Source organism: Neisseria sp. 83E34 (genome assembly GCF_001308015.1).
Lineage (GTDB): Bacteria > Pseudomonadota > Gammaproteobacteria > Burkholderiales > Neisseriaceae > Neisseria.
In genome coordinates this window covers 1-57,671 of the sequence record NZ_LGYH01000002.1, presented here as the reverse complement: position 1 = coordinate 57,671, position 57,671 = coordinate 1, and the positions used below count along the sequence as shown (strand labels likewise).

Genomic DNA, 57,671 nt, shown 5'->3' with positions numbered 1-57,671 from the left:
GAGCCGGCTTCGGAAGCGACCAAACCGTTTTCCAGCAAAGAAAAGTCCCCTTTAAGGTTATGCTCGGGATTGGGTACCAGCCACAAATGCGCCAGCCTGCTTTCTTTTTGAAGCCTGTCTGAACAAGCCCTGGCCGCCGCAAAATCGATATCGGTCAACACATCGCCGTTGATTACCAAAAAAGGAGCCCCGCCCAATAAATGCAAAGCCGTAGCAATACCGCCCGCCGTTTCCAGCCCTTTTTCACCTTCCGCCGAATAAGCCAGCGACACGCCGTAATCCGAACCATCTTTCAACGTATCCACAATCTGCTTGCCTAGCCAGGCATGATTAATCACAATTTCAGTGAACCCTGCTTCACGCAAACGATGCAGATGCCAACCGATCAAAGGCTCACGCCCCACTTTTAATAAAGGTTTCGGCGTGGTATCCGTCAAAGGCCGCATCCGCTCGCCCCTGCCCGCCGCCAGAATCATGGCTTTCATTTAAGATATTTCCCTATTAAGCAAACAGCAGAATTGTACCGCAAACCCAACTTGCCTTAAAAAATAATTGACAAGCTTTTCTTTGCTGTTTAGAATGCACAGCTTATTCGGGTCGTTAGCTCAGCTGGTAGAGCAGCGGACTTTTAATCCGTTGGTCGAAGGTTCGAATCCTTCACGACCCACCAATTTTCCAAGCCCAAACCTTGTGTTTGGGCTTGTTTCATTTCCAAAGCATGTCAATTCATCAATAAAACAGCAATATATACTCAAAAACGCTTGACACGATTCCTGCTCCTGTTACATTGACAATGCAGGCTTCATTCTATGTGCCTCTCAAGGCATAAGCCGCAAAAACATAAAACATAATGAATCATATGAGGACCAAACCATGAACAAATCTCTCTACACGCTCGGCACACTGGCCGCGCTCGCTCTTCTTTCCGCTTGCGGCGGCCAAAGTAATAATGCCGCAGGCAACGCATCGGCTCCTGCTGAAAACACCGCTGCTTCAGGCGTGGCATCTGATGCAAAAGCTTCCATTAAAGCCCGTTCTGATTTAATGGAGGCATTTAAAGAGGATGTTGGCGCTATGGGCAAAATGGTAAAAGGCGAAACGCCTTTTGATGCCGCCGCATTCCAAAAAGCTGCCGACAATCTGGATGCCAACGCCGGCAAACCGTGGGAGCACTACACTGCGGAAAGTGCCAAAGAAGAATCAGAAGCCAAGCCCGAAATCTGGATCAAGCCGGATGAATTTAAAAAAGAAATTGAAAAATTCACCGCAGCCACTGCCGCTTTGAAAATTGCAGCAGCTTCCGGCAAACTGGATGATGTGAAAAAACCGTTTGGTGCAGTGGGTCAAAGCTGCAAGTCCTGCCACGACAGCTTCCGCGCCGATTAATATCAGCGTAGCCCAAACCATAAACAATGCCTGTCTGAAAAATGGTTTCAGACAGGCATTGTTAATTAATCAAACAGACCTTAAGCCAAAATCCCGCTTTGATTCAATAAGAACAACACCGCAAAGCCGCTCAAATAAAGCAAGCCGACCCATGCCAGCCCCATCAACCACGGTTGCAATGCATGCTTGCCTTTACGCACGAGGCTCAGGTTCAGCCACGCGAATACCGGCGTACTCACAAACGAAGCAATCATGGCAAACTTCAGCATCGCCAGCACCGCGCCTTTGAAAAACAGAATCACACACAAGCCTGCTACCGCTGCAAACACAATCCACACAGCCAAAATCCGGTTGGTATTACGCTCCCCGCCTACAATCAAGCGCAACGATTCCATATTGGTGCGCGAATAGCCGTCGATAACGGTAAGGGTTGTGCCATACATACAGGCAAACGCAATAAATGTAACCAGCCAGCGCGACCATTCGCCTATGGTTGAGGCATACATATCGATCAGCTGGCCGATATAGGCACCGCCAGCCATCTTCACTTCCCCGCCCGAACCATATTGCACCAACGCACCCAGCGCAAGAAACACCAGCGCCAGCAAAGCCGTGCTGATATAGCCTACGTTAAAATCGAACAAGCCGTCTTCATAGCTCACTTTTTCCAGCTTGCGTTTGGTTGCAACCCACATTGAATTGATGGCTGAAATTTCAATCGGTGCCGGCATCCAGCCCATTAAAGCCACGATAAATGCCAGCGCGCCGAGATTCCACGGGCTCGGTTCGATAAAATCTGCCTGCATCTGCACGCCTTTGGTTGCCGCCACGGCCACCGCCGCCACAGTGGTAATGGTTAAACTGATCATGATGATTTTCGACATGCCGTCAACCGTGCGGTACGGGCCTACCAACAAAAGCAACACCGCAGAGGCCAACACCGCCACCGAAAGCCCGTTCATCGACCACTCGCCCGGTAGCACAAAGCTCAAAATGGCTGCGCACAACATGCTCACCGCAGCCGTGTTAATCACAGTGGCAAAGAGATTCATCAGAAAAAACACCCAAAGGTAAACACGGCTCTTTTCCGCATAACCTTCCAACAGCGTTTTACCCGTTTCCAGCGTGTATTGAGGCGCAAAACGGAAAAACGGGTATTTAAACAAGTTTGCCAACACAATAATCAGCGCAAGCTGCCAGCCGTAAAGCGCACCGGCCTGTGTGGAAGCAATAATGTGCGAACCGCCCACTGCGGCCGAAGCCATCATAATACCCGGGCCCATCGCCCGCAGCCTGCTGCGCCATCCCGACGCACTGTTTACTGTTTGTTCGTTCATATCCGGTCTTTCATGCCGGTGTCTACACACGGCTTTAAGGTTTATATAAAAATTTCCGCAGAATTATATCAGCAAACCGATTGATTACAGTTCAACAAAAACAGGCATTGCCGCATACAATGCCTGTCTGAAAAATTCCCAACTACCCCAAACTGATACCGCCACCCATTAACGTGAGCAAACCCAAAATGCAGAATAATACGCAGGCAACGATTCTCACGGCGGCAACAGGGATTTTTTTCATCAATATTTCACCCAGATACACCACCGGAACACTGGCCAGTATCAAACCCAATGTGCTGCCGACCACCACCCAAAACATGCTTTGATATTTTGCCGCCAGCAACACCGTGGCAATCTGGGTTTTATCGCCCACCTCGGCCAAGAAAAACAAAATCAGCGTTGCGCCGAACGCGCCATACCGCAGCCATCTGCCTCCGCTTTCATCATTTTTATCAGACAGCAAAAGCCACAGACCGACAGCGATGAAGCTGAGGCCGACAATCCATTTCATGATTTCGGGCGCAACCCATTCGGCAATCCATACACCCAAAACAGCGGAAACAAAATGATTCAGCAAAGTTGCCACAAAAATGCCGGAGATAATTGCGCTTTTCTGCGCAAAACGGGCGGCGAGAAAAAGAGCAAGCAGTTGGGTTTTATCGCCGATTTCGGCAATCGCAACCGCCAGCGTTGAAGAAAAAAAGCTTCCATAGCAGAGCACTCAAAACCGTGCGGGCAAAAAAATAAGACATACCCCAGCACGCCCGCCGGCGCCGGATATGCCTTAAGCCTTGCCTGTTTCTACTGAAGCAGAAATACCGCTACCATGCCGGAAAGCAATTATGTTGACAACGGTTTCGGGCGGGCCTGAAACACCGCCTAAATGGCTACTCCCTTAAGAGCTGCGGCACATTATAGCCGATTTGCCGCAAATCGGGAAAAATGTTTCAGACAGGCATTATATTTACAACCAAGAAACATGCCTGTCTGAAAAGATACCATGATTTAATCCCACAAAGCCTGAAATGCCTTTACAGCCGCTTCCGGGTCGGCAGCCTCTGTTACCGCGCGCACCACCGCCAGCGAAGCCACGCCGGTTGAGAGCACTTCGCGTGCATTGTTCAAATCAATACCGCCAATCGCCACCACCGGCGTACTGCCTGCTTGCCGCACATATTCGCGCAGTTTTTCCAAACCCTGCGGCTCCGATTTCATCACTTTTGTTGTAGTCGGAAACACCGCCCCGCTGGCAACATAGCTCGGGTTGACCGATAAAGCGCGGTCAAGTTCGGCCACAGAATGCGTACTCAAGCCCAACCTCAGGCCGGCATCGGCAATCCCCTGCAAATCGGCATCATCCATATCTTCCTGCCCCAGATGCACACCATAGGCGCCGGCAGCAATCGCTTCCTGCCAATAATCATTGATAAAAAGCTTGGTACGGCTACCCTCACAGGCCTTTACGCAACGTATGATTTCCTGAAGCAAAGCATCGCCGCTGATCGTTTTAGTGCGCAACTGCACCGTATCGGCACCTGCTTTCACCATGCGCGCAACCCACTGTGCATCAGGCACAACCGCATAAAATTTTAAAGGGCTATCCACCCCGACAAATCTTAACATTTTAGACATAATTTTCTTTCAGATACCGGTTAATCCAATTATAATATCAACGAAATACTGGTAATTTATGATAATTACCGTGTATTTTGCATACGTTTTAAATCCATTACAAATTAAATCAAGACTTAAAACGTTACCCCCACCCCCATATTTAACAAGGAAAAAGTCATGGCCCAGGCGCAAACCGGTCCGATGCACAAAACCAATCTTTTTTTTGCCGTCATGCTTATCAGCATGCTCGGTTATTTTATCTTCTGGGGTTTGGATTACACTCAGAACAATTACACCACAGTGTTTCTACTTGCAACAATGTTCGGCGTATTCATGGCCTTCAACATCGGCGGTAATGATGTGGCCAACTCTTTCGGCACCAGCGTCGGCGCAGGAACACTAACCATTCCCCAAGCACTTGCGGTAGCCGCCATATTTGAAGTGAGCGGTGCGGTAATCGCAGGCGGCCAAGTAACCGAAACCATCCGCAGCGGCATCGTCAACCTCGGAGCCTTGCCTCTGGAGCCGATGCAGTTTGTGTTTATCATGATGTCGGCGCTGCTTTCCGCCGCTTTATGGCTGCTGTTTGCCACCTACAAAGGCCTGCCTGTTTCCACCACCCACGCGATTATCGGCGGTATCGTCGGCAGCTCGGTGGTTTTAGGTTATCAGCTTGCCGACGGAGAAATGGCGCTTTCTCTGGTTAAGTGGAATGCCATCGGTTCAATTGCCTTGTCTTGGGTGCTTTCTCCCGTGCTGGGCGGCTTGGTTTCTTATATTTTGTTTTACCAAATCAAAAAACACGTTTTGGATTACAACGACGCGGCAGAAGAGCAGCTCAAACAAATCAAGGCCGAACGCAAGCTGCACAAAGAGCAGCACAAACTGGGCTTCGAATCGCTGGAAGAACACGAAAAAATCCAAGTTGCCACTGCCATGGCGCGCGATGCACAGATTTACAGCGAGCAGGATTTCGACCCCTCCGAACTCGAATCCCACTACTACAAAGGCCTCTATGAAATCGACCAGCGCAAGCAAGGCGTAGATGCCTACCGCGCGCTCCATTCATGGGTGCCGATTATTTCCGCAATCGGCGGCATGGTTATTTCATCCATGCTGATTTTCAAAGGCCTGAAAAACCTTGATTTGGGGATGAGCACCATCCAAAGCTTCCTGATTATCGGCATGATTGGCGCCGGCATCTGGCTGGCTACATTCATCTATGCAAAAACCCTAAAACGCAAAGATTTAGGTAAATCCACCTTCTTAATGTTCAGCTGGATGCAGGTGTTTACCGCCGCGGGTTTCGCATTCAGCCACGGTGCCAACGACATTGCCAACGCCATCGGCCCGTTCGCCGCCATTATGGATGTTTTGCGTACCGGCGACATCGGCGCTTCCGCCCCTATCCCGCCGGTGGTGATGCTGACTTTCGGTATCGCCTTGATTGTGGGCTTGTGGTTTATCGGTAAAGAAGTGATTGCCACTGTGGGCACTAACTTGGCCAAGATGCACCCTTCTTCCGGCTTTACCGCCGAATTGGCTGCTGCATCCGTAGTGATGATGGCATCACTGCTCGGTTTGCCTGTATCAAGCACACACATTCTGGTTGGCGCCGTATTGGGCATCGGACTGGTCAACCGCAACGCCAACTGGGCCATGATGAAACCCATCGGCTTGGCTTGGGTAATTACCTTACCTGCCGCATCCATACTTTCGATTATCTGCTTTTTGATATTGAATGCCGCTTTGGGTTAACCGTAAAGCATAATCTTTTTGTTCAAGTGTACCTACTATCTCCAATAAGCTTTTTTGTTATGCTTTCGTTATAACCGGGTTTGACTTGAACATGACGAATATACTTAATCGGATTCATTTTATTCGGATATATTCTATTTCGAGTTCAGGCAACACTCCCCGATTCACACCGCACAATTCGAGCTGAACATCAAACGGCTATAAAAATGCCTGTCTGAAAAAGTTTTCAGACAGGCATAGCTCTTAACAAGCATGCTTAATAAACATCCCGTTGGTAGCGCTTGTTTTCGCGCATTTCGTTCAGATAATCTTCCGCATCATCACTGCTCATTTTGCCTTGTGCTGCAATGATACCGAGTAATGTATTTTCCACATCACGCGCCATACGGGTGGCATCACCGCACACATAAACGTGCGCACCCTGCTGCAACCATGCCCACACTTCGGCTGCCGCCTCGGCAAGTTTGTGTTGGACATATACTTTTTCTTTGCCCTGACGGCTCCATGCAAGGTCAGCGCGTGTCAACAAGCCTGCTTTGCGGTATTGCAACCATTCGGCTTGGTAAAGAAAATCGTCGGTAAATTTTTGGTTGCCGAACACCAGCCAGTTTTTACCGCTGTCGCCATTGGCTTCCCGCTGCTGCATAAAGGCGCGGAAAGGGGCGATACCTGTACCCGCGCCAATCATAATGATGGGGGTATTGCCGTCTTCAGGCAGGCGGAAAAGTTTATTGGGTTCAACAAACACACGAACACTGCCGCCCTCTTCCAAACGGCTACCGAGCCAACCCGAAGCCGCACCGGTGTAGCTGTTACCGTGGTGATCAAAGCGCACGACGCCGACCGTAAGATGCACTTCTTCACCCACCTCTTCTTGTGAAGAAGCAATCGAATAAAGGCGCGGCGTTTGCGCACGAAACAGCCCGAACAGGGTTTGCGCATCACAGGCGTGGGGATAGGCAGCCAGCACGCCCACCGGTGGCGTGAGGGCGATATAGCTGTTGAGCGCTTCGTTTTCTTCTACGATGCGTTTGAGTTCTTCCGATCCGCACAGCACGGCGTATTGCTGCAAGAATTGGGGGGTCGTTTGAGTAATATCCAGATCGTGCAGCAAGGCAGTTCGGATGTCTGTGAGGCTGCCGTCGGCTTTTTGTACGGTTTCGCTGCCGTTCAAACCACTGTGTCGCAGAATTTCGGCAACCAAGTTTTCATCGTTGAGCGGCCAGATGCCTAAAGCATCTCCGACTTGATAACCGATACCCGATCCGGCCAAGTCTATTTCAATATGCGCCACATGTTTTTCAGCTTGGCGCGCCGTAATTTTCTGGCGCGCAGACAACACCGCGGTAAAAGGCTGCTCTTTGCTGTAATGCAAACCCTCGGGCCGGCTATTCGTTACCGGTGCGGCAGCGGCTGCCGGCGAACCGCCTGCCGCAAGCTCGGCCACCCGGACGGCGGTTTTCGCCACCCATTCCGCGGCGGCGGCCTGGTAATCAAGGTCGCACACACCTAAATCACCGATGCGCATACCGCCATGTTTGGCCAGTGCCGCATCGAAATCTTTACCGGCTTGGCAAAAATCGGGATAGCTGCTGTCGCCCAGCCCCAATACAGCAAAGCTAACTTTGCTCAAATCGGGTGCTTTTTTACCGGTAAGCAGCTTGTAAAGCGGCACGGCCTCCTCCGGAGGTTCGCCCTCCCCTTGGGTAGAAGTTACCAACAATAAAATGTCTTCTGCGGCGATTTGCTTGGTTTTATAATCGGCGGCGGCGGTAAGTTTGGCATTGACACCTGCGGTTTCCAGCTTAATCAGCAGCTCTTCGGCCACTTTTCGCGCATTGCCGGTTTGCGAAGCGGAAAGAATGGTTACGGTGCGCACCGTCTGCGGTTCGGCTTGAAGAGGAAGCGCAAGCGGAGCGGTGCCTGATTCTGTGCCCTGGCTTTTGGCCCAGGCATAGCCCGATAAAAAGGCCAACTGTTGCGGAGACAAAGCGGCTAATCGGTCAAGCAGTTCGGAAGGAATGGGGGGCATAACGGTTCCTTGGTATGTTTTTTTCTGGTTATCGGCCTGTGTATGGATTTTCATTTTGTTGAATACGGCAAACGGGATTCAGATTTCAAATGAATCTGAAGCATCGCCGCCCCTTATCATACCGGCCGCCACAGTATGGTTGGTGGCTTCGTCTATCAAAATAAATGCGCCTGTTGCGGCGTTTTCGGCATAAGTGCCGGTGTTGAGCGGCTGCTGGGTTTTCAGGCTGACGCTTCCAATGTCGTTGAGGTTGAGCGTGTCTGCCGCCTGAACTCGGCTCAATGTATTGACATCCCACACATAAGCGATTTCGCTGATTTTCACCGCTGTAGTTTGCGTACTTTGCTTTAACAGGTATTTGCGGCGCAGGTTGAGCGGAGCTTCATCAAACCAGCATAATGCAGCCTGAAAATTTTGCTCGGACTTGATCGGGCTGTCGGCGGCAACGATGCTGTCGCCCCGGGAAATGTCAATATCGGTATCCAGCGTAACGGTAAGCACTTCGCCGGTTTGCGCGCTGCCGGCTTTGCCGTTTGCTCCGTAAATTTCTGCAATGCGTGCGGTTTTCCCACCGGGCAGCACTTTGACTGCATCGCCCACGTTCAAACCGCCCGCTTCAAGGCGGCCTTGATAGCCGCGGAAATCGTCGCTGCTGCTGCCGTCTTGCCGGGCAACGCGCTGCACGGGAAAGTGTGCAGGCAGTTTTTCCGCACGTTTGCGCACTACCGGCAGCGTTTCCAGCAAGGGCAGCAGCGGCAGGCCGGTGTACCAAGGGGTGTGCTTGCTGGCTTGGACAATATTGTCGCCGTTGAGCGCGCTGATGGGCAGGAAATGGATTTGTGCAGTCAGGCCTATCCGTTCAGCCAGCTTCCGGTAAGCCCGGTTAATGGCTTGGTATTTTTCGGCATCAAAACCCAGCAGATCCAGTTTGTTGACCGCTACGATCACGCTCGAGCAACCGAGCAATTTCAAAATGGCACTGTGGCGTTTGGTTTGCGGCAACAGGGCAGGCTCCTCTCCGCTAAAATCGACACGGGTCGCATCCACCAACACAATGGCTGCGTCGGCGGTGGAAGCACCGGTTACCATATTGCGGGTGTACTGCTCATGGCCGGGCGTATCGGCAATGATGAATTTACGCTTGGGTGTGGAAAAGTAGCGGTAGGCAACATCGATGGTAATGCCTTGTTCGCGTTCGGCGGCCAAGCCGTCGGTGAGGCTGGCGAAATCAGGTGTTTGACCGTTTTGCACGGCATGGTCGAGCTTTGCAAACTGATCGGTAAGTAGGGTTTTGCTGTCGTAGAGCAGGCGGCCGATTAAGGTTGATTTACCGTCGTCAACGCTGCCGGCAGTAATAAAACGCAAAAGCGGTGTGGTGGTTTCATTCATGATTGAATCCTTTGTTTTGCTGCTGTTCGTTTGTGGCATTGATTTCATGATGCCTGTCTGAAACTTTTTTCAGACAGGCATTTTTACCGGTTCAAGCCGCCCAAAAATCGCGTGGCGCATCCAGCACAGGTTTCACGATGCCGGTGCGCACGGCAAAGTCGCCAAAGCCTTCGTTATTCAGACGGCCTTTTGCCCATTCGCCCAGCCAGCCGTCGATGATGTCCAAAATTTCCGGCTCGGTGATGTTTTCTTTAAACAGGCGCGGAATGCGCGTGCCTTCGCGGTTGCCGCCGGTGTAGAGGTTGTAGCGGCCTACCGCTTTGCCGACCAAGCCGATTTCGGCAATCATGGCGCGGCCGCAGCCGTTGGGGCAGCCGGTGATGCGCAGCACGATATGTTCTTGCTGCAAGCCGTGTTTGGCAAACAGCGCGTCCAGCTTGTCGGTGAACTGCGGCAGGAAGCGTTCGGCTTCGGCCATCGCCAGCGGGCAGGTCGGCAGCGACACGCAGGCCATGCTGTGTTCGCGCTGCGGGGTAACGGCATCGCTGATTAAGCCGTGTTCGCGGGCAATGGCTTCGATTTTGGCTTTATCGCGCGGGGCAATGTTGGCCACGATCAGGTTTTGGTTGGCGGTGAGGCGGAAGTCGCCTTTGTGGACTTTGGCGATTTCGCGCATACCGGTTTTCAGCGGCCTGCCGGGGTAATCGAGCAGGCGGCCGTTTTCGATAAACAGGGTGAGATGCCATTTTTTGTCTTCGCCCTGTACCCAGCCGATGCGGTCGCCGCGCGAGGTAAATTCATACGGGCGCACGGGTTCGAACTTCGCGCCCATGCGGTTTTCCACTTCTTCGATAAACACGTCCACGCCCACGCGCTCGAGCGTGTAGCGGGTTTTGGCGTTTTTGCGGTCGCTGCGGTTGCCCCAGTCGCGCTGCACGGAAACCACGGCGGCGGCGGCATCGAGCGTTTTTTCCAGCGGCACGAAGCCGAATTCTTTGGCGGTGTTGGGATAGGTTTTGGTGTTGCCGTGTTCCATCGACAAGCCGCCGCCCACCAATACGTTGAAGCCGACCAGTTTGCCGTTTTCGCCGATGGCCACGAAGTTCAAATCGTTGGCATGCAAATCGACATCGTTGTGCGGCGGAATCACGACGGTGGTTTTGAACTTGCGCGGCAGGTAGTTTTTGCCGAGCACGGGTTCGGTGGCATCACCGCTTTTCACTGCGTCTTTCAGCGGAGCCGGTTCGGTGGTTTCGGTGGATTCGACTTTTTCGCCGTCCAGCCAGATTTCGGCATAGGCGCGGGTTTTCGGCAGCAGGTGCTCGCTGATTTTTTTCGCCCATTCGTAGGCTTCTTTGTGCAGCCCGCTTTCAACGGGATTGCTGGTACACAACACATTGCGGTTCACGTCGCCGGCGGTGGCAATGGAATCCAAACCGAGCTTGTGCAGCCATTGGTGCATGGGTTTGATGTTTTCTTTGAGCACGCCGTGAAATTGGAAGGTTTGGCGGTTGGTGAGGCGGATGGAGCCGTAAAGGGTGTGGTCGGTGGCGAATTCGTCGATGCCCAGCCATTGCGCGGGCTGGATGATGCCGCCGGGCAAACGGCAGCGCAGCATCACGTTTTTCAGCGGCTCCAGTTTCTGCTCGACACGCTCGGCGCGGATGTCGCGGTCGTCCTGCTCATACATGCCGTGAAAGCGGATCAGCTGGAAATTGTCGCCGTTGAAGCCTCCGGTGAGGCCGTCTGAAAGGTCGTTTTTAATCGTGCCTTCGAGATAGCGGCTTTGGTCTTTCAAGCGTTCGTTGTCGGCAAGCGGCGCGTCGGGGAGTTTGGCACGCGGGTCGGTGGTGGTCATATGGTTGTCTTTCTTTTAAAGTTGGCTTGAACGGCAATACTTTATTGAAGCGGCTTCAAAAAAGGAAAGAATGGTTTGTTTTAATTTAAGATGATTTTGTTATATGAATGCCTCTGAAACGTTCGGCATCAAGCGCAAAGCCGGCTGCTTTTGGAAACGCTTTTTCAGACAGGCATTGTCGGCATCGGCTTGCCGGTTCTAAAAATAGCCTGCTTTTTTGCGCTCTTCCATGGCCGCTTCGGAAACGCGGTCGTCCATGCGGGTGGCGCTGCGTTCGGAAAGGGTGGTGGCGGCGGTTTCGGCGATGATGTCTTCCGGTGTGGAGGCGGTGCTGGCTACGGGGCAGGTGCAGGAAATGTCGCCGACGGTGCGGAAGCGCACGCTGCGCACTTGCGCGGTTTCGCCGTCGCGCTTGGGTGTGAGCGGGGTAACGGGCACGAGCAGTCCGCTGCGTTCCACCACTTCGCGCTCGTGGGCGTAGTAAATCGGCGGCAGAGCGAGGTTTTCGCGGGCGATGTATTGCCAGATGTCGAGTTCCGTCCAGTTGGAAATGGGGAACACGCGCATGTTTTCGCCGAGGAAGAGGCGGGTGTTGTAGAGGCTCCAGAGTTCGGGGCGTTGGTTTTTCGGGTCCCATTGGCCGAATTCGTCGCGGAAGGAAAAAATGCGTTCTTTGGCGCGGGCTTTTTCTTCGTCGCGCCGTGCGCCGCCCATCAGTGCGTCGAAACCTTGTTCTTCAATGGTTTCGACGAGGGTAACGGCTTGGGCGGCATTGCGCGAGTCGTTTTCGCGGCGCAAAACCACTGTGCCGCGCTTGATGGAATCTTCCACGCTGCCCACCACCAGCTCCACGCCGGTGCGGGCGACGGTTTGGTCGCGGAATGCAATCACTTCGGGATAGTTGTGGCCGGTATCGACGTGCAGCAGTTTGAACGGCAACTTGAGCGGCCGGCCTTCGATTTGGAAGGCTTTGACGGCCAGCGCGAGCAGCACCACGGAATCTTTGCCGCCGGAAAACAGCAGCGCGGGGTTTTTCGCTTCGGCAATCACTTCGCGGATGATGTAGACGGATTCGGCTTCAAGCCAGTTGAGGTGGTGGTTTTGAATGGAAGTTTGCATATGGTTTGCCTTATGGAGTAGAGGGTTTACGGGGCGGAATCCGGCTTTCATCAAAAGCGCGGGAATGCCTGTCTGAAATCTATTTATGCAGGCCGCATTCTTTACTGTCTTGACTTTCCCACCACCAGCGGCCGGCTCGGATGTCTTCGCCGATGCGCACGGGGCGGGTACAGGGTTCGCAACCTATGCTGGGATAGCCTTGTTCGTAAAGAGGGTTGTAGGGCACTTGGTGCCGAAGAATGTAAGCCCACACTTCCGCTTCGCTCCAATCGTAAATCGGGTTGTATTTTAGGATGCCGCGTGCATGGTCTTCTTCGACAAACGGCAGCTCGGTACGTGTTACGGATTGCCCGCGTCTTTGTCCGGTAAGCCAGGCATCGGCATCGGCCAAGGCTTTGTTGAGGGGCTCTACTTTGCGGATATGACAACATGTTTTGCGCAATTCGACGCTTTCGTAAAATGCGTTTGGCCCGTTTTCCAAAGTGTATGCCTCTACTGCTTCGGCTTCCGGTGTATATAGCCTGAAGGTAAGCTTGGGATAATGTGTACCGACGTTACCGGCCAAAGCTAAAGTTTCGGCATTGAGCCTGCCCGTGTTCAAAGTAAACACTTCGACACCGGCTTCCATCTTGGCCAATACGTCGGTAATCACCATATCTTCCACGGCAAGACTGCTGGCAAACTTCGCTTTTTGATGTCGCGACACAATCAGATCCAGCCTCTGTTGCAGCACGTCCGTTTTTTCAGACAGGCATTCGGTTACGGTTGCCGACACTACGGGAATGCGCCACAGTTGCGGCTTGACATACAGTTCTGTTTGCATGACTGACTCCTCAACCTGCCTTCGGCAAGGCTTGTTCTTCCGGAGCCTGCCACAATGCGTTTCGGGTATCGACAAATTGCTGCGGCTTACCCCCGAACCATGCCAAATCGCTGCCCAACCCTGCTGTTTCGCCGATTACCAACAAGGCCGGAGAAAGCGCTTGGGCGGCCAAAGCGGCCAAATCGTTCAACTTGCCGGAAAAAACCTGCTGGTCGGGCAAGGTTCCTTTGCTGATTACGGCAACCGGCGTGTCTGCGCTCCTGCCGTGGGCAATCAGATTGGTTTGCAATTCGGCGGCCTTAATCGTGCCCATATAAACCACCAGCGTTTGGTTGCTTTGTGCAATGGTTTGCCATCCCAAGTCATCACTGCCGGCGCGGCAATGGCCGGTAATGAACATCGCCGTTTGCGCATGGTCGCGGTGCGTAAGCGGAATACCGGCATAAGCGGTGGCACCCAAAGCCGCGGTGATTCCGGGCACCACTTCAAACGCAATCCCCTCGGCTTTCAACGCTTCCAATTCCTCCCCGCCGCGGCCGAACACAAAAGGATCACCGCCTTTCAAACGCACGACGCGTTTGCCTTTTTTCGCATAATCGACCAACAAACGGTTGGTTGCCTCCTGCATGACGCTGTGCTTGCCGGCGCGCTTACCGACAAACACTTTTTCCGCATCGCGGCGGATAAGCTCCAACACTTGATCAGAAACCAAAGCATCGTATAACACCACATCGGCCTGCTGGATGCGCTGCAAGCCTTTGAGCGTGAGCAATCCCGCATCTCCCGGGCCTGCGCCCACAAGAGACACTTCTCCCGAGCCTGTTTGCGCACCGTTTAACTGCTGCGACAAAAACTCTTCGGCAGCAGATGTTTGGCGGCTTTCGCTCAACCGTAAAAATGCAGGATGTGTAAATAAGGTTTCCCAAAATCGGCGGCGCTGTGCAATGGAAGGCAGCTTGGCTTTTACGCGCTCGCGCCAGCGGGCGGCGGTTTCCGCCATCGCACCCAGGTTTTGCGGCAACAGCGCTTCCAATTTTTCGCGCAGCAGGCGTGCCAAAACAGGCGCGGTTCCGCCGCTGGAAATGGCAATTTGAATAGGGTTGCGATTGATGATGGAAGGAAAGATAAACGAGCAGGCATCGCGCTCGTCCACCACATTCGCCCAAATTCGGCGGCTTTCGGCGGCTTCGGATACCTGCCGGTTAAGCTCGTGGTTATCGGTGGCGGCAATCACCAGCCAAACGGCATCCAGCCGGCTTGGTTGAAACTTGGTGTCCAGCCATTCGATTTGCCGCTGCCCGGCCAGCTCCGCCAAAGCGGGATTAAGCTTTTCGGCCACCAGCCCGACTTTGGCACCGGCTTTGAGCAACATTTCCACTTTGCGCTCCGCAACGGCTCCGCCGCCCACAACCAAAACATGCCGGCCGGTTAAATCTGCGAATAAAGGTAGGTAATTCATTTTGCTTTCCACTCTGAAACCGAGCCCCAATCATAAGCGAGGGGCCGGTTGCAGCGGAAAGACTTATTTATACCTAAGATAGAATGAAAAATTATATAAACCCGAAACGGAACGGCTCGAAAACACCCGCCGCCAAATCAAATGCCTGTCTGAAAACTTTTTCAGACAGGCATTCTTACCATACAGGTCAAACCAAAACGTGCCGCCGCTAAGCTTTACCCGCGCAGCTTCCAGCCGGAGCGCAACACCAAAAACGCCAGCACCGAAACGCCCAACGAAAACCCGCCCACCACGGCAAGCGAGAGCCACGGCGAGGCATCGCTCACACCGAAGAAGCCGTAGCGGAAGCCGTCTATCATATAAAACACAGGGTTCGCATGGCTAACCACTTGCCAGAACACTGGCAAGCTTTGGATGGAATAAAACACGCCCGAAAGAAAGGTAAGCGGCATAATCAGAAAGTTTTGAAACGCAGCAAGCTGGTCGAACTTCTCCGCCCAGATACCCGCCAGCAAGCCCAGAGACGCCATAAAGAGGCAGCCTAAAAATGCAAACGCCAACACAAAGCCGATATGGTACGGCAGCGGTAAGCCGAACCACGCAGTAGCAGCCACCACGCCTATGCCTACCAACAGCCCGCGGAAAATACCCGCCAGCACATAGGCCGAGAAAAACGCGGCATTGGAAATCGGCGGCAGCAAGATAAACACCAAATTGCCGGTAATGCGCGACTGAATCAGGCTGGATGCGCTGTTGGCAAACGCATTCTGCATCATGCTCATCATGGCAAGGCCTGGGATCAGAAACGCATTGTAAGGCACGCCGGGCAAAGCTTCGGCGTGTTTGCCGATGGCTTGTGCAAAAATCAGTTGGTACAGCAGCGCAGTAAGAATCGGCGCACCCAGCGTTTGCAGCCAAACTTTGGTAAAACGCATCACCTCTTTGCGCAGCAAGGTGGGGAAGCCCGTCATATTGATATTCATTGCCCGCTCCCTGTCAGTTTGGTAAACACCTGCTCCAAATCTTTTTCCAACACGCTCATGTGAATCATGCGGATACCTGCCGTTTTCAGGAAAATCAACACATCGGCCAACTCGGCATAATCGGCCAGCTTCAACACATATTTCAAACCGTCTGCCAGCTCGATTTTGCCGGTCAACGCTTCGGGCAAGGTTGCATCGAGCAGCATTTCCACGCGCACGCCTTTTTCATCTTGCAGCAGGTTTTCGGTTTTATCCAGCGCCACCAGCTCTCCCTGCTTCATCACGGCAATCCGGTGGCAGTTTTCTTCCGCCTCTTCCAGATAATGCGTGGTGAGGATAATCGTGTGGCCTTTCCGGTTGAGGCTGCGCATGAATGACCACAAACTTTGGCGCAACTCCACATCCACGCCTGCGGTAGGCTCGTCCAACACAATCACCGGCGGGCGGTGCACCAGAGCCTGCGCCACCATCAAACGCCGCTTCATGCCGCCGGAAAGGCGGCGTGTATTGGTGTTGGCTTTGTCTTGCAAGCCGAGGTTGAAGAGGATTTCATCTATCCATTTATCATTCTTTTTAATGCCGAAATAGCCCGATTGAAAACGCAAAGCCTCCCGAACGGTAAAAAACGGGTCGTACACCAATTCCTGCGGTACCACGCCCAGATTCATACGCGATTCGCGCGATTGTTTGGCCACATCGAAACCCATCACGGAAATTTCACCCGAGGTAAGGCGGTTTAAGCCTGCCATAGCGGAAATCAAGGTGGTTTTGCCTGCCCCGTTGGGCCCGAGCAGTGCAAAAAATTCACCTTGCTGCACATCAAAGCTCACGTCTTTCAGCGCAGTGAAGCCGTTGGCATAAGTTTTGCACGCACGGCTGATATATAGAGCGGTCATGGTTGTGTCTGGTTTATTTATAGAAAAGGGGAATTATAACGCGTCGGCAAACTGAATGCCTGTCTGAAACGCTTCGCCTTGTTAAGCTTTGCTTTTCAGACAGGCATGTCAATAAACTTAAAAAATAGCATATTCGTCATACTCGGGCTTGACCCGAGTATCTTATTGTTTCGACAACCTCTATGAGATACTCGGGTCAAGCCCGAGTATGACGTGCACTTTTTCTTAATTTGATTGACTATAGCAAAGAAATTTATCGCTCATTACGATTCCGCCATAACCATTAAATATGCCTGTCTGAAAACATTTTCAGACAAGCATATTTAATTGAATACATGCAATGATTGAAATCAGAAGCTGTAATTCACACGGGCAGTAAAAGCGCGTGGCGAGCCGGGCATATCATTGGCGCGCCAGTATTGATGGTTAAACAGATTGTATGCCGCCAATGTGAAATTCCAATTTTTGTGGTTGTAGCCGACCAGTGCATCGGTGCGTACAAAACCGGGAACAGGCTGGTATTCATCGTTGCGGTTGTAATAATAACGCTTACCCGTGCCGGTAAAGCCCACTTCACCATAAAGCTTTTCGTTAGGCATATAACGCACAAACAGATTGCCTTGAATATTGCTGGTGTTGTTCAAATGGCGGCCTGAGGCTTGCGGTTTGGAATGATCTTCCCGGATTTTCGCACTCATCACACCCAGCGAGCCGCGCAGATACCATTGCGGCGCGATTCTGCCCAATGCGCTCAACTCAATACCTTGCGAACGTTCGTTTTTGGCTGTCGATGCCGGAGCGGAATGAATTGGCTTTGCCGTATTCTGCGTTTAAGCGTATGGCAACGTTGTCGTTGATGACTTGGTTGATATCCGCATTGATACTGCGGTTGGCCCATGAGCCGTAGGCAATGCCGACGGTGCGGTTGGGCTGGAAGTTGGCGTATTTGCTGACCATATTAATCACGCCGCCGCCGTTACCGCGACCATAAAGCACGGAATTGGGGCCTTTAACGATTTCCACCCGCTCTATATTGGCGGTGCTGCGGCGCACTTGCCCGCTTTCCCGCACACCGTCACGATAAATATCGTTGGCATCGGCTTCAAACCCGCGGATAAACAGGCTCTCGCCGCGCATGTCGTAAGTTGCGTCGATGCCGGCATTACCTTCAAGAATCGAGCTTAAATCGTTGGTGCCGTAATTTTTATTTTTCTGGATGTTGAGGATATCAATGGTTTGCGGAATTTCTTTGGTTGTCAGCCCGTTTCGCGTGGCTGTGGCCTCGTCATAGTTGAGGTAACCTTTAAGGGTGTGGGTATCCGCCTGACTTTCAATCGTTACGGTCGGTACGGTAGCAACGTAATCTGATGACTGGCCGGTATTATCCGCATAAGCCTGACTGGCAGAAAAAATGCCTGCTACCAGCAGGGCAAGGGATTTGGTTTTCATGAGCGTTCTCTGATATCAAAATTTTAAATCAAATATATAATTATATTTAAAAATGAAAGGTAATGTAAATTATTTTGATAATCTATATCGTTTATTGAGCAGAGAAACTTTCAGAATGCTCGTCTTTCCATTATTATGCTGCCTATATAAAAACAGGACACTTTTTCCCATGCTAAGAAAAACCGCTTTGATTTTGTTTTTGGCTGCGGCTTTACCTGCTTCGGCCGAAACGTTAAAACATACGCTGCCCAACGGCATGAAAGTCATTATTAAAGAAGACAGGCGCGCGCCGGTAGCGGTGTCGCGCCTTTGGTATAAAGTGGGCAGCCTGGACGAACAGCCGGGCAAAACCGGCTTGAGCCATGCGCTTGAACACATGATGTTTAAAGGCACGGCCAAAGTGCCTGCCGGCGAATTTTCGCGCCGCGTAGCGGCTTTGGGCGGACGCGACAATGCTTATACTTCACAGGAAAACACGGTGTATGTAACCGACCTTGCGGTGAAAAATCTGCCGCAAGTGCTGGAAATGGAAGCCGACCGCATGGCCAATCTGAATTTCAGCAATAAAGATTTTGATAATGAAATGAAGGTTATCCGTGAAGAGCGGCGCATGCGTTCGGAAGATGATCCCTCAGGCAAGCTTTGGGAGCATCTCATGCTCAATGCCTATGAAAATCCGGCCGTCCGCGCGCCGGTTATCGGCTACATGGCCGACTTGGACAAACTCAAAGCAGAAGATTTGCGCAGCTGGTACCGAAGCTGGTATGCGCCCAATAATGCCACGTTGGTCATTGTGGGCGATGTAAACGCCAAGCAAACGCTGGGCACGGTGGAAAAACTGTTTGGTGCCATTCCTTCGCGTGCACTACCCCAGCGCAACAACCTGCAAGAGCCGCTTGAGCGCGAACCGAAATCCGCCCAAACGCAAGCCATCACAGCCGAGCCGATGTTTATCCTGTCTTACCGCGTACCCGCCCTCAAACAGCTCGACGACACCATGCCTTATGCGCTGGATGTATTGAGCGAAGTGTTGGGCGGCAACAGCTCCAGCCGTTTGGATAAAAACCTGATGCGCGGCAGCCAGAAAGCTGCCGACATCGGTGTGGGCTACGATATGTTCAGCCGCACCCCGTCATCGCTGTTTATGGTTAAAGCCATGCCTTCGTCGGGCACCAGCGTGCAAGAACTGGTCGCTGAAATCCGCCGTGAAATTGCCGATATCGCAGCCAAAGGCGTGAGCAAAGCCGAACTGGCACGTGTGCGCACGCAGATGGAGGCCTCGGAAATTTACAGCAAAGATTCGATGGACGCACAAGCCGGCTTGATTGGTTCTCTGGAAGCCCACGGCTTCAGCTACCAAGATGAAGCCGAGTTGCGCCGCCGCTTGGCAAAAGTAAGCGCACAAGATGTGCAGGCCGCCGCCAAATTGCTGAGCTCCGCGCGCGAAACCCTGATGGTTGTGACGCCGGAGAAAGAAAGCGCGAAATAAAAGGCCGGCTGCCGATCGAATTCACACAGCCAGACAACCCAATATCCCCCATGCCTGTCTGAAAGGCTTTCAGACAGGCATGGTATGAAGAAGGAAAATCATGAAAAAACTCGTTCTTGCCGCTGCATTGGCTACTGCCCTACCCGCATCCGCCATCGACATCCAACGCTGGCACACCGCAGACGGTGCCACCGTATTGTTGGTAGAGCGCCATGAAAATCCGATAGTCGATATTTCCGTAGGCTTCAAGGGCAGCGGCAGCGCGGCTGACCCGCAAGGAAAAAGCGGTACGGCCGAATTTGCAGCCGCACTTTTAATCAACGGCACGAAAAAATTAGACGAAGAAGCGTTCAGAGCCCGCAGCGAAGACTTGGCAATCCATATAGACAGCGCGGCCGATTCGGAAGGCAGCAGCGTAACCATGCGCAGCCTTTCCCGTTCCCAAACGCTGCAGCCCGCGCTCGGCCTTTTGCGGGATTCACTTGCCGCACCGCGCTATGACGGCCACGTGTTCAAACGCATCCAAGAGCAGGCCGTTATCGGCTTGAAGCAGCAATTGAGCAACCCCGACTTTATCGCCTCACGCGCCGCCAGCCGCCTGAATTATTCCGGCCACCCCTATTCCGCAAGCGCCTACCAAACCGAACAAACCCTGCGCGCGATAACGCCGGCCGACATCAAAGCTTTCCACAAAACGCACTACGCCCGCAACAATGCAGTAATATCCATTGTGGGAGATGTGAACAAAAAACAAGCGGATAAGATTGCACGCGAAGTGTTGCGCGATTTACCGGCCAAAACCGCAGCTTCCGCGCCTATCCCGCCGGTCAACCTACGCCCCGCTCAAACCGACAAGCAGCCTTTTGCAGGCAAACAAAGCCAGATTGTGCTGACCATGCCGCTGATTAAGCGTGACGACCCTGATTACTACGCTTTGATTCTCGGCAACTATATTCTCGGCGGCGGCGGTTTCGACAGCAGATTGATGAAAAAACTGCGCGATGAAAAAGGCTATGTGTATGGCGTATCGAGCAGCCTGATGCCGCTGCGCGAATCCGGCCCGTTTGCCATCGTATTCTCCACCGAAAAGGCCAACACCGCCGATGCTCTGGGCACTACCAAACAAGTGCTAGCCGAATTTATTCAAAACGGCCCGACGGCAGCCGAATTGCAGCAGGCAAAAGACAACATCACCGGCAGCTTCCCACTGCGCTTCGATACCAACAGCAAGCTGCTGGGCTATCTGAACGTAATCGGTTTTTACGACCTGCCCACCGATTGGCTTGACCAATACCCGAAAAAAATCGCAGCCTTAAGCGCGGAAGACGTCAAATCCGCCTGGCAACACCGCGTGAAAGCCGGCGATATGAATGTGGTGATTGTGGGAGAATAATGAAATGCCTGTCTGAAAAAGTTTTCAGACAGGCATTCTTAATATCAACCCTTTAATTTAAAAACAATCCTCCGGTACACGAACCCAACCTTCCATAATCACGCGCGCGCTGCGGCTCATCACGGCTTTGGTGGCCGTCCATTTGCCGTTTTGCTGCTCGGCAGCCGCGCCCACACGCAAAGTGCCAGAAGGATGGCCGAACGTCACTTCCTGCCGCTCGCCGCCACCTGCAGCCAAGTTCACCAAAGTGCCGGGAATAGCGGCGGCTGTGGCGATGGCTACGGAAGCCGTGCCCATCATGGCGTGATGCAGTTTGCCCATGCTTAAGGCGCGCACCAGCAAGTCGATATCGCCCGCCGCAACCGGTTTGCCGCTTGAGGAAACATAATCGGCGCTGGGTGCAACAAAGGCGATTTTCGGCGTGTGCGCCCGAGTGGCGGCCTCTGTAACGTCTTTTATCAAGCCCATTTTCAACGCGCCGTATGCACGGATGGTTTCAAATTTTTCCAGCGCAGCAGCATCATTATTGATGTCGTCTTGCAGCTCTTTTCCGGTATAGCCGATGTCGACCGCGTTCACAAACACGGTGGGAATGCCGGAATTAATCAGCGTGGCTTTGAGCACGCCCACACCGGGCACGTCCAGATCGTCAACCAGATTGCCGGTGGGAAACATATCGCCTTCGCCGTCGGCCGGATCGAGAAATTCGATTTGCACTTCCGCGGCAGGAAAGGTTACGCCGTCCAGCTCGAAATCACCGGTCTCCAGCACCTCGCCGTTTTGCATGGGCACATGGGCAATAATGGTTTTGCTGATGTTTTTCTGCCAGATGCGCACGGTGCAGATGCCGTTTTCAGGAATTTTAGCGGGATCAACCAAGCCGTTACTGATGGCAAATGCGCCCACGGCGGCAGTGAGGTTGCCGCAGTTGCCGCTCCAATCTACAAAAGGTTTGTCAATGGAAACTTGGCCGAACAGGTAATCCACATCATGATCGGCGCGGCTGCTTTTGTCGAGAATCACGGCTTTGCTGGTAGACGAGCTGGCGTTGCCCAAGCCGTCGATCTGCTTACCGTAGGGATCCGGGCTGCCAAGTACGCGGAGCAGGATTTTATCGCGCGCTTCGCCCGCTTCCTGAGCCGCTGCCGGCAGATCGCTGCGTTTGAAAAACACGCCTTTGGATGTGCCGCCGCGGTAGTAAACGGCGGGAATTTTGATTTGCATAGTGGGTTTTCTCCTTTGTTTTTCGTTATTAAGCGATTATAGCCGGCTAGGCTAAGGCAAGCTTTGCATCCGCCTTCTTCGGCATTTTAATTGAATAATGGTTTGATTTAACGCAGCATGCGTTTAACCGCACGAAGATTCTAACGAAAAAGCAGATGAAACAAAAGCCTCGGGCAGCAGGCACAAAAATGCCGCGCTTGGCGGCGCGGCAGCTTCATTATAACTTGGGCGTTTCTTTCTGGGGCACGTCCGCTGTGGGCGGCGCATCAGTTACCGGAACCTCGCTTACAGGCTCCTGCTCTACCGGATCCAGCGACGACGCTTCAACCGGCGCCTCAACCGGCACAACCGCGTCGGGCACAGGCTGCTCTGCCGCCACAACCGTTTCCACCGTATCGCTTACCGCTTCCTCTTTCGACAAAGGCGCGCTTTGTGCGGTATACGCCAAATACGCCACCGTCACCGCTTTGTTGCCGCGCAGGTTGAGCTGCTCCTCCAAAGCTTCTTTGCCCATCAGGCTTTGAGCGCCGGTGCTCAAGTGCTGCACCACTTTCTGATAGCTGCGGTTCAATTCGTCTACCGCCTCGGCCGTATCGACAAAATGGCGGTCAACTCTGGCACGATAATCGCCGAATTCGCGCACCAACTGCTCATGCTCCTGCCGCTTGGCTTTGTTATTACGCATTGCCAACCAAGTGACCAACACGCCCAGCAGCAAACCGCATAGCGCGGCCACCACATAATGCTCCACAGGAAGATTATTCATGAATGCTCCTTGAATGGTATGAAGACCGAATGTCTGAGACGGTTTTTATTATATTCGATTTAAACAATAATCCGCTATACTCAATCCTTATATAGCAAATAAACTTTTTTTGATACAAGGCAGCAGCGCCGTAGCAGAAATACAGTTTATTTGCGATAGCTGTGAAACAGGAGTCGGACATGCTCACACCTAAACACTGCGATTTATTCAACTTGCCCTTTTTCCAATTCGCCCAGCTAAAAGAACACCAGCCGGAAACCATCCCGCAAATCAAAGCCGATTACAAAGCCGCATGGCAGGATTGGCGGCACACGATAGAGCAAGTTGCCCGAGAATTGGGCCCGCCGTTTGCACCGCCGCATATCGAACGCTGGTGTAACGGCTGGCAGGTGTGCGCTCATTTTTTTGCTTATTTCAAATATGCCGCCTATCAAAATGACGCCGCCATTTTCTCTGTATTGCTCAACCGCCGCCGCTTAAGCGTAAGCCTCGACTGGCATTGTTACAAAGCCCGCCAATCAACGATTACCCTTGCCGCCTACCAACAATGGCCCAACGCACTCGATTGTGAAACATTCGATAGCTTCGATATTTGGCACGGTGATGACAGCGAATACGCCGATTACCCAACCGTAGCGCAACAAGCCGCAAACGGATTTGAGTTACACTCGGCCGCCGATTTTTTCTGTATCGGCAAACATATTGAACGCAACGATTTGGGGAAAACCGACAGCGTACAATGGATTACCCGACACATTCGCGCCTTACAGCCGCTTTACGAAGCCTGTTTCAAATAACACATGCCTGTCTGAAACCGTCTTTCAGACAGGCATGATGTTGTACCAACCTATTAGATATTTCACCGCATATCATAAAGGCAGCAAAGCGCCTTGATGAAATATGCTTACAGCGATAAGCCTCAAGGCCTCGTTAATTGTCTTTCCGCTCCATCTGCTTTAAACGGTAAAGCCAATCCAACGCTTCGCGCGGGGTAAGTTCGTCAGGATTGAGAGTTTGCAAGGCTTCCAGAGCGGGGTTGGTTGGCGCAGGCGGCGGCTCTTCGTTTTCAGACAGGCATTGGCTGAAAATATCCATCTGCGGGCGGCTGGCGGCAGCTTGGTTCTCCAGCGCTTCCAAATGTTTCTGCGCCGACTTAAGCGCCCGCGCGGGCAAGCCCGCGAGCTTGGCCACGGCGATACCGTAGCTTTTGCTGGCGGGGCCGGGTTCGATGTGGTGCAAAAACACAATGTCCTGCCCTTCTTCCAGCGCGGCAAGGTGCATGTTCACGGCAGTGGCGTGCGCTTCGGGCAGGCGGGTCAGCTCGAAATAATGGGTGGCAAACAGGCTGAAGGATTTGTTTTTCTGAATCAGATGCTCGGCAATGGCTTGGGCGAGTACGAGGCCGTCGAAGGTGGAGGTGCCGCGCCCCACTTCGTCCATCAACACCAGCGATTGCTCGGTGGCATGGTGCAGAATGTAGGCGGTTTCGCTCATTTCCACCATAAAGGTGGAGCGGTTGGAGGCCAAATCGTCGGAAGCGCCGATGCGGGTGAAAATTTGGTCGATGGGGCCGATTTTGGCGGTATCTGCCGGTACGAAGCTGCCTGTGTGGGCCAGCAGGGTTATCAGCGCCACTTGGCGCATATAGGTGGATTTACCGCCCATATTGGGGCCGGTAAGCAGCATCAGGCGGTGTTTGTTGTCGAGACGGGTATGGTTGGCAGTGAAGCGGGGCACTTGCTGCTCCACTACGGGATGGCGGCCGTTTTCGATTTCGATGCACGGATAATCGGTGAATTCGGGGCAGCGGTAGTCCTGCTCGTCGGCCAGGGCGGCGAAGCTGCACAACACATCAAGCGCTGCGGCGGCTTTGGCGGTTTTCTGTAAAAGCGGCAGCTCTGCCTGCAAGTCCGCCAGCAAGGCTTCATACAGTTTTTTCTCCAGCGCAAGGGCGTTGTCTTGCGCGGCCAGCACTTTATCTTCAAAAGTTTTCAATTCGGGCGTGATGAAGCGCTCCACGTTTTTCAGGGTTTGGCGGCGCTGGTAATCGGCGGGCGCCTGTTCGGCTTGAGTTTTGGAAAGTTCTATATAAAAGCCGTGCACGCGGTTGAACTCCACTTTGAGGGTGGATAAACCGGTGCGCTCGCGCTCGCGGGTTTCGAGGGCGAGCAGGAATTCGTCACCGTGGGTTTGGATGTGGCGCAATTCGTCGAGCTCGGCGTTAAAACCTTGATTTATCACGCCGCCGTCGCGCAGCCACACCGCCGGCTCGGGCAAAATCGCGGCCTGCAACCGCTCTGCCACGGCCACGCCTTCGGGAAAGATATTTTGCAGGGTTTGCAGCAGGACGGCTGTATCGGGAAGGTGGATGTCGGCCAATGCAAACAAGCTGTCGCGCAAGCCGGAGAGGTCGCGCGGGCGGGCGGAACCGACGGCGATGCGGGCAGCGATGCGTTCAATATCAGCAATGTTTTTCAGACAGGCATGGATATGGCTCTGTGCGTTTTGCAAGGCGGACACGGCCTGCTGGCGCGCAGTGATGTGCTGGCGGTTACGCAGCGGATGATGCAACCATTGGGCGAGCAGGCGGCTACCCATGTGGGTGGCGCACCGGTCGAGCACGGAAAACAGGGTGGGCGATTTTTTACCGCTGAGTGTGTGGGTGATTTCGAGGTTGCGGCGGGTAGCGGCGTCCATGCCGATGTATTGCTGTTCGGTTTCGAGGCTGAGGCTGTCGAGATGTTTGGGCAGTTGCGATTGGGTAAGCTGGATGTAGTTGAGCAAGGCGCCGGCGGCTCCGATGGCTGCGGCATGTTGCTCGATGTCGAGGCCGAAGCCGAGCAAATCCTGGCTGCCGAAATAGCGGGTAAGCAAGTCGAAGCCGCTGTCGGCGGCAAACTGCCAATGGTTGAGCCGGGTAATATTGGCATTGGGCAGCTTGATTTCAGGCGCATTTTTGGCATCCGGCAACAGGATTTCGGCAGCCTGCAGGCGGGCGAGTTCGTCGGTGAGTTTGCCCGCTTCGGTAAGCTTGGTTTTGAACTCGCCGCTTTGCAGGGAAGCCCACGCCAGACCGATGTGTTTTTTACCCACGCACACGGCTACGATGCGGTTGGTTTCTTTGTCTTCCAGCAGGGCGGAATCAGTGAGCGTGCCGGGTGTAACGATACGCACTACTTTCCTCTCCACCGGCCCTTTGCCGGCGCCCACTTCGCCCACCTGCTCGCAAATCGCCACGCTTTTGCCCATTTTCACCAGACGGGCGAGATATTGTTCCGCGGCATGATAAGGCACGCCGGCCATTTTGATGGGTTCACCATTGATCTGGCCGCGGGTGGTGAGCGTGATGTCGAGCAGCTTGGCCGCTTCTACCGCATCATCAAAAAAAAGCTCGTAAAAGTCACCCATGCGGTAAAACACGAGTTTATCTTGATGCGCTTCTTTGATGCCGAGATATTGCTGCATCATGGGGGAAACGGTGGGTTTGCTCATGGAAACGGCCTATTGGGGGAAAAGAAACGGTATTTTAGCAAAATGAATAATGCCTGTCTGAAAAGGCTTTTCAGACAGGCATTGGGGCAACAGCGGTTTAGTCGGCAATAATGTCGAAATTACTGTCTTTAAACTGCGTGGTCGGCACATTGACAATCAGCGGGTCGACTTTGCCGATGGCTTTTTCGTCTTTGCCCGGATAGTCGAGTTTGTGCAGAAAGTAGCGGATACAGTTTAAACGGGCACGTTTTTTATCGTCGGATTTGATAATTGTCCACGGTGCGTCGCCGGTGTGGGTGTGGAAGAACATAGCGTTTTTCGCATCGGTGTATTCATCCCAACGGTCGAGTGATTGGATATCGACAGGCGAGAGTTTCCAGTGTTTCAACGGATCATCACGGCGGGAAATAAAGCGGCGCAGCTGCTCTTCACGGCTCACGGAGAACCAGAATTTAAACAGATGAATGCCGCTGGCAACCAGCATACGTTCGAATTCGGGCGTTTGGCGCATGAAGAGCAGATATTCGTGCGGCTCGCAAAAGCCCATCACACGCTCAACGCCTGCACGGTTATACCAAGAGCGGTCGAAAAATACGATTTCGCCGGCGGTTGGCAGGTTTTGGATATAGCGTTGGAAATACCATTGGCCGCGCTCGCTTTCGGAAGGTTTTTCCAAAGCCACTACGCGTGCGCCGCGCGGATTGAGATGCTCCATATAACGCTTGATGGTGCCGCCTTTGCCGGCTGCGTCGCGGCCTTCAAACAGGCCCACGATTTTTTGGCCGCTTTCTTTAACCCAGCTTTGTACTTTCAAAAGCTCGATTTGCAGCATTTTTTTCTCTTTTTCATACACACGGCGGCTCATACGTGTGCGGTAGGGGTAGCTTTCAGGAAGCGGCGCGCTGCTTGAATCTTCATCTGATTTTCTGCCTTTGTGCTGCAACACGGCCTGTTCGAAAATCTGCAGGCGGTCTTTTTCCTCTCCCAATTCTACTTTTTGGAATGGTTCCAATTGATGGTTCTTCATACTTTTCCTTTTTTCTTTCTTTAAAAAATTTTTACTCTTATTATACGCCATTCGGGTTAAGTAAATATAGTGGGATGTAGCACTTTGTAGTAAGCCCCCGGCTTTTTTTGACGAGGGTAAAATATTGCAGGAAGCTTTTGTTCTGCCTGAATTTCACAGCTTCAGACAGGCCTGTTTCACGGCTGAAACCGGCCGCCTTTGATTTGGATGTCGCGCAGCCCGATTCTGCCCGCCAGGCTGTGGTTGCGCAGCGCGTGGGTTAGCGCCACGGCCAAGCCGTCGGCAGCATCGGATTGCGGTGTGCCGGAAAGCCCCAACATCTGCACAACCATATGCTGCACCTGCTCTTTGGCGGCCTTGCCCTTGCCGACCACCGCCTGCTTCACTTGCAGCGCCGTGTATTCATATACAGGCAGCCCGCGCATGACCAAAGCGGCCACAGCGGCACCTCTGGCCTGACCGAGCATCAGCGTAGCCGCAGGGTTCACGTTGACAAACACCTGCTCCACCGCGGCTTGATTGGGGCGGTACACTTCAATGATTTCGTTGAGATGTTCGACAATCACACCGATGCGGCCGGCCAATTCGTCGTTTGGAATGGTTTTGATGCAGCCGGAAGCCACATAAATATGCTCGCGGCCAATGATGTCGATGATGCCGAAGCCGGTGGTGCGGCTGCCGGGATCAAGGCCGAGGATGCGGACAGGATGGGTCATTATCAGTTAAATGAAGTAAATAAAGAAATAATATAAGACGATGTATTTGATTAAGCTTATTTCGAAGCATTCGGTTACACCAGCAACCAATTAACCGCCGCCCCGCCGACAAGCAGCCACACAAACACATACAGCCCCAGCTTAAACGGCAATATGCCCACTTTACTGATTGTGCTCGCTCGGGTTGTTAAGCCTAATGCCGCCATGGCCATTGCCAGCAAAAAGTCATCCAAATGGATAATCCGGCGCACCCACGGCGAGAAGTGTTCGGGCAATAAGGAGTTAAGCCCGGCCACGGCGATAAAGCCCACGGCAAACCAAGGGATGTTTATTTTATTCTGTAGATGATTCGGCTGACTCTTCCTCCTTGCCGACACATAAGACAAAACCAGCAAAAACGGAGCCAGCAACATAACCCGAACCATCTTGGTAATCACCGCCGTGTTGGCTGTTTCCGGGCTGATGGAGCCGCCAACAGCCACCACTTGCGCCACTTCGTGCACAGTCGAACCGGTATAAACACCAAATTGCGCAGCATCAAAAGGCAATATATGCAATGAATACAGCACAGGATACACAATCATAGCAAGCGAGCCGAACACCACCACTGTCACGACCGCCACCGCCACTTTATAAGGCTCTGCTTTTAACACAGATTCCGTTGCCAACACTGCCGCGGCACCACAAATGGCCGCCCCGGAGCCGATTAAAACAGAAGTGTCCCGGTCAATGCCGAACACCCGCCTGCCCAACCACACAGCCAGCAAAAAAGTCGAAACCACCATAATGGCATCAATCAGCAATGCACTCCATCCGACTTGCGCCAAATCGTGAATCGTCAGTTTAAAACCATACAGCACAATGGCCGTGCGTAAAATCTGCTTTTGTGCAAACCGGGTACCGTCATTAAAATATTGCTCGAAATGCGGGTAAAAACTGTTACCCAGCAACAAGCCCGCCATAATCGCAACCAACAGCGGGCTAACAGCTTTCCCCAGCATAGGAGCCGACACAACGGATAAGCCGGCCAAGCCTGCGCACAGCAGCAAGCCTTGCAGGAAAGAAGCCTTTTGACAGGGAAAAAACATCATCATACTCCTCGACAGAGCCCGATATTATTGTAGAGTAATTGCTGAGGAACGGTTAGTTTATCCGCAAATAAAACGCCTGTCTGAAAAAGCGGGCGGCCACCTTGCTGACATATTGTTTTCAGACAGGCATTACTTATATCTATAGGCTGTGAAACACATATTCCATACAAACGGAAATATTAAACTTCATAGCCATAAGCAAGAAAATAAGCATTCGATTACAATCCAACATGTAAAATACCAAACATAAATTGTTAACCTGTATTAAAATGCGCGCGTTAGCAAATTATGCGCCTCAAATACTTCAAATAGAGAATAATTGATATGGATAAGTTTAAAGAATGTTTAGATCAAGGGCAGCACGGTGTGTATGCACTTGATCTGATGCACTGCGGCGTCAATGCCGGCAATGATTTTGTGTGGACATGGCTGGTGTTTATTTTGGTTGCCGTGGGTTTGTTTTTTACCCTGGCCACCGGCTTTGTACAAATCCGCCTGCTGGCGCGCAGCATCAAAGAAATGCTGGGCAGCCGCAGTGAAGGCGACGATTCGCACGGCCACGGCATCACACCGTTTCAGGCTTTTGCCACCGGATTGGCCAGCCGTGTGGGCACAGGCAATATCGCCGGCGTGGCCATTGCGATTTCGCTGGGCGGCCCGGGCGCCGTGCTCTGGATGTGGCTGACCTCGCTTTTGGGCATGAGCTCCGCATTTGCCGAATCTTCGCTGGCGCAATTATTCAAAATCCGCGATCACGACAATAACCAGTTTCGCGGCGGCCCTGCTTATTACATCACGCGCGGCATGGGGCAAAAATGGCTGGGCATTCTGTTTGCCTTAAGCCTGATCCTCTGCTTCGGCTTCGTGTTTAATGCCATTCAGGCCAACACGATCATCGAATCTGTCAAATCGGCCTCCGGTTGCGCCTCGAACAGCGGCGATTGCGAAACCGCTTGGCATTCTTACAAACATATTTTGGGCGTGAGCCTGGTAATTTTGACCGCGCCGATTATTTTCGGCGGTATCCGCCGCGTTTCACGCATTGCCGAAGCTTTGGTGCCTTTGATGGCTTCCGCCTATCTCTTGGTGGCCATTTTTATCGTGGTAACCAATATTTCAGAAGTGCCGGCTATGTTCGGCATGATTATCGACAGCGCGTTTAACTTCGAATCTGCCGCCGGCGGCTTTACCGGCAGCGCGATTGCCGCCGCCATGCAGCAAGGTATCAAACGCGGCCTGTTTTCCAATGAAGCAGGTATGGGTTCTGCGCCAAACGCTGCCGCGGCAGCCGATGTGAAACACCCTGTTTCGCAAGGCATGATTCAGATGCTGGGCGTGTTTGTGGACACAATTATCGTGTGTTCTTGCACCGCATTTGTGATTTTGCTCTCCGATGTGCCCAATGCGGCCAACCTGACCGGCAGCCAGCTCACGCAAGCCGCACTGGAAAGCCAAATCGGCGTGTTCGGCCAGTATTTCCTGGCGGTGGTGCTGTTTATGTTCTGCTACTCTTCGATTATCGGTAACTATGCTTATGCAGAGTCGAATGTGCAGTTTATTAAAAACGGCCGCCTCACCTTGGCGTTTTTCCGCATGGCCGTGTTGGCATTCGTTTACTTCGGATCAGTGGTGAAAGTGAACTTGGTATGGGATATGGGCGACTTATCCATGGGCATCATGGCTTTAATCAACCTGTTTGCCATCATGATACTTTCCCCTTTGGTGTTTATGCTGCTGCGGGATTACCGCCGCAAATTGCGCATGGGCAAAGAGCCGGTGTTCAAACTCTCCGAGCACCCTACTTTGAAGCGCAAAATCAAATCTGATATTTGGTAAACACCCGGTTTTAAAAGTTATAAACCAACAATGCCTGTCTGAAAAACGCTTTCAGACAGGCATTGTATTATGTACGCTTCAAAAACATTACTCTATCTGGAATAACCGAAGCACAGTGTTTCACATGCTAATGAACCGCCCCCTGCCAACATTCTAACAACCATATATTGATAAATAAAGCTCCATTCGGCAGGCTGACAAAAAGAAAATACAAACAAATCCGGCAGAAATATTTAATACATTATCAATCCGATTCCGCTTAAAATCAGACTTTGCGCACCCATTATCAAAATTGGTGATGGATTGCATCAGAATAAATAATTTTACTAATATTGCCGGTCAAACTACATTCAGCAACACAAGAAAAATATGTATAAAAGGAGCATCCAAAAATGAGTATCCACTCTGCCGGCCTGCGGTTCCGCCAGGCCGTTCAAGAATCCAATCCCTTAGCCGTAGTCGGCTGTATCAATGCCTACTTTGCCCGTTTGGCGACGCACAGCGGTTTCAAAGCCATTTATCTTTCCGGCGGCGGCGTTGCTGCCTGCTCTTGCGGTATTCCCGATTTGGGCATTACCACAATGGAAGATGTGCTGATTGATGCCCGCCGCATTACCGACAATGTCGACACCCCTTTGCTGGTTGATATCGATGTGGGTTGGGGCGGTGCATTCAATATTGCACGCACCATCCGCAATTTCGAGCGCGCGGGCGTGGCTGCCGTGCATATCGAAGACCAAGTGGCCCAAAAACGCTGCGGCCACCGCCCGAATAAAGCCATCGTGTCGCAAGCGGAGATGGTTGACCGCATCAAGGCAGCCGTAGATGCGCGTGTGGATGAAAATTTTGTGATTATGGCGCGTACCGATGCGCTCGCCGTAGAAGGTTTGAATGCCGCCATCGAGCGTGCGCAAGCCTGCGTGGAAGCCGGTGCCGACATGATTTTCCCCGAAGCCATGACCGAGTTGGGCATGTACAAACAATTTGCCGAAGCCGTAAAAGTGCCTGTGTTGGCCAACATTACCGAATTCGGCGCCACCCCGCTTTACACGCAGAAAGAGCTGGCTGATAACGGCGTGAAACTGGTGTTGTATCCGCTTTCTACTTTCCGCGCCGCCAGCAAAGCCGCACTGAATGTGTATGAAGCGATTATGCGCGACGGCACACAAGCCAATGTGGTCGATACCATGCAGACCCGTGCCGAGTTGTACGAGCACCTCAACTACCACGACTTTGAGCAAAAGCTGGATGAGCTTTTCAGTTCAAGCAAATAAGATTCAACAATAATAATCAGCCAAACCGGCGTATAAGCTTTAAGCATGTACGTTCAACCGTTTGAAAATTATTTTCAGACGGCCTGTATATATCCGAGGCCGTCTGAAGAACAACACTTAAATCTACACAGGAGAACCCTAATGACTACCGAAACCCCAGTAACCCCGAAACCCAAAAAATCCGTAGCCCTCTCAGGCGTGCCTGCCGGCAACACCGCGCTGTGTACCGTAGGCCGCAGCGGCAACGATTTGAGCTACCGCGGCTACGACATTCTCGATTTGGCCGAACACTGCGAATTTGAAGAAGTGGCCCACCTGTTAATCCACGGCCATTTGCCCAACAAATTCGAATTGGCCGCTTATAAGAAAAAACTGCAATCTCTGCGCGGCCTGCCCATCCGCGTGATCCAAGTGTTGGAAAGCCTGCCTGCGCACACCCATCCGATGGACGTATTGCGTACCGGCGTATCCATGCTCGGTTGCGTACACCCCGAGCGCGAAAGCCAGCCAGACAGCGAAGCACGCGACATCGCCGATAAACTCATCGCCTGCTTGGGCAGCATGCTGCTTTACTGGTATCAATATTCCCACAACGGCAAACGCATCAAAGTGGAAAGCAAAGAAGACAGCATCGGCGGCCATTTTCTGCATCTTCTGCACGGCAAACGCCCGTCTAAATCGCATATCAAAGCCATGCACATTTCGCTGATTCTGTATGCAGAACACGAATTCAACGCCTCCACTTTCACATCGCGCGTGATTGCCGGCACAGGTTCGGACATTTATTCCTGCATCACCGGCTCCATCGGCGCGCTGAAAGGCCCGAAACACGGCGGTGCCAACGAAGTGGCATACGATATTCAAAAACGCTACCGCAATGCCGACGAAGCAGAAGCCGACATCCGCGAGCGTATCGGCCGCAAAGAAATCGTGATCGGTTTCGGCCACCCCGTGTACACCGTGTCCGACCCGCGCAATGTGGTGATTAAAGAAGTGGCGCGCGAATTGAGCGAGGAAACCGGCGATATGCGTTTGTTTGACATCGCCGAGCGTTTGGAAACCCTGATGTGGAACGAGAAAAAAATGTTCCCGAATTTGGACTGGTTCTCCGCCGTTTCCTATCAAAAACTGGGTGTGCCGACCGCCATGTTCACGCCGCTGTTTGTGATTTCGCGCACCACAGGCTGGTCTGCCCACGTGCTTGAGCAACGCCAAGACGGCAAGATTATCCGTCCGAGTGCCAACTATACCGGCCCCGATGATTTGCCGTTCGTTCCGATGGAAGAACGCTAAGCATAATCAAGGTACGGCGGGCGCAGGCCTACCGTACTTTTTTTGGTTTTCAGACAGGCTTGCTTTAAGAGGCCGTCTGAAAACATCCGCAAGGCCAATCCGTACACCAAGAGAAACAAGGCAGCCAGATCATGAGCCTGAAAGATTATCTGCTGGTATTGCTGGTTATCGGCATATGGGGCGTGAATTTCCTGTTTATGAAGTTTGCCCTGAACGAAATACCGCCGATGGTGTTGGGCATGCTGCGTTTTTTCTGCGTGGTGTTTCCGGCGGTTTTTCTACTCAAACGCCCGGCAGTGCCTTGGCATTTGTTGATTGCCTACGGTTTAACTATCAGCTTCGGGCAATTTTCCTTGATGTTTACCGCATTGGATTGGGGTCTGCCCACCGGCTTGGCGGCGTTGATGCTGCAAGTACAAGTGTTTTTTACCGTATTGATTGCGGGCGTTTTGTTGCGCGAACCCGTGCATCTCCATCATTTATTGGGTATGTGCACGGCGGCGTTGGGGCTGGTGTTTATCGGTATCGGGCATTATCAAGGCCGGTTGCCGGTAAGTGCGATGTTGCCGGTGTTCGGTGCAGCGGCATCTTGGGCGTGCGGCAATATTATTGTGAAGCGTATCGGTTCTGTGAACGCGCTGTCGTTGGTCGTTTGGGGCGGTATTCCGGCATTTTGGGCGTTTACATTGGCTTCGCTGCTGCTTTATGGTGCAGACGGTTTGGTGCAGCATACATCCAATCTCACTTGGAAAGGCATCGGCGGCATTCTGTTTTTGGCGTATGTGGCGAGCTTGGTCGGCTATACCGGCTGGGGCGCGTTGCTGGCCAAGCATCCTGCCGGCAAGGTAACGCCGTTTGCTTTATTGGTGCCGGTGATTGCTTTATTGGCAGGCTATGTGGTTTTAAACGAACGCTTGGCCTTGTGGCATTGGCTGGGTATTACCGTTGTAATGTGCGGCTTGACGCTGCATGTGTTCGGCAACCGATGGCGCAGGGTAGTGCCCGATATTTGAAATCTATAAAAACTGATGCAGATTTATTTTCAGACGGCCTGATGCCGTCTGAAAAAACATACCAAAAGAAAAACACTGAAAAAGGACTTAACCATGAATACCAACCAAATCTACCGCAAACCCCTGCCGGGTACTCATCTCGAATACTACGACGCGCGCGCCGCGTGTGAAGACATCAAGCCCGGCTCTTACGATACGCTGCCGTACACTTCGCGCATTTTGGCCGAAAACCTGGTTAACCGCGCCGATAATGTGGACTTGCCCACGCTGCAAAGCTGGCTGCGCCAACTGATTGAGCGCAAGCAGGAAATCGACTTTCCGTGGTTCCCCGCGCGTGTGGTGTGCCACGATATTTTGGGGCAGACCGCGCTGGTGGATTTGGCCGGCTTGCGTGATGCGATTGCCGAAAAAGGCGGTGACCCTTCCAAAGTCAATCCGGTGGTGCAAACCCAGCTGATTGTCGACCACTCGCTGGCGGTGGAGTGCGGCGGCTATGACCCCGATGCGTTCCGCAAAAACCGCGAAATCGAAGACCGCCGCAACGAAGACCGTTTCCACTTTATCAACTGGACGAAAACCGCCTTTGAAAATGTGGATGTGATTCCGGCGGGCAACGGCATCATGCACCAAATCAACTTGGAAAAAATGTCGCCCGTAATTCAAGTAAGAAACGGCGTAGCCTTCCCCGATACCTGTGTCGGCACCGATTCGCATACCCCGCATGTTGACGCGCTGGGCGTAATTTCCGTAGGCGTGGGCGGCTTGGAAGCCGAAACCGTGATGCTCGGCCGCGCTTCGATGATGCGCCTGCCCGATATTGTGGGCGTGGAGCTGACCGGTAAACGCCAGCCCGGCATTACCGCCACCGATATCGTATTGGCTTTAACCGAATTTTTGCGTAAAGAGCGCGTGGTCGGTGCGTTTGTCGAGTTCTTCGGCGAAGGCGCAGAAAGCCTGTCGATTGGCGACCGCGCAACCATTTCCAACATGACGCCGGAGTACGGTGCCACGGCGGCGATGTTCTCCATCGACCAGCAAACCATCGATTATTTGAAACTCACCGGCCGCGACGACGAGCAAGTGAAATTGGTGGAAAACTACGCCAAAACCGCAGGCTTGTGGGCAGACGCACTCAAAACCGCCGTGTATCCGCGCGTGTTGAAATTCGATCTCTCTACCGTTACCCGCAACATGGCCGGCCCGTCCAACCCGCATGCGCGTGTGGCCACAGCCGACTTGGCTAAAAAAGGCATCGCCGCGCCTTACGAAGAACCTTCAGACGGCAAAATGCCCGACGGAGCGGTGATTATCGCGGCGATCACCTCGTGCACCAACACTTCCAACCCGCGCAACGTGGTCGCTGCTGCCTTGTTGGCCCGCAAAGCCAACGAGCTGGGCTTAACCCGCAAACCCTGGGTGAAATCTTCGTTCGCCCCCGGCTCCAAAGTGGCGGAGATTTATCTGAAAGAAGCAGGCTTGCTGCCCGAGCTGGAAAAGCTGGGCTTCGGCATCGTCGCCTTCGCCTGCACTACCTGTAACGGCATGTCCGGCGCGCTCGATCCGAAAATCCAGCAGGAAATCATCGACCGCGATTTGTACGCCACCGCCGTATTGTCGGGCAACCGCAACTTCGACGGCCGCATCCACCCCTACGCCAAACAAGCCTTCCTCGCTTCGCCGCCGCTGGTCGTGGCCTACGCGATTGCAGGCAGCATCCGCTTCGATATTGAAAACGACGTATTGGGCGTTTCAAACGGCAAAGAAATCCGCCTGAAAGACATCTGGCCGACCGACGAAGAAATCGACGAAATCGTGGCCAAATATGTGAAACCGCAGCAGTTCCGCGATGTCTACATCCCGATGTTCGACACCGGAACCGCCGAAAAAGCGCCCAGCCCGCTGTATGACTGGCGCCCCATGTCCACCTACATCCGCCGCCCGCCATACTGGGAAGGCGCGTTGGCAGGCGAGCGCACCTTAAAAGGCATGCGTCCGCTGGCGATTCTGCCCGACAACATCACCACCGACCACTTGTCGCCCTCCAACGCTATTCTGCCCACCAGCGCGGCAGGCGAATACCTCGCCAAAATGGGCCTGCCTGAAGAGGACTTCAACTCTTACGCCACCCACCGCGGCGACCACTTGACCGCCCAACGCGCCACTTTCGCCAATCCCAAACTCTTCAACGAGATGGTGAAAAACGAAGACGGCACCACCAAGCAAGGTTCGCTCGCCCGCGTAGAACCCGAAGGCCAAGTAATGCGTATGTGGGAAGCGATTGAAACCTATATGAACCGCAAACAGCCGCTGATTATCGTGGCCGGCGCCGACTACGGCCAAGGCTCCAGCCGCGACTGGGCCGCCAAAGGCGTGCGCCTCGCCGGCGTGGAAGCCATTGTGGCCGAAGGCTTCGAGCGCATCCACCGCACCAACCTCATCGGCATGGGCGTGCTGCCACTGCAATTCAAAGAAGGCGTTAACCGCCACACCCTGGAATTGGACGGCACCGAAACCTACGACGTCATCGGCAAACGCGAACCGCGCTGCGACTTAACGCTGGTGATCCACCGCAAAAACGGCGAAACGGTTGAAGTACCCGTAACCTGCCGTTTGGACACCGCCGAAGAAGTGCTGATCTACGAAGCCGGCGGCGTGCTGCAACGCTTCGCACAGGACTTCTTGGAAGGTACCGCGGCTTGAGTGTTTGAGTAATTTGAACGTTTGAGTTGGGGAAATCATCAAACGGTCTCAGAGGAGTTCAAGGCTGTTTGATGATTTTTATGATTGAAGCATTATTATGTCTTTTTTTTAAGTAAAGATTTATAACAAATAAAAAATGAATACCAAACACAAAACAACAGGATTTACAGAAAAGCTAGGGATATTTGATACAACTTTATCTTCTGCAGAATGGTTATCAAAAATTCTCACATTTTTAATCATTGGAGGTACAGGAACCACAGGAACATTCTTAGCAAAACTATCTCCATTATTGAAAGATTTAGGTCCTCTTTATTGGTTTGCTATTGGAATATTTACCGCACTTATCGCAGCTATTATTTTGTTTTTGTATAAAAATGCTAATCTTAAGCAATCTGAAACAAATTTAAATATATCTTTATCTCAACCTAAAAATACAATCAATCCATTATCATCATCTTTTCAAGATGTTATTATCCCAATAGAAGATCTTCGAATTCCAAGAATTTCTATGCATGAACATAAGCATTTCAAAAGATGTAAATTTATTGGACCTGGAGCCTTAGTAATTCATGGAGGATCTTATGTGCACAATGCTTTTGTTGAGTGTGGCGACCTATTACCTATCCCACATGGAACACTCGTTACTGGAATTACCGTACTCTCTAATTGCACCGTTGAAGAATGTGAATTTATATTTGTAACTCTGCTTACTGATTTAAGAACTGCTGAAGACTTTCAGACAACACCAGGAATAAAAATAGCTAAAGTAGGACTTAAACCCTAAAACTTCCATGATAATACCTGTCTGAAAATTTCAGACAGGTATCAGCTACTTTGAACGTCATACCTTATAAAACACCGCCAACCAAACCGTCACTTCCTCCTTATCCATCATCACCACCCTATGCCTGCAATGCGCCGGAATATGCACATAATCCCCAGCTTGCAGGCTGATTTCTTTGCCGTCTTCAAACTCTAACACCGCGCTGCCTTGCAATAAAATGACCCATTCGTTTTCATCTTGGTCGTACCAACCTTTTTCGGGCGAGGATTGCCCGTGGGAAACGATGCGTTCGATGCGGATATTCGGTGTACGCAGGATGTCTTCAAAGGTTTCTGCGTCGGTGCGTTCGGGAAGCAGGTGGAAGATATTGTGTTTTTCCATTATGAAGTTCCTGTGACTTGGGTTGCTTGACGCGACTATGAAATAAAAGGGGCGGCCGGGTCAAGCCGGGGTAGAGTGATGCCTCTCCGAAAGGGTTTTCAGACAGGCATGATGTTGTATTGGTTTCAGAAATGCAAGGCAAACCCGTTTCAGCCGATCTTAAAGATGACAAATCAGATGGAATGCTCTCTCCGCACTTGCTATCATGCGGTTGTTTATCTTTTTTGATTATCCGCTATGGCTGCTCCCGCTTGGTTCAAAAACCTGCCTTTTTTAATTACGCCGCCGCTATTGTGGGCGGGAAATGTGATTGTTGCCCGTCTGGTACGCAATGATATTCCGCCGTTTACGCTTTCATTTGGCCGCTGGGTAATTTCGCTGCTGATTCTGCTGCCGTTTGCGTGGAAGGCGATGCAGCGGGATAAGGGCTTATACCGCAAACATGCCAAGCTGGTAATCGGCACGGCGCTTACGGGCGTGGCGGCTTTTAATACTCTGATTTATACGGGCGTACACAATACGACAGGCACCAACGCCCTGTTGCTCAATTCGTGTATTCCGGTGCTGATTATGTTGATCGGAGCGGTGTTTTACGGGCAAGTGCTGAACCGGTTTCAGGTGTCGGGCTTGTTGCTGTCGCTGTGCGGCGTGTTGGCGATTATTCTGCGAGGAAGTTTGGAAAACCTTTGGGCTTTGCGGTTTAATTCGGGTGATCTGTGGGTGTTTTCGGCGGTAGTATGTTGGGCGTTTTATACTTTATGGATGCGCCATATGCCTGCGGAAATCAACCGCATAGGCTTAACGGCGGCTCAGATCATGCTGGGCTTGCTGGTGCTGCTGCCTTTGTGGCTGTGGGAGCGCGCCGGCGGGGCGCAGGTAAATTGGAGCACGGATGCGCTGCTGGGTTTTGCTTATGTGGGCGTGTTTCCTTCGGTGGTAGCTTATTTGTGTTATACCGCGGCGATTTCGCGTGTAGGCGCAGTACGCGCGGGGCTGAGCATCCATCTGATGCCCGTGTTCGGCACGCTACTGGCGGTAACGCTCTTGGGTGAGGCGTTTCATCTTTATCATCTTATTGGGATTTTGGCGATTTTCGGCGGGATTTTGCTGAGCAACAAAAAAGGCGGTTGAAACTTTCAAAACCCGATGAAAAATAGAGAAACAACCTATTTCCTCCATACTCGCCGATTACAGTACAGTTTTGTGGGAAAGTAGCGTGGTTTTTAAAAAGCTTTCGTCCGGTGTTTTTCAGACAGGCATTGCATGCAGTCGGGGAACTTGTTTCAAGCTCCCCAATCTAATGGCACAAACATACAATCATGATTGTTTTATGTTTTGATTCCATATAAACGGGAAAGGAAATAACAATGATAGGCAAAAAAGCTTTATTAGCCGCATTAGTTTCGGCAGCGCTGATCTTGCCGGCAGGCACGGCGCAGGCGCGCGGCACGACCAACCAAACGAAAGCTACACTTGCCGGGGCGGCAGCGGGTGCTGCTGTGGGCGTTGCAATGGGGAAAGACACACGCAGCGCACTAATCGGCGCAACAGTGGGCGGCTTGGCGGGTAATGCTTATGCTTACCACAACAAGAAAATGGAAGCGAATGAGCGCGAGCGCAGCTATTATGAGGAACACCGCTACAAGCATAAGAAATACAAAAAGAAAAAATATCACAAGCGCAAGAAACACCGCGATTGGGATGACGATGATGATGATGACGACGATGACGATTGATATTTAAAGTTTCTTGAAGGTTGCACCCAAAGAAGGCCTGTCTGAAAAATTTTCAGGCAGGCTTTAATTATTTGCTTACCGGGTTACATAACAAATAAACTTATTTTTCATCAATAGTTTCGTCACAATTAAGAATGCCTGTCTGAAATATTCAGACAGGCATTTTGAGGTTTCACAATCTGAACGCTTAAACTAAGAACAGCAAAGCCACCACAGCGGCAATCAGGCCATACACCACCATCGGCACCACTGTTTTCTTGAGAATTGCGCCTTCTTGGTTTTGCACATTGGTTACCGTACATACAGCAATAATATTGTTGATGCACACCATATTACCCATTGCCCCGCCCACAGACTGTAAGGCCAAGACCAGAGTTACCGACAGGCCGGTATCTAAAGCGATTTGCTGCTGGATACCACCGAAAGTCAGGTTGGATACAGTGTTGGAACCGGAGAAAAACGCACCGATTGCACCTAGATAAGATGCAAAATACATCCAGTTTTGACCGGCCAAAGCTGCAAATTCCCTACCGATGGTTTTTACCATAGAGGCATCGCCGCCAACTAGCATCAATTTCACCATAATCAATGCACCCAACAAAGCCAAAAACGGTTTTTTTACTTGTTGGATGGCCGTGCCGAACATGGCTTTGGTGTCGCTACCGCTGGTTTTGAACATCATCACGGAAGCCAGCACGGTTACTACAAACGGAATCAGCGCAGGCACATACAGGGTTTTATAAGCATCGTTCACGCCTTGGCCGAAGATGTTTTTAAAGCTCAGAATCAGCGCACGGCTCACTTCGAAATCAAAGATACCCAACGGCACGGTAAACAGCGTGGCAGCATCGTTGAGCAAGCCTTTCAAGCCCAGCTGCTGAATGCGGGTAACCACCAAAATGGCAATCAGCATGCCCAAAGGAGCCAGCGCTTTCATTACCACGGCGGCGCCCAGCTTCTCGCCGCCTGTTTCTTTTTCATATTCTTTGCTCAGGCCCACGCCTTTGTTTGCCAAGCCCACAGACAACAACAGACCGATTGCGCCGCCCACCAAGGCCGGAAATTCATAGTTAACCGTTGCCAATAAAACATAGGGGATGGTACAGGCCATCACGCTCAGGTAAATAAACACGATGTTTTTACGGATTTCCTGCCAGCTGGTAATGAAGCTCAAGGCCATCAGCGGAATCACCAGACTGGCGAAAAAGTGGATCAGGCCGGTTTGCTTACCGATAGACAGAATATCGGCATCGCTCAAATTCAAAGAACCGAAGCCGAACCACGTTGGCGTACCTACCGCGCCGAAAGAAACCGGCACAGAGTTCATAACCAGCGTGAAAATAGCCACACGCAACGGGTTGAAACCGAGACCGACCAGAATCGGAGCGGCGATTGCCGCCGGTGTGCCGAAGCCGCTGGCGCCTTCGATCATAAAGGCAAAAGCCCAGCCGATAATCATCAGCTGCGCCACGGGATTCGGATTGATGTTGCCAAGCCACTTGCGGATCACATCGATGCAGCCGGTGGTTTCCATCATACGGTTAAACAGAATCGCACCGAAAATTACCGTAATCGGCGTGAGCGTGGAAACCAAGCCCGACACGATGTTGGCATTCAACAGCATAAATGGATTTTTGAAATAAGTAAGCTGCAGCACATAAATCAATGCAGCCGTGAGCGGCAAGGCAATATACGAGGCCATGCCGTTTTTCTTCACCATCAGCCAAATCAATAGCACGATGGGAAAAATGCTGAGAAACAGAGCCATATGAAGAGTCCTTGTTATCAGGGATTTTGAGGTTGAAAAATCTTTATTTTTGTAATGGTTATAAATTACACACTATTACAGCGAGCGAGTATAACATGCCGATTTACTTAATGTTGATAAATTTAAACAATACCTTTTCTCAAAACGGGAAAACGATATTTTTCCAAAGAAAATCCACATCAAATACATATGCCTGTCTGAAACTTTTTTCAGACAGGCATTACCATCATTTCAGACCGCTTACGATATCCGTTTACTCGCAACCCCATACACGGTTACTGTTATTTGGGTATTTCACAACGATACCGCATTAACGTTCCTACCCAGTGTAATGCGGTCAAGCCCGGCCAAATCCTGCACGGTTTGCACCTCTTCAAAGCCGTTTTCCTTAAATATGCGGCGGGCGGCTTCTCCCTGATCATAACCATGCTCAACCATCAACCATCCTTGAGCTTTCAAACGCGCGCCGGCACCTTCGGCCAAAATGCGGATGCAGGATAGCCCGTCAGCAAAATCGGTGAGCGCGCTTTGAGGCTCGAAACGCAAATCACCTTCGCTCAAGTGCTCATCGTCCGCTTCAATATAAGGCGGGTTGGAAACAATGATGTCAAACAAAACAGTTTCAGGCAGGCATTGCGCATCAAACCACGAGCCGCAGGCAAAAGCCACTTGGGCGCCCAACAAACGAGCATTGTCCTGCGCCACGGTCAGAGCCTCCCGGCTCACATCACTGGCGCACACTTGCGCGTCGGGCCGCTCCAGCGCAATCGTGACCGCAATCGCGCCGCTACCGGTGCCCAAATCCCAAACCGCCCCGCCCTGCGGCAATTTTGCCAGAGCCGCTTCAACCAAATGCTCGGTTTCCGGCCGGGGAATCAAGGTGGCCGGAGTCACTTTAAAGCGGAGGCCGTAAAACTCGCGCCAGCCCAAAATATAAGCCATAGGCTCGCCTGCCAAACGCCGCACCTCCAGCTCATGCAGCCTGCCGCTTTGGCTTTCAGACAGGCATTCTGCATCGCGGGTAATTAACTGTGCGCGGGTATAGCCGGTGATTTCCTGCACCAACATACGCGCTTCCAATTTAGGCAATGCGGTGTTTTCAAAAAATGTTTTGATGTTCATGGTGTTTTCAGACAGGCATTAACTGAATAGCGACTGTATTTTAGTGAAATGAAATATGCCCGGTTCAAGCCCGGGCATGCGAAAGAGATAATTGGGCTACAGCAGGAAAATCGTTGCCAATCCCAAAAATATCAGAAAACCGCCGGAATCGGTTACTGCGGTAATCAGCACCGAGCTGCCGAGCGCCGGGTCGCGGCCGGCTTTATCAAGCAACACCGGAATCATCACGCCAACGGCGGCGGCCAAAAGCAGGTTCAGCGTCATCGCGGCCACCATCACCAGCCCGATACCGGGGCTTTGATAGAGCAACCAAGACACCAAGCCCATCACACCGCCCCAAATAAGGCCGTTTACCAGCGCCACGCCGATTTCTTTGTTTAATAAACGGCCCGCCTGTTGGCCGGTAATCTGCCCCATTGCCATTGCGCGCACAATCATGGTGATGGTTTGGTTGCCGGAATTGCCGCCGATACCGGCAACAATCGGCATCAACGCTGCCAGCGCCACAATTTTTGCAATAGAGCCTTCAAACGCACCGATCACACGGCTGGCAATAAAGGCCGTGCATAAGTTTACCGCCAGCCATACCCAGCGGTTTTTTACCGAATCCCACACCGGAGCAAACAAGTCTTCTTCTTCCTGCAAACCGGCCATGTTCAACATATCGGCTTCGGATTCTTCACGGATAACGTCTACCATATCGTCAATGGTGATGCGGGCGATCAGCTTTTTATTTTCGTCAATCACCGGAGCGGTTACCAAGTCGTAACGCTCAAATGCCTGCGCGGCCTCCTCCACGTCGTCGGTCGGGCGGAAACGCACCACGTCTTTGGCCATCACGTTTTCCACCGTTTCCTCCGGGTCGGAAACCAACAATTTGCGGATAGGCAGCACGCCGATTAACACGTCTTCTTCATCCACCACAAAAATTTTATCGGTATGGTCGGGCAGGCTCTCGAAACGGCGCAAATAGCGCAACACCACTTCGCAGGTCACGTCGGCGCGCACGCTTACCAGCTCGAAATCCATAATGGCGCCGACCTGATCGTCTTCATACGACAGCGCCGCCTGCACCTGCGCCCGCTCTTCTTCATCACGGGTTTGCAGCGCTTCGGCCACCACTTGCTGCGGCAAGTCTTCCGCCAGCTCCGCCAGATCGTCGGCATCCAAGTCTTCCACCGCAGCCAGCAGCTCTTCCTTATCCATGGTTTCGATAAGGGTTTCGCGCACGGCGTCGGAAACTTCAAGCAATACCTCGCCGTCGTCTTCCGGCTCCGCCAGCTTCCACACAATCACCCGCTCTTTCTGCGGCAGCGATTCGAGCACGTTCGCTACGTCGGCCGGGTGCAGGTCGCGCAAAATGCCCATCAATTCGATGAGCTTCTGGTTTAATTCGGGATCGGAAATAGACGTGTGTTCGTCAATCTGGCCGTATACCGGCAGCAATGCCTCGGCCAGATCATGAATGAGGCCGATGTTCAACGGCTGGCGCTCACGCTCTTCAACGGTTTCTGTGATTTGAGGTTCTGTGCTCATAACTGCTCCGCCCGCCTAGGGCGCGGCAGCGTCCGGGCAGGGATGATTATGTTTTTGTGACGGTGTTGTAGGTATAAGATGAACTGGGGTTGTCCATGATATTTGCCTGCTGCTTTCAGACAGGCTTAGAGTCGAAAACGGGGCGTATTCTATCATATCCGCAGGATAACTGAAAAATCCTTACAGGTTTGGATGAATCAATGGGAATGCCTGTCTGAAAATATTCAGACAGGCATGGAGAATAAACTTATTTTTTGTCATGCTTCCGCCACGCCCGGGCTGACCCGAGCATCCCCAACATTATTGAAACTCAAGATAGTCGGGTCAAGGCCGAGTATGACGAACATGCTGTTTTTTAAGTTTATTTGCTACAGCAAATAAAAAATGCCTGTCTGAACTTTTCAGACAGGCATTTCGTATTACAGCTTACCGGAGCCTTCCACTTCGATTTCCACACGGCGGTTGGGTTTCAGGCATTCAATCAGCTCGCTGCGCGGCAAGCTGCCGGCGCACTCCTGCACCGGCCGGCTCTCACCCATGCCCACGGCGCTCATCACGCCGGCGGGTACGCCGCGGTTAATCAGATAACGGCGCACGGTTTCGGCTCGCGCTTGCGACAAGCGTTGATTGTAGGCATCGTCGCCCAAACGGTCGGTATGGCCGGTAATGCGGATGGAGGTAAGGCGGTCGAAAGATTTCACTTTGGCGGCAAATTCGTCCAGCTTTTCTTTGCCGGCCTCATTGATGTCACCCATGCCGCTTTTGTCGAAACCGAACAAAGCATCGGCACCGATGGTGTAGCGGTGTGCGTCTTCAGAAGGTTTCATTGGCGGGCACACTGCGTTTTCCGGATCGACGGCTTTCCAATGGAAGCTGCGGGCATATTTTTTGATGTCGTAAATAATCTTGAACTGACAAGTGGTTACGTTATCCGTGCCCTCCCCCGGCGTGTGGAAATGGAACAAGTAATCCCACTCGCGCACATGGAACATACCTTCGTTGAAATGCGGGCGGCCCAGAAGTTTGTAAAACTGATCTTTGGTCATGCCCGATTTAATCTGCGCCAATTCGTCGGCGGTCGGGAACGTGCCGCGGTTATGGTCGAACGAAGGAGCAACACTTTTCACTGAAGGGAATACCGGGTTGTCGGTGGTGCCGTCGGATTTTACATCGCTTTTGGTCGCGCAAGCCGATAACACGGCAGCCAGCATCAGGCTTACGCCCGCTTTAATGATTTGTTTGTGTTTCATTTTTAATCCTTTGGTTTTCAGACAGGCATTGGTATGCCTGTCTGAAAAGTGTTTACGGGTTGAACATTACCATTGATAGCCCACGCCTGCTGTGGCGCCGAAGTGGCCGCGGGAGTTGCCGCCGGCTGTGCCTTTGATAATCCAGTTGCCGTTGTCGGAAATGCTGGAATAGCCGACGGCATAGCCGCTTTCGCCGCGGTATGTGCTGCCTGATACGGCCATCATGCTCTTGCCGGGCAGGTAAGCCTGCGGCAGGCCGGCCATAGCCATGGCTGAAGCAGTGCCTGCGTTGGCGCGTCTGCCCACATCGTCAATTTTTTGGTTCAGGTGGTTGCCTACGCCCAGCAATTGGTTCACGTTCACCGCGTCAGTCGGGGCTGAACCTGCGCCTACGTTGTGCAACACAACCGGTGCATTGGTATTGCCGCCAACCAAGGTAACGTCGTTAGACGCTGTGCCGCCGTTCGGCTGGGTCGGCGTTTCAGGATTGCTGTATTGAACAATACCCGCACCGCCGCCTTTCACCTCTTCAATGGCTTTGTTGGTGTAGTAAAGCTGGCTGCCGTTGATGGCATCTGTGCTGGTTGCGGAAACCACACCGGCCGCTACGTTTTGGATCTGACGGGTTTGGCCGTCTTTACCCACGCTCACTACGCCGACTACGTCTTTCACACCCGCTACATTGGCGTCATTCTCGCCTTTGTAAGTATAGTTGCTGCTGCCCGCCGCAGCTTTGTGTACTTCAACCGCAGCAGATTCGTTACCCAACACGACAGAGTTGGCCACAGTTTGCGTTACAGAGTTACCCAACACAAAGGTGTTATCGGTTGCAACAGTGTTGTTGTTACCCAATGAATAGCTGTTGCTGCCGCTGACAATGCTCGGGTCACCGATAGCGCCTGAATTGCGGCCGGTAACGATGTTGCCCGTACCGATGGCCAAAGCATTTTCAGCCAACGCTTGGGCGCCTTTACCGATGGCCAGAGCGTTTTCTGAATTGGCCGCCGCATTGAAGCCTACTGCAGTGGCAAACTTACCGGATGCACTTGAGTCTCCAGTATCCTTAACCGCGCCACCGGTGGTTTGGCCTGAATCGTCGTTGGTATGGAAGTATTTGATACCGCCTTCGTTCATATTTTTAATGGCCGAAATCACAGTGTTGTCGTTGGTTGCGGTTTGTCCGGCAACGTCGTAAGTTTTCAGTGCCAATTTACCTGCTTCGGTCAGCTCGCCTTTGTCATTAGTGTAAGCATTGCCTTTCCCGTCATCAGTACCCAAAATATTGTTGGCAACATTGGTGATATTGGTTACGTTGTTTTGCACCGTTGCCAAATCACCTACGGTAGCGGCGTTGTTCCATTGCTCGCTGCTGCTGCCCTCGGCTTTGATCTGTTCGATGGTTTTACCGTCCAAACCGCTCCTCAAGCCGGTAATTTGCTGATTGTTCATCGCAATACCTTGCCCGTTGATGGTCGGGCCGTTGGCAACTTGAACTTGTTTCACCGAAATTTGGTCGTTCAATGCCACTTTCACACCGTCGGCCGTGGTTTCTGTACGGATGTTGCTGCCGTCACCGTTTACATTGAGCGTGCTGCCCAATTTACGCTCGACATTGCTGCCGCTATCGGCTGCAAAAGTCAGCGGCTGGTTGACTGCTTTATCCAAACCGTTCAAAGCTTCACCCACGTCATTGTAGGTTTTGCTTTCACCAGTGGCCGGATTGCCGCCGGTTAAGGCATAAGCGGGCGCAGTAACATTGCCGTCAGCATCTACTGTTGAGCCGCCGCCCAATGCATCAGCCACTTTTCGACCGGCATTGAAGAGCTGGCTACCGTTAACCGCATCAGTGCTGGTCGCGCTGATATTGCCAGCCGCAACATTGCTTACTTTCTGATTATTGGCATCCAAGCCTCGGGCGCTGATGTAGGTGTTGCCGCCTACATTCACACCGCTGTCGTCAAGCACCACTTGGTTGGCACCGTTACCGCTGGCCACACGGGTAAACTCAACTTCATCTTTGGTAGCCACTTTGTAAGTGGTGCTGCCATCGGCATTTTTCTCAGGCGTAATTTCAACGTTTTTACCGGCCGCCACTTTGTTGCTGGATGCAGCGGCAAAGTCTTTCAACTGTTTCAGGTTAACCGCATCAGTATCGTTTTCGGCATCGGCCACATTGCCGATCGTTTTATTGCCTGCATCGATGCCTGCTTTGCTCACACGCACATCGCCGGCCCTCAAACCATCTGCAGTCAGAGCAACTTCATTGCCCACTGCAACACCGTCATTGTTCACAACGGTATTTCCGGCAGCAAGGCTGCCATCTGCACCCAACTTGATGTTTTTCGCCAGTTTCACTTCCAACGTACCGTTGCCGTCTGAAACGACACCGATATTATTCTCGGTGAGTTTGTCGGCCTCGGTTACGCCGCCTTTCACCGTTACGGTAGAGCCCAATTTGCGTTCAGACAGCCCCCCGGTATCACCGGCAAAAATCAGCGGTGTGTTGGCTACGGCCGCCAATTGGTTTTCGGTGGCCGCTTGGCCGGTTACAGGATTGGCAGCATCGAAGGTTGTATTGGTTAACCCGCCGATTGTGCCGGCTTTACCGTTGATGCTGATGGGGTTGGCTTTACCGATGTTGATGTTTTCGGCCAAGTCAAAAGTCACATTGTGGCTGTCGGCTGTTTTGCTGATCACAATATTGCTATCGGCATTATTGAAGTCAACTTTGTTACCGGGAACCACTTTGCTTTCAGCCTTACCGTTGGCGGAAATATTCCAGCCGTCACCCACTAAAGTACGAATCTCATCCAACTGCGATTTATTAACCGCATCATTCGGATTTTCACCTGCGCCTACATTGGTGATTTTCTCACCGCCTGCATCCAAACCTCGGGCGCTGAGTTTACCCTTGAATGTGGGAGCATCGGCCAGTTGGATTTCCACTTGGTTGTCGCTGACAACAGTGCGTACATTATCGGCAGATGCCGTGCCGTCAACGGATGCACCTCGAATGCTTAATACGGAACCCAGCTTTTGATCGCTGCCGTTGTTCACACGTGTGCTGGTGCCTTGGTTAGTATTGCCTGTAATGGTTATCGGATCCTGCATCACTGAATTCAACTTAGTCAGAGCATCCTTAACATTGCCCACCCTCTCTAGGGTTGTGCCGTCAGCACGCTGAATCTCGTATACGGGGTCTGTAATCGAACCGTCTACTTCATTGAATTGGCCACCTAATACACGGACAGTATCACGCAGCTGGCTAACCGCTACTGCATCCGTATTTGCGGTACCTTTGGCAAGATTGGTAACACGGGTAGGTGTGGCAGTTTGCGGATCCACGGCATTCAAGGCGCTGATAATAATATCTTTACCATCATATTTCGTTTTATCTTTAGCCTTTTCAAAGTGAACGGTACCATCAGGATCAACTTTGCGGATAAGCTGCTCACCGGCGCCATTCACATAAGAGAATGGCGAGTTGGCCTCTACAAGCGTTTGGTTCTCGACAATGATGTCTTCCATTGCTCTTTTCAGTTGAGCCATATTGACAGCATCACGATCTTGTTCGCCTTCGGCAACGCCGGTAATCTTCTGATTGCCCGCATCCAAGCCGACAGCACTCACTTTGCCTTTAAAGGTAGGCGCATCAGCCAGCTTAATTGTGATGGTGCCATTGCCGTCGTTGCTGGTAATTAAATTGTCGGCAGAAGCGGCGCCATTGAAATTACCCGCTTTAATGGCCATAGTCGAACCCAATACGCGCGTGCTGTTTTGACCGTCATCAGCGCTGAATGTAATTGGCTTCACGATTTCATCGTTGAGGTTGGTCAATGCCTCCTGAACGGTATTTACCGACTGCTTAGCTTGGCCGTCTGCCGATTTGGTTGCAAAAGACGGTGGGGTATAAGTGTTGGTAACAGGATCATATTTACCACCCAAGGCTTGCATATTACCTTCAACATTCTTATTCACGCCTTTCAGTTGCGCGATATTTACGGCATCCTGATCATCCTGGCCGGCGGTTACTCCGGCAATTCTTCCGCTGCCTTCCGCATTTACTACAACATTGCCGAAGGTTGGGCTTTCAGCAAGCTCAATCAACATCTCACCGTTGTTGCCTACTTCGGTGCGGATATTTTTGCTCGAAGCATTAGCCGTTGCAGCCAAGCCGCCTTTCACAGTGAAGGTATCTCCCAAACGCTTGGCTGTATTACCAGTGTTGCCAGCGAAATTAATCGGTTTTTGGATTTCAGTACCAATATTGTTCAACGCGTCCTGAACGGTAGATACACCGTCGTATTTGCTGCCGTCCGCTTTGGTAACCACCCAAGAAGGCGCTGCCACAGTTCCCGTGTTCGGGTTTACCGGCACACCCAGAGCTTCGGCAATCGGGTTCAGCTGTGATACGTTTACCGCATCCTCTGCCTGTTTACCGGCTGCAACATTACTGATAGCTTTGTTATTGGCATTCAAACCGGCATCGCTAACGTAAGTTTTACCGTTAACTTTCACACCATTGCCATCCAAAGTAACCGCATCTACGCCTGTGCCCGCAACCACGCTATTGAAGTTCACATCGGCTTTAGTGGCTACGCTAACGGTTTTGCCGGTTTGGGTAAGCTTAATGTTGCTACCCGCATCTACAGTAATCGTTTCACCGGCTTTAACCACAGCCTCTTTGTTGTTGCTGACTTCTCCGCCACCATCATTGGAAGTGTTCAGTTTAAAGCCTTGGGCAACATGTTTGATGGCTTCATTTACCGTATTCTGACCGGTACCACCGATATCTGACATCGCAACATTACCGTCTGCGCCGACCGCCGCATTACCACCCAAAGTTTGGGCGATGCTGTTGGCCGTACCGTATAGCTGGCTGCCGTTTACCGCATCTTTACTGCTGTCGCTAACATTGCCTTTAGCAATATTGGTTACTTTCTTGCCGCCGTTATTCAGGCCGGATGTCGTAAGTTTTACAGCATCGGAACCGTCAACAGGCTGAATGGTAACGCCGTCACCGTTTACAGTGGTTTGATTGCCGGCTCCATCTGTAAATTGTGCGCTGGTCAGACCGGTTAAGTCTTTCGCCAGATCGAAAGTTACGTTGTCGCTGGTTGCCGTTTTGCTGATCACAATGTTGTTATCATCGCTGCTCAAGTCAACCGTATTACCTGACGCAACTTTGCTGCTGTTGGCACCTTCGGCAGACAGATTCCAGGCTGCGCCCACGCTCGTATTAATCGCACGGATGGCCGCATCGATATTGTTTTGGCCTGTACCTCCAATATCATTATTGGTAAACGTGCCGCTATCCGGATTGTAAACGGTTGAACCGCCCACAATGCTTTCAACACCTTTACCCGCTTTATATAACTGGCTGCCGTTTACTGCTTCTTGACTGTTGTTATTCACAGCACCTTCAGACAGGCCTGTAATCTTACCTGCGCCATCTGCATTAAGGGTAAGGTTGCCGAATTGAGGACGCTCGGCCAATTCAATCTGCATCACACCATTATCTACTTTTGTGCGGATATTTTGTGTTGATGCCGCCGCTGTGTCACCCAAACCGCCTTGAATATTCAAGGTATCGCCTAAGTGTTTCTCGGTTTGACTGATATTGCCGGCAAAGGTAATCGGTTTTTGAATTTCCTTGCCTACATTGGTCAATGCTTCTTGCACAGTAGATGCCGGTGCATACGGTGTGCCGTTTGCCTGCGTAACCGTAAATGAAGGCGCAGCAACCGTACCGGACGCCGCATCAACATTCATACCTAAGGCCTGTGCAATCGGCGTCAGCTGGGATACATTAACTGCATCAGTATTTTTGGTACCTGCGGCAACATTACCCACTTTGGTTGCAACCGTTGTTTGCGGTTTATTCGGATTCAAAGCGGCTATCGTAATATCGTTGCCGGCATAAAGTTGGTTATCTTCAGCAGTTACAAACGTAACCTGCCCTTGTTTATCCACTTTACGGATCAATTGCTTGCCGTCACTGTTGACATACGAAAACGGTGAGTTGGCTTCAACCACGGAAAGATTGGAAACCGATAAATCTTTCAACGCATCTTGCAACTGTTTAACGTTGACCGCATCGCTATCCTGATTACCCGCCAACACATTGGTAATCTTATTACCGCCGTTGTCCAAACCGTTTTCAGACAGGCTTACTCGTTGGCCATTGGCAGGAGCAATCGTCATGCCATTACCGTTTACAGTGGTTGTATTGCCTGTACCGTCAGTAAATGCAGCGCTGGTCAGACCGGTCAGACTTTTAGCCAGCTTAACATTCAATGTGTTGTTGCCATCAGATTCCACTGCGATATTGTTATCGCTCAGCTCTCCTGCGGCCCCGCCTTTCACAAATACTTCTTGACCCAGCTTGCGGTTGAAATTATTGCCACTATTATCACCGCCAAAAGTCAGCGGATTATTGGCTTGCGTATTAACGGCCCTGATTGCCCCATCCACCGTATTTTCACTGGTACCGCCAATATTAGACATTGCAATATTGCCATTCGTACCCATTGCAGCATTTCCGCCCAACACGTTTGCAACGCTGCCGCCCACATTTCCTAAAGCTTGCTGGGTAAGGTAAAGCTGGCTGCCGTTTACGGCATCCGTGCTATCTGCACTGATACGGCCTGCAGCCACATTAGTAACCGTACGTTTAACATTTCCGCTTCCTACGCTTACGGTTGCGGCAGGGGCAGCTCCGGCAAAATTACCGTAAGCAATATTGTTCACTGTAGCAGAGGAAGTTCCCTGAGCCGCTTCGGTTACGGAATCTGCACCCAAAGCAACATCTTTTGCATTGGCAGCAATACTATTATTACCCAACGCCAACGCTTGCTCTCCTTGAGCGGCGGCATCGTTGCCGAAGGCTGAAGAACGCATGCCTAGTGCATTCGCACCTACACCAACAGCAGATGCGTTATTGCCAAAAGCTTTGGCAGCAGTACCAATAGCAACGGCATATTCGGCGGATGCTTTAGCCTCGGAACCCATTGCAATTGCATTAGTAGCCGATGCACCTGCTTTACTACCTATACTGATAGCCTTATTGCGCAGTACCTCGCTGCTTGAATCCTTACTGCCTGCTTCCTTACCAATATTGATATTTTCATCACCGTTGGTGTTCGCACCGGCAAAATAACCAATGTTATAGTTGAAATTACCTGTTTGACTATGGCCGGCCAAAGCAACGATATTGGCGTTATGGTCGCCGTTTTGCTGCATACCGGCTTTCCAACCTATGGAAGAATTATGTTCTCCTGCACCATTTGACCCAGCATCGCTGCCGATACCGATGTTATTACCCGCTACAAACGGAGTACCTTCATTGGTTTTAGATGATGCGGTACGACCTTTCCCTGCCTGATAGCCGATAAAGATATTTTCACCTGTTTGCGTATTTTGACCGGCTGCATCACCGATGCTGATATTTTTAGAGCCTAATCCGCCTGTACCAGAATTTCTACCTATTGCAATGCTTTGATCTCCGACAGCAGCAGCACCCGTTCCGATTGCAACCGTATCGAAGCCATCGGTTGCACCTACAGCACTAGTTCCATTAGGATTCACAACGGCAGGATTGCCTGCTCCGGCTCTTGTTACCGCACCACGACCGATAGCTACAGAAGTGTTGGTTGCTGCTTGCGACAAATAACCAACCGCAACAGATTCATTTCCTGCAGCTTGCGTATCATTCCCCAAAGCAGTTGAGCGAGAACCAGCTGCATTTGCACCAGAACCCAATGCAACAGCACTTTGATTGGTTGCATGGGAATCAAGACCAATAGAAACAGCATAATCACCGCTTGCATCGGCATTTTTACCAACGGCAACCGCACTATCTGCAGTAGCATCTGCGCTTTGTCCGACAGCTACCGTATCTTTTGCAGAAGCCACCGCTTCATTACCTACTGCAGTAGCATTACTTGCAGAAGCATTGGCTTGATTGCCTACAGCAGTAGCTCTTTCTCCTGCTGCAGATGCAGACACGCCAGCCGCCATGGCATTAATACCAGTTGCACCTTGGTTGTTATAGTTCGTATCAGCCTGCGGCTCAACACTATTCACGCTGTAATCATGATGTTGTGTGGACTGAACCGCGGCTTTCAATTGAGCTACGTTCACAGCATCAGAATCAGCAGAACCGGCGGCCACATTGATAATTTGGCGTGTTTTTTCATTCGAACCAACGGATACTGCCGCCAAATTTCCCTTTACAGTAGCCGCTACCGCTGCTTTTTGAGTATCGCTTGCCAACTCGCTTGCATAAAGCTGGTTAGGGCTACTCGGCGTAGCACTTACAGTAACATTACTCAATACACCACGATCTGCAACCGACTCACTACCCAACGCCACCGAGCGTGCAACAGAAGCATTGCTTGCAACACCAAATGCAGAAGCGTGATCTGCTGTTGCTCGAGAAGCCGATCCAACAGCTATCGAACCGGCACGTGTAGAGACCGAACCGGCACCCAAAGCAACCGCTTGGCCGAATTTGGCATCTGCATAGTCACCAATAGCAATCGCACCTCTGCCGTATGCTTCCGTGTTCAAGCCAACCGCAATGGCAGACTTGCCCGAAGTATGCGCATTGCGGCCGATCGCTACCGAACCGATATAAGCATCAGGAACATTGTCGGCGGTATTCGTAACCACATCATTGCCAGAGACCGCCCCATAGCCCAAAGCCACGCCGTCTTCCACGTTAGAAACAGCGCTTTTGCCGATCGCCATTGAGTTGGTACCCGTTGCGCCTTCATTTAAATAGTTGGTACCTAGCTGGTTATTGTTTTGAACACTAAAATAATGATGTTGTGTTTTTTCAATCGCCCTGAAAAGCTGGCTGCCGTTGACTGCATCCGTGCTATCCGCAGTAATGCGGCCTGCCGCGACATTGGTAACGGTTCTTTCTCCACCCCTTTTACCCACGCTCACGGTAGATGTAACTGCTCTTGGATCTGAACCTGCAAAACTGCCGTAAGTAAAACCTACTACCGTCGCTGTTGGCGTGGTAACCACATCAGCGGTTTCCGAACGGCTACCCAGAGCTACGGCATCGTTATGCAACGCTTTAGATTCATAACCAATGGCAACGGCATTGGTTTTACCTTCTTCGACTTTTGCCCGCGTACCCACGGCAATTGCATGATTGGCATTTGCGTGCGCCCATTCGCCGATGGAAGTGGTATTAGTTTTATTACTAAATACACCGGCAACAGCTCCATCCTCATACGCGCCTGCCGGATTTTTGCGTTGCTCCCGGCCCGCATTGCGGCCAATGGCCACATTGGCATTTCCCGAGCTGTAGCCGCCTGCATCTTTACCAATCGCCACGTTATCATGCCCCAACGCATTAACACCCGCGCGACTGGAGATTGCGGTATTCGTATTACCGGTAATGATTACCCGGGAATCTTGGGAAGCGCCTTTGGTTACAGATGCGGCTTCCATTGCGCTTAATACTGCGGCATTAGTTTTATCAAGCGATCCCGCTTGCCGGCCAATCGAAATACTTTCGCCGTAATAACTGTTATAGCCCACACCTGCATCGTAACCGATATTCACACCATAATTATTGTTAACCGTGCTCTTACCGGCTTGATAGCCGATATTAACCATATTGACCAAACCATTGGAACTGGTTTTGCCCTCATTGGTACGTGCCGAAATATTAGTCAAATTAGGATTGGTAGCATCTACGCCCTCAGAACCCGCAGAAGCGCCCAAAGAAAATGTGTTACTTCCCGCAGCTATTGATCCCGATCCGATAGCCACTGCTTTGGATGCAGATGAAAGGGCAGACGTACCCATTGCTACTGAATCAGTTTTTTGTGCCTTAGCTTGGCTGCCAATAGCAATTGCAGCAGATCCATCCGTAGCTACGGTAGAGCCTTCAATACCTGTTTGTGCCTCATGGCCCAAAGCAAGAGAGTTTCCTCCACGGGCTTTGGTGCTACGACCAAGGGCAACCGCACCACCTTTTTCAGCATGCGCGGCAGAGCCCAATGCCATAGCTTGATAACCTGCCGAATTGGCTTGATAACCGATGGCTACCGCTTGGGCAATCGTAGAAGTGGCATTGGAACCGACCGCAACACCGCTCGCTTCTGTAGCTGAGGTTCTGTAACCCAACGCCACTCCATCTTTCTTAGCCGCATTAGCTTCATTACCAATGGCTACGGCACTTGATTCAGTCGCACGGGCAGTACCAATAGCAATAGAGTTACTGTGAGTGGCTTGGGCTGTATTACCAATTGCCACAGACCCTACATCACCAGTAGCAACTACGCCCGTACCTAATGCAATACTATCTTTAGCACTAGCCGCAGCACCCGTACCCATTGCAATAGTATTGCTGTTTGTTGCTTGACTACTGTCGCCGATGGCAACAGAGCTGGTAGCCGTTGTTTGTGCAGCCTTACCTACTGCCAACGAATTTGCGCCGCTTGCAGACACACCAACACCTGCCGCAAGGGCGTTATTGCCCGTTGCGCCATCGTTATTGTAGTTTCCTGCTTTTGCAGCTACGGTTGATGTCGTATCTTTTACGCTGTAAAAATGGATTTTCTCATCTTGCAGGGTATTCACATTACCACGCACGCGGGTTAATTCCTCGGCAACCGAATAAAGCTGGCTGCCGTTTACACCGTCGGTACTGTCTTGAGTTATTTGACCTGGAGCCACATGTTTGAGTTGACGCTCAAAACCATCGGAACCGAATGAAACTTGGTCACCCGCTTTCAGATTTGCGCCGCCCCTGAAATTAAAGGTTACGTCATTAATAGTGACACTTTGCGGTGCAGCCGCATTAGTTTCGGTACTAGAGCCGGCGCCAATAGCTACTGCGTTATCTTTTGTTGCCTTTGAGCCAACGCCCAGCGCCAATGAAACATCTCCACTGGCAACCGCCCTTGTACCAAAAGCCGTAGATAAATCTCTAGCAACTGCTGATACGCCAATCGCAACCCCACCGTTTCCAGCAGTTGTGGCGCTATAGCGATAACCGACTCCATTTCCAGGTCGAGAAAACGGCACTAAGTAATCGCCCGTCAATTCATGGTATTTCACGGCAGCAGCAGTATTGTTATAAGTATTGTCATTATGAGACTGACGAATATTAGGAATTGCAGAATTGGTGGCAACGGCATCCAAATCATCACCACCGATAGCAACTGAAGAGTTCCCTGCAGCAGAAGTATCTGCTCCAACTGCCACGGCCTGTTTACCTCTAGCAGCAGCCTTCGTGCCAACTGCCACGCTCTGATTAGCATTGGCAACAGCATCATTACCACATATTAAATTTTTACTTTCCGGATCCGCAGTATCGTATTTACATTGCACATTCACAAAAGCTGCATTTGCGCTTCCAGAAAAGCCGAACGTCATGCCAATCACGGCTGCTATCATAGACAGGGTAAATTTCCATTTTCCTTTTTGGCTTTGGCCGCAAGAAACGCACTCCATACGACTCCCCGCAGGTTTCCCTTTTGCCTTCTCTATTTCCGAAACAGCCACCCAAGCTCCTAAGGCGTCGTTCCATATTGTGCGGTAATTTTTATTCATGGTTGTTAACTCTCTTTAATTAGATAAATAATTTGCTTATTGATTAAAAAATATAAAATAGTAATTATTAATAATATCTGTCTCTTATACA

37 protein-coding genes, 1 tRNA gene and 3 pseudogenes (1 of these 41 running past the window's edge) are annotated in these 57,671 nt (G+C 51.7%); 15 read left to right on the top strand and 26 right to left on the bottom strand.

Going from position 1 to position 57,671, the window contains the following annotated elements; genetic code table 11:
- Positions 1 to 485, bottom strand: partial view of an N-acetylmuramate alpha-1-phosphate uridylyltransferase MurU gene (gene murU, locus AKG09_RS02535; RefSeq protein WP_054617930.1) — the 5' portion only. 211 nt of this gene lie to the left of the window's left edge; only the first 485 of its 696 coding nucleotides appear in the window; its start codon is at positions 483 to 485; the stop codon falls past the left edge of the window.
- A 109-nt stretch (positions 486 to 594) separates the two neighbouring features.
- Between murU and AKG09_RS02530 the strand changes: the two genes are divergently transcribed.
- Positions 595 to 670, top strand: a tRNA-Lys gene (locus tag AKG09_RS02530).
- A gap of 203 nt (positions 671 to 873) precedes the next feature.
- Positions 874 to 1,386, top strand: coding sequence for a cytochrome c (locus tag AKG09_RS02525; RefSeq protein ID WP_054617929.1), 513 nt, complete (start codon positions 874 to 876; stop codon positions 1,384 to 1,386).
- 80 nt (positions 1,387 to 1,466) lie between these two features.
- On the opposite strand, the gene AKG09_RS02520 is transcribed toward AKG09_RS02525, so the two are convergent.
- The 3 genes from AKG09_RS02520 to thiE all read right to left on the bottom strand — a co-directional run bounded on the left by AKG09_RS02520 (position 1,467) and on the right by thiE (position 4,358).
- Positions 1,467 to 2,723: an NRAMP family divalent metal transporter gene (locus tag AKG09_RS02520; protein ID WP_054617928.1), complete on the bottom strand. Its 1,257-nt coding sequence runs from the start codon at positions 2,721 to 2,723 to the stop codon at positions 1,467 to 1,469.
- A gap of 142 nt (positions 2,724 to 2,865) precedes the next feature.
- Entirely contained in the window at positions 2,866 to 3,447 is a 582-nt protein-coding gene (locus tag AKG09_RS02515) for a TMEM165/GDT1 family protein (protein WP_054617927.1), read from the bottom strand.
- A 284-nt stretch (positions 3,448 to 3,731) separates the two neighbouring features.
- Positions 3,732 to 4,358: a thiamine phosphate synthase gene (gene thiE, locus AKG09_RS02510; protein ID WP_197272097.1), complete on the bottom strand. Its 627-nt coding sequence runs from the start codon at positions 4,356 to 4,358 to the stop codon at positions 3,732 to 3,734.
- A gap of 159 nt (positions 4,359 to 4,517) precedes the next feature.
- Here thiE and AKG09_RS02505 point away from each other — a divergent pair, with 159 nt between their 5' ends.
- Positions 4,518 to 6,098 (top strand): inorganic phosphate transporter, encoded by a 1,581-nt coding sequence (locus AKG09_RS02505; protein ID WP_054617926.1) that lies wholly within the window; start codon positions 4,518 to 4,520, stop codon positions 6,096 to 6,098.
- Between the two features lie 256 nt (positions 6,099 to 6,354).
- On the opposite strand, the gene AKG09_RS02500 is transcribed toward AKG09_RS02505, so the two are convergent.
- From AKG09_RS02500 to cysG, 6 genes are all read right to left on the bottom strand, one after another.
- Positions 6,355 to 8,130, bottom strand: coding sequence for an assimilatory sulfite reductase (NADPH) flavoprotein subunit (locus AKG09_RS02500; RefSeq protein WP_054618127.1), 1,776 nt, complete (start codon positions 8,128 to 8,130; stop codon positions 6,355 to 6,357).
- A gap of 78 nt (positions 8,131 to 8,208) precedes the next feature.
- The gene (locus AKG09_RS02495; RefSeq protein ID WP_054617925.1) at positions 8,209 to 9,519 is read right to left on the bottom strand and encodes a sulfate adenylyltransferase subunit 1; all 1,311 of its coding nucleotides are present in this window, start codon (positions 9,517 to 9,519) and stop codon (positions 8,209 to 8,211) included.
- Between the two features lie 91 nt (positions 9,520 to 9,610).
- Positions 9,611 to 11,377, bottom strand: a complete 1,767-nt coding sequence (gene cysI, locus AKG09_RS02490; protein ID WP_054617924.1) for an assimilatory sulfite reductase (NADPH) hemoprotein subunit — start codon at positions 11,375 to 11,377, stop codon at positions 9,611 to 9,613.
- Positions 11,378 to 11,575: 198 nt separating this feature from the next.
- A complete protein-coding gene (cysD, locus tag AKG09_RS02485) occupies positions 11,576 to 12,496 on the bottom strand; it encodes a sulfate adenylyltransferase subunit CysD (protein WP_054617923.1) in 921 nt (306 codons plus the stop codon).
- A 79-nt stretch (positions 12,497 to 12,575) separates the two neighbouring features.
- Positions 12,576 to 13,319 carry a phosphoadenylyl-sulfate reductase gene (locus AKG09_RS02480; RefSeq protein WP_054617922.1) on the bottom strand — a complete coding sequence of 248 codons (744 nt, stop codon included), beginning with the start codon at positions 13,317 to 13,319 and terminating at the stop codon, positions 12,576 to 12,578.
- Between the two features lie 10 nt (positions 13,320 to 13,329).
- Positions 13,330 to 14,778: a siroheme synthase CysG gene (gene cysG, locus AKG09_RS02475; protein WP_054617921.1), complete on the bottom strand. Its 1,449-nt coding sequence runs from the start codon at positions 14,776 to 14,778 to the stop codon at positions 13,330 to 13,332.
- Between the two features lie 83 nt (positions 14,779 to 14,861).
- Between cysG and AKG09_RS12310 the strand changes: the two genes are divergently transcribed.
- Positions 14,862 to 14,990 carry a hypothetical protein gene (locus tag AKG09_RS12310; protein WP_255351111.1) on the top strand — a complete coding sequence of 43 codons (129 nt, stop codon included), beginning with the start codon at positions 14,862 to 14,864 and terminating at the stop codon, positions 14,988 to 14,990.
- A 3-nt stretch (positions 14,991 to 14,993) separates the two neighbouring features.
- Here the strand turns inward: AKG09_RS12310 and AKG09_RS02470 are convergent, their stop codons facing one another.
- From AKG09_RS02470 to AKG09_RS12375, 3 genes and pseudogenes are all read right to left on the bottom strand, one after another.
- Positions 14,994 to 15,749 carry an ABC transporter permease gene (locus AKG09_RS02470; protein ID WP_054618126.1) on the bottom strand — a complete coding sequence of 252 codons (756 nt, stop codon included), beginning with the start codon at positions 15,747 to 15,749 and terminating at the stop codon, positions 14,994 to 14,996.
- Positions 15,750 to 15,757: 8 nt separating this feature from the next.
- Positions 15,758 to 16,657 carry an ABC transporter ATP-binding protein gene (locus tag AKG09_RS02465; protein ID WP_054617920.1) on the bottom strand — a complete coding sequence of 300 codons (900 nt, stop codon included), beginning with the start codon at positions 16,655 to 16,657 and terminating at the stop codon, positions 15,758 to 15,760.
- A gap of 350 nt (positions 16,658 to 17,007) precedes the next feature.
- A pseudogene (locus AKG09_RS12375) lies at positions 17,008 to 18,106 on the bottom strand (TonB-dependent receptor plug domain-containing protein).
- Positions 18,107 to 18,275: 169 nt separating this feature from the next.
- Here AKG09_RS12375 and AKG09_RS02450 point away from each other — a divergent pair.
- Positions 18,276 to 19,595, top strand: coding sequence for a pitrilysin family protein (locus AKG09_RS02450; protein WP_054617918.1), 1,320 nt, complete (start codon positions 18,276 to 18,278; stop codon positions 19,593 to 19,595).
- 100 nt (positions 19,596 to 19,695) lie between these two features.
- Complete coding sequence (locus AKG09_RS02445) at positions 19,696 to 20,988, top strand: pitrilysin family protein (protein ID WP_054617917.1); 1,293 nt, start codon at positions 19,696 to 19,698, stop codon at positions 20,986 to 20,988.
- A gap of 57 nt (positions 20,989 to 21,045) precedes the next feature.
- Here the strand turns inward: AKG09_RS02445 and prpF are convergent, their stop codons facing one another.
- A complete protein-coding gene (prpF, locus tag AKG09_RS02440) occupies positions 21,046 to 22,212 on the bottom strand; it encodes a 2-methylaconitate cis-trans isomerase PrpF (RefSeq protein ID WP_054617916.1) in 1,167 nt (388 codons plus the stop codon).
- Positions 22,213 to 22,429: 217 nt separating this feature from the next.
- Positions 22,430 to 22,978: a ZapG family protein gene (locus AKG09_RS02435; protein ID WP_054617915.1), complete on the bottom strand. Its 549-nt coding sequence runs from the start codon at positions 22,976 to 22,978 to the stop codon at positions 22,430 to 22,432.
- A 179-nt stretch (positions 22,979 to 23,157) separates the two neighbouring features.
- On the opposite strand from AKG09_RS02435, the gene AKG09_RS02430 reads away from it, so the two are divergent.
- On the top strand, positions 23,158 to 23,775 hold the full coding sequence (locus AKG09_RS02430) for an HI_0552 family protein (protein ID WP_054617914.1): 618 nt from the start codon (positions 23,158 to 23,160) through the stop codon (positions 23,773 to 23,775).
- Positions 23,776 to 23,908: 133 nt separating this feature from the next.
- Here the strand turns inward: AKG09_RS02430 and mutS are convergent, their stop codons facing one another.
- The 4 genes from mutS to AKG09_RS02410 form a co-directional block, all read right to left on the bottom strand.
- Complete coding sequence (mutS, locus tag AKG09_RS02425) at positions 23,909 to 26,470, bottom strand: DNA mismatch repair protein MutS (protein WP_054617913.1); 2,562 nt, start codon at positions 26,468 to 26,470, stop codon at positions 23,909 to 23,911.
- Between the two features lie 97 nt (positions 26,471 to 26,567).
- Positions 26,568 to 27,497, bottom strand: coding sequence for a polyphosphate kinase 2 (gene ppk2, locus AKG09_RS02420; protein ID WP_054617912.1), 930 nt, complete (start codon positions 27,495 to 27,497; stop codon positions 26,568 to 26,570).
- A gap of 176 nt (positions 27,498 to 27,673) precedes the next feature.
- Complete coding sequence (gene ruvC, locus AKG09_RS02415; RefSeq protein WP_054617911.1) at positions 27,674 to 28,213, bottom strand: crossover junction endodeoxyribonuclease RuvC; 540 nt, start codon at positions 28,211 to 28,213, stop codon at positions 27,674 to 27,676.
- A 74-nt stretch (positions 28,214 to 28,287) separates the two neighbouring features.
- Positions 28,288 to 29,307 (bottom strand): YeiH family protein, encoded by a 1,020-nt coding sequence (locus tag AKG09_RS02410; protein WP_231623888.1) that lies wholly within the window; start codon positions 29,305 to 29,307, stop codon positions 28,288 to 28,290.
- 381 nt (positions 29,308 to 29,688) lie between these two features.
- On the opposite strand from AKG09_RS02410, the gene AKG09_RS02405 reads away from it, so the two are divergent.
- From AKG09_RS02405 to AKG09_RS02380, 6 genes are all read left to right on the top strand, one after another.
- Positions 29,689 to 31,140, top strand: coding sequence for a sodium:alanine symporter family protein (locus AKG09_RS02405; protein WP_054618124.1), 1,452 nt, complete (start codon positions 29,689 to 29,691; stop codon positions 31,138 to 31,140).
- 392 nt (positions 31,141 to 31,532) lie between these two features.
- Positions 31,533 to 32,414, top strand: coding sequence for a methylisocitrate lyase (prpB, locus tag AKG09_RS02400; protein ID WP_054617909.1), 882 nt, complete (start codon positions 31,533 to 31,535; stop codon positions 32,412 to 32,414).
- Between the two features lie 141 nt (positions 32,415 to 32,555).
- Positions 32,556 to 33,707, top strand: a complete 1,152-nt coding sequence (prpC, locus tag AKG09_RS02395; RefSeq protein ID WP_054617908.1) for a 2-methylcitrate synthase — start codon at positions 32,556 to 32,558, stop codon at positions 33,705 to 33,707.
- A gap of 131 nt (positions 33,708 to 33,838) precedes the next feature.
- Positions 33,839 to 34,720, top strand: a complete 882-nt coding sequence (locus AKG09_RS02390) for an EamA family transporter (protein ID WP_054617907.1) — start codon at positions 33,839 to 33,841, stop codon at positions 34,718 to 34,720.
- Between the two features lie 93 nt (positions 34,721 to 34,813).
- Positions 34,814 to 37,420: a Fe/S-dependent 2-methylisocitrate dehydratase AcnD gene (gene acnD / locus AKG09_RS02385; protein WP_054617906.1), complete on the top strand. Its 2,607-nt coding sequence runs from the start codon at positions 34,814 to 34,816 to the stop codon at positions 37,418 to 37,420.
- Positions 37,421 to 37,556: 136 nt separating this feature from the next.
- Positions 37,557 to 38,207, top strand: coding sequence for a hypothetical protein (locus AKG09_RS02380; protein WP_054617905.1), 651 nt, complete (start codon positions 37,557 to 37,559; stop codon positions 38,205 to 38,207).
- A gap of 57 nt (positions 38,208 to 38,264) precedes the next feature.
- Here AKG09_RS02380 and AKG09_RS02375 read toward each other — a convergent pair whose 3' ends face one another.
- Positions 38,265 to 38,588, bottom strand: a complete 324-nt coding sequence (locus tag AKG09_RS02375) for a cupin domain-containing protein (protein WP_054617904.1) — start codon at positions 38,586 to 38,588, stop codon at positions 38,265 to 38,267.
- Between the two features lie 237 nt (positions 38,589 to 38,825).
- Here AKG09_RS02375 and AKG09_RS02370 point away from each other — a divergent pair, with 237 nt between their 5' ends.
- Together AKG09_RS02370 and AKG09_RS02365 are read left to right on the top strand one after the other, a co-directional pair.
- Positions 38,826 to 39,719, top strand: a complete 894-nt coding sequence (locus AKG09_RS02370) for a DMT family transporter (protein WP_054617903.1) — start codon at positions 38,826 to 38,828, stop codon at positions 39,717 to 39,719.
- A gap of 236 nt (positions 39,720 to 39,955) precedes the next feature.
- On the top strand, positions 39,956 to 40,324 hold the full coding sequence (locus AKG09_RS02365; protein WP_054617902.1) for a glycine zipper domain-containing protein: 369 nt from the start codon (positions 39,956 to 39,958) through the stop codon (positions 40,322 to 40,324).
- 187 nt (positions 40,325 to 40,511) lie between these two features.
- Here the strand turns inward: AKG09_RS02365 and AKG09_RS02360 are convergent, their stop codons facing one another.
- The 6 genes and pseudogenes from AKG09_RS02360 to AKG09_RS02340 all read right to left on the bottom strand — a co-directional run bounded on the left by AKG09_RS02360 (position 40,512) and on the right by AKG09_RS02340 (position 57,580).
- Positions 40,512 to 42,092: an L-lactate permease gene (locus AKG09_RS02360; RefSeq protein WP_054617901.1), complete on the bottom strand. Its 1,581-nt coding sequence runs from the start codon at positions 42,090 to 42,092 to the stop codon at positions 40,512 to 40,514.
- Between the two features lie 294 nt (positions 42,093 to 42,386).
- Positions 42,387 to 43,214: a peptide chain release factor N(5)-glutamine methyltransferase gene (gene prmC / locus AKG09_RS02355; RefSeq protein ID WP_054617900.1), complete on the bottom strand. Its 828-nt coding sequence runs from the start codon at positions 43,212 to 43,214 to the stop codon at positions 42,387 to 42,389.
- A gap of 96 nt (positions 43,215 to 43,310) precedes the next feature.
- A complete protein-coding gene (gene mgtE / locus AKG09_RS02350) occupies positions 43,311 to 44,750 on the bottom strand; it encodes a magnesium transporter (RefSeq protein WP_054617899.1) in 1,440 nt (479 codons plus the stop codon).
- Between the two features lie 419 nt (positions 44,751 to 45,169).
- Positions 45,170 to 45,496: pseudogene (locus tag AKG09_RS12150) on the bottom strand (OmpA family protein); the annotation flags it as partial.
- A 63-nt stretch (positions 45,497 to 45,559) separates the two neighbouring features.
- Positions 45,560 to 46,000 (bottom strand): annotated as a pseudogene (locus AKG09_RS12145) (outer membrane protein assembly factor BamE); the annotation flags it as partial.
- Between the two features lie 66 nt (positions 46,001 to 46,066).
- Positions 46,067 to 57,580 carry a YadA-like family protein gene (locus tag AKG09_RS02340; RefSeq protein ID WP_082391737.1) on the bottom strand — a complete coding sequence of 3,838 codons (11,514 nt, stop codon included), beginning with the start codon at positions 57,578 to 57,580 and terminating at the stop codon, positions 46,067 to 46,069.
- Between the last annotated feature and the right edge of the window lie 91 nt (positions 57,581 to 57,671).

Excerpts from the sequence above, each read along its gene's own strand:
- AKG09_RS02525 (WP_054617929.1), top strand. The coding sequence starts at position 874 with ATGAACAAATCTCTCTACACGCTCGGCACACTGGCCGCGCTCGCTCTT.
- AKG09_RS02520 (WP_054617928.1), bottom strand. The coding sequence starts at position 2,723 with ATGAACGAACAAACAGTAAACAGTGCGTCGGGATGGCGCAGCAGGCTG.
- thiE (WP_197272097.1), bottom strand. The coding sequence starts at position 4,358 with ATGTCTAAAATGTTAAGATTTGTCGGGGTGGATAGCCCTTTAAAATTT.
- AKG09_RS02505 (WP_054617926.1), top strand. The coding sequence starts at position 4,518 with ATGGCCCAGGCGCAAACCGGTCCGATGCACAAAACCAATCTTTTTTTT.
- AKG09_RS02500 (WP_054618127.1), bottom strand. The coding sequence starts at position 8,130 with ATGCCCCCCATTCCTTCCGAACTGCTTGACCGATTAGCCGCTTTGTCT.
- AKG09_RS02495 (WP_054617925.1), bottom strand. The coding sequence starts at position 9,519 with ATGAATGAAACCACCACACCGCTTTTGCGTTTTATTACTGCCGGCAGC.
- cysI (WP_054617924.1), bottom strand. The coding sequence starts at position 11,377 with ATGACCACCACCGACCCGCGTGCCAAACTCCCCGACGCGCCGCTTGCC.
- cysD (WP_054617923.1), bottom strand. The coding sequence starts at position 12,496 with ATGCAAACTTCCATTCAAAACCACCACCTCAACTGGCTTGAAGCCGAA.
- AKG09_RS02480 (WP_054617922.1), bottom strand. The coding sequence starts at position 13,319 with ATGCAAACAGAACTGTATGTCAAGCCGCAACTGTGGCGCATTCCCGTA.
- cysG (WP_054617921.1), bottom strand. The coding sequence starts at position 14,778 with ATGAATTACCTACCTTTATTCGCAGATTTAACCGGCCGGCATGTTTTG.
- AKG09_RS12310 (WP_255351111.1), top strand. The coding sequence starts at position 14,862 with ATGAAAAATTATATAAACCCGAAACGGAACGGCTCGAAAACACCCGCC.
- AKG09_RS02470 (WP_054618126.1), bottom strand. The coding sequence starts at position 15,749 with ATGACGGGCTTCCCCACCTTGCTGCGCAAAGAGGTGATGCGTTTTACC.
- AKG09_RS02465 (WP_054617920.1), bottom strand. The coding sequence starts at position 16,657 with ATGACCGCTCTATATATCAGCCGTGCGTGCAAAACTTATGCCAACGGC.
- AKG09_RS02450 (WP_054617918.1), top strand. The coding sequence starts at position 18,276 with ATGCTAAGAAAAACCGCTTTGATTTTGTTTTTGGCTGCGGCTTTACCT.
- AKG09_RS02445 (WP_054617917.1), top strand. The coding sequence starts at position 19,696 with ATGAAAAAACTCGTTCTTGCCGCTGCATTGGCTACTGCCCTACCCGCA.
- prpF (WP_054617916.1), bottom strand. The coding sequence starts at position 22,212 with ATGCAAATCAAAATTCCCGCCGTTTACTACCGCGGCGGCACATCCAAA.
- AKG09_RS02435 (WP_054617915.1), bottom strand. The coding sequence starts at position 22,978 with ATGAATAATCTTCCTGTGGAGCATTATGTGGTGGCCGCGCTATGCGGT.
- AKG09_RS02430 (WP_054617914.1), top strand. The coding sequence starts at position 23,158 with ATGCTCACACCTAAACACTGCGATTTATTCAACTTGCCCTTTTTCCAA.
- mutS (WP_054617913.1), bottom strand. The coding sequence starts at position 26,470 with ATGAGCAAACCCACCGTTTCCCCCATGATGCAGCAATATCTCGGCATC.
- ppk2 (WP_054617912.1), bottom strand. The coding sequence starts at position 27,497 with ATGAAGAACCATCAATTGGAACCATTCCAAAAAGTAGAATTGGGAGAG.
- ruvC (WP_054617911.1), bottom strand. The coding sequence starts at position 28,213 with ATGACCCATCCTGTCCGCATCCTCGGCCTTGATCCCGGCAGCCGCACC.
- AKG09_RS02410 (WP_231623888.1), bottom strand. The coding sequence starts at position 29,307 with ATGATGATGTTTTTTCCCTGTCAAAAGGCTTCTTTCCTGCAAGGCTTG.
- AKG09_RS02405 (WP_054618124.1), top strand. The coding sequence starts at position 29,689 with ATGCACTGCGGCGTCAATGCCGGCAATGATTTTGTGTGGACATGGCTG.
- prpB (WP_054617909.1), top strand. The coding sequence starts at position 31,533 with ATGAGTATCCACTCTGCCGGCCTGCGGTTCCGCCAGGCCGTTCAAGAA.
- prpC (WP_054617908.1), top strand. The coding sequence starts at position 32,556 with ATGACTACCGAAACCCCAGTAACCCCGAAACCCAAAAAATCCGTAGCC.
- AKG09_RS02390 (WP_054617907.1), top strand. The coding sequence starts at position 33,839 with ATGAGCCTGAAAGATTATCTGCTGGTATTGCTGGTTATCGGCATATGG.
- acnD (WP_054617906.1), top strand. The coding sequence starts at position 34,814 with ATGAATACCAACCAAATCTACCGCAAACCCCTGCCGGGTACTCATCTC.
- AKG09_RS02380 (WP_054617905.1), top strand. The coding sequence starts at position 37,557 with ATGAATACCAAACACAAAACAACAGGATTTACAGAAAAGCTAGGGATA.
- AKG09_RS02375 (WP_054617904.1), bottom strand. The coding sequence starts at position 38,588 with ATGGAAAAACACAATATCTTCCACCTGCTTCCCGAACGCACCGACGCA.
- AKG09_RS02370 (WP_054617903.1), top strand. The coding sequence starts at position 38,826 with ATGGCTGCTCCCGCTTGGTTCAAAAACCTGCCTTTTTTAATTACGCCG.
- AKG09_RS02365 (WP_054617902.1), top strand. The coding sequence starts at position 39,956 with ATGATAGGCAAAAAAGCTTTATTAGCCGCATTAGTTTCGGCAGCGCTG.
- AKG09_RS02360 (WP_054617901.1), bottom strand. The coding sequence starts at position 42,092 with ATGGCTCTGTTTCTCAGCATTTTTCCCATCGTGCTATTGATTTGGCTG.
- prmC (WP_054617900.1), bottom strand. The coding sequence starts at position 43,214 with ATGAACATCAAAACATTTTTTGAAAACACCGCATTGCCTAAATTGGAA.
- mgtE (WP_054617899.1), bottom strand. The coding sequence starts at position 44,750 with ATGAGCACAGAACCTCAAATCACAGAAACCGTTGAAGAGCGTGAGCGC.
- AKG09_RS02340 (WP_082391737.1), bottom strand. The coding sequence starts at position 57,580 with ATGAATAAAAATTACCGCACAATATGGAACGACGCCTTAGGAGCTTGG.